This is a genomic window from Enterococcus sp. DIV1096b (assembly GCF_050498765.1).
Classification (GTDB): domain Bacteria; phylum Bacillota; class Bacilli; order Lactobacillales; family Enterococcaceae; genus Enterococcus_D; species Enterococcus_D entomosocium.
The window spans coordinates 3,339,751-3,397,421 of record NZ_JBMHEK010000001.1 but is presented as its reverse complement, the minus strand read 5'-3'; the positions used below and the strand labels follow the sequence as shown (position 1 = coordinate 3,397,421).

General features: G+C 35.5%; 51 protein-coding genes and 1 pseudogene (1 of these 52 running past the window's edge). 35 read left to right on the top strand and 17 right to left on the bottom strand.

Annotation, left to right across the window (positions count from 1 at the left end; translation table 11 throughout):
* Positions 1–1,775: the 3' portion of a DNRLRE domain-containing protein gene (locus IGJ17_RS15985; protein ID WP_429961601.1), read on the top strand. 5,059 nt of this gene lie to the left of the window's left edge; 1,775 of the gene's 6,834 nt are visible here — the last part of the coding sequence; its start codon lies beyond the left edge, outside the window; its stop codon occupies positions 1,773–1,775.
* Position 1,776: 1 nt separating this feature from the next.
* Entirely contained in the window at positions 1,777–2,310 is a 534-nt protein-coding gene (locus IGJ17_RS15980) for a hypothetical protein (RefSeq protein WP_086332771.1), read from the top strand.
* A gap of 56 nt (positions 2,311–2,366) precedes the next feature.
* Here the strand turns inward: IGJ17_RS15980 and IGJ17_RS15975 are convergent.
* Positions 2,367–2,474: pseudogene (locus IGJ17_RS15975) on the bottom strand (IS6 family transposase); the annotation flags it as partial.
* Between the two features lie 11 nt (positions 2,475–2,485).
* On the opposite strand from IGJ17_RS15975, the gene IGJ17_RS15970 reads away from it, so the two are divergent.
* The 3 genes from IGJ17_RS15970 (at position 2,486) to IGJ17_RS15960 (ending at position 5,099) form a co-directional block, all read left to right on the top strand.
* Positions 2,486–2,935 (top strand): hypothetical protein, encoded by a 450-nt coding sequence (locus IGJ17_RS15970; RefSeq protein ID WP_139843215.1) that lies wholly within the window; start codon positions 2,486–2,488, stop codon positions 2,933–2,935.
* A 679-nt stretch (positions 2,936–3,614) separates the two neighbouring features.
* Entirely contained in the window at positions 3,615–4,019 is a 405-nt protein-coding gene (locus IGJ17_RS15965; RefSeq protein ID WP_086332769.1) for a hypothetical protein, read from the top strand.
* A 285-nt stretch (positions 4,020–4,304) separates the two neighbouring features.
* Complete coding sequence (locus tag IGJ17_RS15960) at positions 4,305–5,099, top strand: SufE protein (RefSeq protein WP_223347138.1); 795 nt, start codon at positions 4,305–4,307, stop codon at positions 5,097–5,099.
* Positions 5,100–5,615: 516 nt separating this feature from the next.
* Here IGJ17_RS15960 and IGJ17_RS15955 read toward each other — a convergent pair.
* On the bottom strand, positions 5,616–6,554 hold the full coding sequence (locus tag IGJ17_RS15955; RefSeq protein WP_086332768.1) for a helix-turn-helix transcriptional regulator: 939 nt from the start codon (positions 6,552–6,554) through the stop codon (positions 5,616–5,618).
* 78 nt (positions 6,555–6,632) lie between these two features.
* Between IGJ17_RS15955 and IGJ17_RS15950 the strand changes: the two genes are divergently transcribed.
* From IGJ17_RS15950 to IGJ17_RS15940, 3 genes are all read left to right on the top strand, one after another.
* The gene (locus IGJ17_RS15950) at positions 6,633–7,268 is read left to right on the top strand and encodes an FMN-dependent NADH-azoreductase (protein WP_016612632.1); all 636 of its coding nucleotides are present in this window, start codon (positions 6,633–6,635) and stop codon (positions 7,266–7,268) included.
* A 49-nt stretch (positions 7,269–7,317) separates the two neighbouring features.
* Positions 7,318–8,115 carry an HAD-IIB family hydrolase gene (locus tag IGJ17_RS15945; protein WP_086298856.1) on the top strand — a complete coding sequence of 266 codons (798 nt, stop codon included), beginning with the start codon at positions 7,318–7,320 and terminating at the stop codon, positions 8,113–8,115.
* 99 nt (positions 8,116–8,214) lie between these two features.
* Positions 8,215–8,661 (top strand): carboxymuconolactone decarboxylase family protein, encoded by a 447-nt coding sequence (locus IGJ17_RS15940; RefSeq protein WP_086316665.1) that lies wholly within the window; start codon positions 8,215–8,217, stop codon positions 8,659–8,661.
* Between the two features lie 1,026 nt (positions 8,662–9,687).
* On the opposite strand, the gene galE is transcribed toward IGJ17_RS15940, so the two are convergent.
* The gene (gene galE, locus IGJ17_RS15935) at positions 9,688–10,668 is read right to left on the bottom strand and encodes a UDP-glucose 4-epimerase GalE (protein ID WP_086332767.1); all 981 of its coding nucleotides are present in this window, start codon (positions 10,666–10,668) and stop codon (positions 9,688–9,690) included.
* 399 nt (positions 10,669–11,067) lie between these two features.
* Positions 11,068–11,712, bottom strand: a complete 645-nt coding sequence (locus IGJ17_RS15930; RefSeq protein ID WP_016612626.1) for a GNAT family N-acetyltransferase — start codon at positions 11,710–11,712, stop codon at positions 11,068–11,070.
* 249 nt (positions 11,713–11,961) lie between these two features.
* Here IGJ17_RS15930 and IGJ17_RS15925 point away from each other — a divergent pair, with 249 nt between their 5' ends.
* The 8 genes from IGJ17_RS15925 (at position 11,962) to IGJ17_RS15890 (ending at position 23,009) form a co-directional block, all read left to right on the top strand.
* Positions 11,962–12,549, top strand: coding sequence for a TetR/AcrR family transcriptional regulator (locus IGJ17_RS15925; RefSeq protein ID WP_051154589.1), 588 nt, complete (start codon positions 11,962–11,964; stop codon positions 12,547–12,549).
* Positions 12,550–13,563: 1,014 nt separating this feature from the next.
* On the top strand, positions 13,564–14,766 hold the full coding sequence (locus IGJ17_RS15920) for a hypothetical protein (RefSeq protein WP_429961600.1): 1,203 nt from the start codon (positions 13,564–13,566) through the stop codon (positions 14,764–14,766).
* 269 nt (positions 14,767–15,035) lie between these two features.
* On the top strand, positions 15,036–15,887 hold the full coding sequence (locus tag IGJ17_RS15915) for a helix-turn-helix domain-containing protein (protein WP_016612623.1): 852 nt from the start codon (positions 15,036–15,038) through the stop codon (positions 15,885–15,887).
* Between the two features lie 556 nt (positions 15,888–16,443).
* Positions 16,444–17,058 carry a hypothetical protein gene (locus IGJ17_RS15910; protein WP_008381639.1) on the top strand — a complete coding sequence of 205 codons (615 nt, stop codon included), beginning with the start codon at positions 16,444–16,446 and terminating at the stop codon, positions 17,056–17,058.
* A 1,323-nt stretch (positions 17,059–18,381) separates the two neighbouring features.
* Entirely contained in the window at positions 18,382–19,410 is a 1,029-nt protein-coding gene (locus IGJ17_RS15905) for a DUF916 and DUF3324 domain-containing protein (protein WP_086298853.1), read from the top strand.
* Between the two features lie 137 nt (positions 19,411–19,547).
* Positions 19,548–20,294 (top strand): WxL domain-containing protein, encoded by a 747-nt coding sequence (locus tag IGJ17_RS15900; RefSeq protein ID WP_016612620.1) that lies wholly within the window; start codon positions 19,548–19,550, stop codon positions 20,292–20,294.
* Between the two features lie 52 nt (positions 20,295–20,346).
* Positions 20,347–22,719, top strand: a complete 2,373-nt coding sequence (locus IGJ17_RS15895; RefSeq protein WP_223347137.1) for a WxL domain-containing protein — start codon at positions 20,347–20,349, stop codon at positions 22,717–22,719.
* Positions 22,716–23,009, top strand: coding sequence for an LPXTG cell wall anchor domain-containing protein (locus tag IGJ17_RS15890; protein ID WP_016612618.1), 294 nt, complete (start codon positions 22,716–22,718; stop codon positions 23,007–23,009). The genes IGJ17_RS15895 and IGJ17_RS15890 overlap by 4 nt, the downstream gene beginning before the upstream one ends.
* Before the next feature lie 292 nt (positions 23,010–23,301).
* On the opposite strand, the gene IGJ17_RS15885 is transcribed toward IGJ17_RS15890, so the two are convergent.
* The gene (locus IGJ17_RS15885; RefSeq protein WP_086372438.1) at positions 23,302–24,018 is read right to left on the bottom strand and encodes a MerR family transcriptional regulator; all 717 of its coding nucleotides are present in this window, start codon (positions 24,016–24,018) and stop codon (positions 23,302–23,304) included.
* A gap of 761 nt (positions 24,019–24,779) precedes the next feature.
* On the opposite strand from IGJ17_RS15885, the gene IGJ17_RS15880 reads away from it, so the two are divergent.
* The 6 genes from IGJ17_RS15880 (at position 24,780) to IGJ17_RS15855 (ending at position 34,191) form a co-directional block, all read left to right on the top strand.
* A complete protein-coding gene (locus IGJ17_RS15880; protein ID WP_008381652.1) occupies positions 24,780–25,133 on the top strand; it encodes a DUF7006 family protein in 354 nt (117 codons plus the stop codon).
* A 109-nt stretch (positions 25,134–25,242) separates the two neighbouring features.
* Positions 25,243–25,407 (top strand): N-acetylmuramoyl-L-alanine amidase, encoded by a 165-nt coding sequence (locus IGJ17_RS15875; RefSeq protein WP_223347136.1) that lies wholly within the window; start codon positions 25,243–25,245, stop codon positions 25,405–25,407.
* 234 nt (positions 25,408–25,641) lie between these two features.
* Positions 25,642–29,343 carry a MucBP domain-containing protein gene (locus IGJ17_RS15870; RefSeq protein ID WP_429961599.1) on the top strand — a complete coding sequence of 1,234 codons (3,702 nt, stop codon included), beginning with the start codon at positions 25,642–25,644 and terminating at the stop codon, positions 29,341–29,343.
* Positions 29,344–29,937: 594 nt separating this feature from the next.
* A complete protein-coding gene (locus IGJ17_RS15865; protein ID WP_034872249.1) occupies positions 29,938–31,125 on the top strand; it encodes an AI-2E family transporter in 1,188 nt (395 codons plus the stop codon).
* Positions 31,126–31,511: 386 nt separating this feature from the next.
* Positions 31,512–31,943: a MarR family winged helix-turn-helix transcriptional regulator gene (locus tag IGJ17_RS15860; protein WP_016612169.1), complete on the top strand. Its 432-nt coding sequence runs from the start codon at positions 31,512–31,514 to the stop codon at positions 31,941–31,943.
* Entirely contained in the window at positions 31,936–34,191 is a 2,256-nt protein-coding gene (locus IGJ17_RS15855; protein ID WP_086372947.1) for an ATP-binding cassette domain-containing protein, read from the top strand. Before IGJ17_RS15860 ends, IGJ17_RS15855 begins: the two co-directional genes overlap by 8 nt.
* A gap of 403 nt (positions 34,192–34,594) precedes the next feature.
* Here the strand turns inward: IGJ17_RS15855 and IGJ17_RS15850 are convergent, their stop codons facing one another.
* The 3 genes from IGJ17_RS15850 to IGJ17_RS15840 form a co-directional block, all read right to left on the bottom strand.
* A complete protein-coding gene (locus IGJ17_RS15850) occupies positions 34,595–35,020 on the bottom strand; it encodes a hypothetical protein (protein WP_086372436.1) in 426 nt (141 codons plus the stop codon).
* A gap of 13 nt (positions 35,021–35,033) precedes the next feature.
* A complete protein-coding gene (locus tag IGJ17_RS15845; RefSeq protein ID WP_086298851.1) occupies positions 35,034–35,507 on the bottom strand; it encodes a hypothetical protein in 474 nt (157 codons plus the stop codon).
* Positions 35,508–35,746: 239 nt separating this feature from the next.
* Positions 35,747–36,697: a hypothetical protein gene (locus IGJ17_RS15840; protein WP_086332761.1), complete on the bottom strand. Its 951-nt coding sequence runs from the start codon at positions 36,695–36,697 to the stop codon at positions 35,747–35,749.
* Positions 36,698–36,888: 191 nt separating this feature from the next.
* On the opposite strand from IGJ17_RS15840, the gene IGJ17_RS15835 reads away from it, so the two are divergent.
* The 4 genes from IGJ17_RS15835 (at position 36,889) to IGJ17_RS15820 (ending at position 38,909) form a co-directional block, all read left to right on the top strand.
* Positions 36,889–37,341 carry a DUF5626 family protein gene (locus IGJ17_RS15835; RefSeq protein ID WP_086372435.1) on the top strand — a complete coding sequence of 151 codons (453 nt, stop codon included), beginning with the start codon at positions 36,889–36,891 and terminating at the stop codon, positions 37,339–37,341.
* A 16-nt stretch (positions 37,342–37,357) separates the two neighbouring features.
* Positions 37,358–37,873: a helix-turn-helix domain-containing protein gene (locus IGJ17_RS15830; RefSeq protein ID WP_218568917.1), complete on the top strand. Its 516-nt coding sequence runs from the start codon at positions 37,358–37,360 to the stop codon at positions 37,871–37,873.
* Between the two features lie 23 nt (positions 37,874–37,896).
* The gene (locus tag IGJ17_RS15825; RefSeq protein WP_086332758.1) at positions 37,897–38,091 is read left to right on the top strand and encodes a hypothetical protein; all 195 of its coding nucleotides are present in this window, start codon (positions 37,897–37,899) and stop codon (positions 38,089–38,091) included.
* 170 nt (positions 38,092–38,261) lie between these two features.
* A complete protein-coding gene (locus IGJ17_RS15820; protein ID WP_086332757.1) occupies positions 38,262–38,909 on the top strand; it encodes a hypothetical protein in 648 nt (215 codons plus the stop codon).
* Between the two features lie 1,192 nt (positions 38,910–40,101).
* Here the strand turns inward: IGJ17_RS15820 and IGJ17_RS15815 are convergent.
* Positions 40,102–41,397 carry an ISL3 family transposase gene (locus IGJ17_RS15815; protein ID WP_429961598.1) on the bottom strand — a complete coding sequence of 432 codons (1,296 nt, stop codon included), beginning with the start codon at positions 41,395–41,397 and terminating at the stop codon, positions 40,102–40,104.
* A 301-nt stretch (positions 41,398–41,698) separates the two neighbouring features.
* Between IGJ17_RS15815 and IGJ17_RS15810 the strand changes: the two genes are divergently transcribed.
* From IGJ17_RS15810 to IGJ17_RS15790, 5 genes are all read left to right on the top strand, one after another.
* Complete coding sequence (locus IGJ17_RS15810; protein ID WP_086332754.1) at positions 41,699–42,151, top strand: MarR family winged helix-turn-helix transcriptional regulator; 453 nt, start codon at positions 41,699–41,701, stop codon at positions 42,149–42,151.
* Positions 42,152–42,349: 198 nt separating this feature from the next.
* On the top strand, positions 42,350–43,069 hold the full coding sequence (locus IGJ17_RS15805) for a B3/B4 domain-containing protein (protein ID WP_086298847.1): 720 nt from the start codon (positions 42,350–42,352) through the stop codon (positions 43,067–43,069).
* A 235-nt stretch (positions 43,070–43,304) separates the two neighbouring features.
* Complete coding sequence (locus IGJ17_RS15800; protein WP_016620264.1) at positions 43,305–45,866, top strand: cation-translocating P-type ATPase; 2,562 nt, start codon at positions 43,305–43,307, stop codon at positions 45,864–45,866.
* A 311-nt stretch (positions 45,867–46,177) separates the two neighbouring features.
* Positions 46,178–46,669: a helix-turn-helix domain-containing protein gene (locus IGJ17_RS15795; RefSeq protein ID WP_005233169.1), complete on the top strand. Its 492-nt coding sequence runs from the start codon at positions 46,178–46,180 to the stop codon at positions 46,667–46,669.
* Positions 46,670–46,780: 111 nt separating this feature from the next.
* The gene (locus IGJ17_RS15790) at positions 46,781–46,987 is read left to right on the top strand and encodes a hypothetical protein (RefSeq protein ID WP_005233172.1); all 207 of its coding nucleotides are present in this window, start codon (positions 46,781–46,783) and stop codon (positions 46,985–46,987) included.
* Between the two features lie 481 nt (positions 46,988–47,468).
* On the opposite strand, the gene IGJ17_RS15785 is transcribed toward IGJ17_RS15790, so the two are convergent.
* From IGJ17_RS15785 to IGJ17_RS15765, 5 genes are all read right to left on the bottom strand, one after another.
* Positions 47,469–48,521 (bottom strand): zinc-binding alcohol dehydrogenase family protein, encoded by a 1,053-nt coding sequence (locus IGJ17_RS15785; RefSeq protein ID WP_008380297.1) that lies wholly within the window; start codon positions 48,519–48,521, stop codon positions 47,469–47,471.
* A 75-nt stretch (positions 48,522–48,596) separates the two neighbouring features.
* Positions 48,597–49,685, bottom strand: coding sequence for an L-dopachrome tautomerase-related protein (locus IGJ17_RS15780; protein ID WP_005233176.1), 1,089 nt, complete (start codon positions 49,683–49,685; stop codon positions 48,597–48,599).
* Positions 49,686–49,711: 26 nt separating this feature from the next.
* Positions 49,712–50,242, bottom strand: a complete 531-nt coding sequence (locus IGJ17_RS15775; RefSeq protein ID WP_005233187.1) for a YbhB/YbcL family Raf kinase inhibitor-like protein — start codon at positions 50,240–50,242, stop codon at positions 49,712–49,714.
* 91 nt (positions 50,243–50,333) lie between these two features.
* A complete protein-coding gene (locus IGJ17_RS15770) occupies positions 50,334–51,035 on the bottom strand; it encodes an endonuclease III domain-containing protein (protein ID WP_005233189.1) in 702 nt (233 codons plus the stop codon).
* Positions 51,017–51,385: a winged helix-turn-helix transcriptional regulator gene (locus IGJ17_RS15765; protein ID WP_008380292.1), complete on the bottom strand. Its 369-nt coding sequence runs from the start codon at positions 51,383–51,385 to the stop codon at positions 51,017–51,019. The genes IGJ17_RS15770 and IGJ17_RS15765 overlap by 19 nt, the downstream gene beginning before the upstream one ends.
* A gap of 240 nt (positions 51,386–51,625) precedes the next feature.
* On the opposite strand from IGJ17_RS15765, the gene alsS reads away from it, so the two are divergent.
* The 3 genes from alsS (at position 51,626) to IGJ17_RS15750 (ending at position 54,788) form a co-directional block, all read left to right on the top strand.
* A complete protein-coding gene (alsS, locus tag IGJ17_RS15760; RefSeq protein ID WP_008380291.1) occupies positions 51,626–53,302 on the top strand; it encodes an acetolactate synthase AlsS in 1,677 nt (558 codons plus the stop codon).
* A 568-nt stretch (positions 53,303–53,870) separates the two neighbouring features.
* Positions 53,871–54,119 (top strand): hypothetical protein, encoded by a 249-nt coding sequence (locus IGJ17_RS15755; RefSeq protein WP_008380289.1) that lies wholly within the window; start codon positions 53,871–53,873, stop codon positions 54,117–54,119.
* Positions 54,120–54,173: 54 nt separating this feature from the next.
* A complete protein-coding gene (locus IGJ17_RS15750) occupies positions 54,174–54,788 on the top strand; it encodes a CPBP family intramembrane glutamic endopeptidase (RefSeq protein WP_008380288.1) in 615 nt (204 codons plus the stop codon).
* 376 nt (positions 54,789–55,164) lie between these two features.
* On the opposite strand, the gene IGJ17_RS15745 is transcribed toward IGJ17_RS15750, so the two are convergent.
* Positions 55,165–56,031, bottom strand: coding sequence for an aldo/keto reductase (locus tag IGJ17_RS15745; protein WP_008380285.1), 867 nt, complete (start codon positions 56,029–56,031; stop codon positions 55,165–55,167).
* Between the two features lie 75 nt (positions 56,032–56,106).
* Entirely contained in the window at positions 56,107–56,526 is a 420-nt protein-coding gene (locus IGJ17_RS15740) for a MerR family transcriptional regulator (RefSeq protein ID WP_005233209.1), read from the bottom strand.
* A 389-nt stretch (positions 56,527–56,915) separates the two neighbouring features.
* Between IGJ17_RS15740 and IGJ17_RS15735 the strand changes: the two genes are divergently transcribed.
* Positions 56,916–57,368, top strand: a complete 453-nt coding sequence (locus IGJ17_RS15735) for a GNAT family N-acetyltransferase (protein WP_005230546.1) — start codon at positions 56,916–56,918, stop codon at positions 57,366–57,368.
* A gap of 130 nt (positions 57,369–57,498) precedes the next feature.
* On the opposite strand, the gene IGJ17_RS15730 is transcribed toward IGJ17_RS15735, so the two are convergent.
* Complete coding sequence (locus IGJ17_RS15730; protein ID WP_008380281.1) at positions 57,499–57,657, bottom strand: hypothetical protein; 159 nt, start codon at positions 57,655–57,657, stop codon at positions 57,499–57,501.
* Between the last annotated feature and the right edge of the window lie 14 nt (positions 57,658–57,671).

Below are 57,671 nucleotides of genomic sequence, written 5' to 3'. Positions count from 1 at the left end.
GGGCTACTCCTGCTTATAGCTTTCAATATGATCCTAATGGGAATCAAACTAAGGTTACAGATCATCTCAATCAAGTAGTAACTGATAAAATATATGACGATGCAAATCGAATCACTAAGGTTCAAGAGCGCGGGGGAACCATCAGTTATCAGTACAAAGACAAGCCAACAAAAGATAATAAAGGAAAGACAGATAAAGTAGCCGATGTCACCATAAATAAGGGAGCGTATTCGAGCAAAGTTAGCTATGAGTACAATGCGTTGGATCAAAACACTAGTGTTAGTGATGGCGACAACAAGTATAGATTTGATTATGACGAGTTTGGAAATAAAACGCTCTACACCGCAGGAAATGGTTCTATGTCAAACTTTAGTTATGATCAAACGAATAAACTTACAGAAGTAGCAATCGGAACTAAAAACCATATTCAAGTGTTAAAAGAGAGTTACGCATATGATGCGACAAGTAATCGGACGAGTATCGTGCATACAGACGGGAAAAAGACAACATACAGTTACGATTCCACTAATCAATTGACTAAAGAAGTCTTACCTAACGGAGAATTACGGTCTTACACTTACGATGGATTTGGGAACCGAACAAGTGTAACTATCAACAACGCAACTCATCAAGCAACTTTTAATGCCGGAAACCAGTTGATTAGCTTCAATGGTCAAGCACTAACCTATGATGCAAATGGGAATCGTCTAAGTGATGAAAAATATAACTACGCTTGGGATCAAGCGGATCGCTTGGTAGGGGTGACGAAAAATGGAGAAAACCAACCATTTGTCACATACACTTACGACGAGGACAACCGACGATTGTCTAAGAAGGTTAATGGAAAGATAACGAACTACCATTATGATGGTGATAGTATTGATGTGCTGTATGAAACAGATACGAATGGGCAAGTTTTACGTCATTATATCTACTCTGATGATAATATTCGCTTAGCTATGAAGAGTGGGAAAAACACGGTATACTATCATTACAATGGGCATGGTGATGTGGTTGCATTGACGGACGAAAACGGCCAGCAAGTAGCCAGTTACACTTACGATGCGTGGGGAAACGTTCTAACCAGTGAAGCAAAAACGGAACTAGCGAAAAGCAATCCTTATGGTTATGCCGGATATACGTACGATGCTGAAATCCAACAGTATTATTTAATGGCACGGTATTATCATCCGGCTCATGGAGTTTTTACCTCTCTTGATCCTGATCCAGGGGACGAAGATGATCCATTGACCATGAATGGATATACTTACGCGGACAATAATCCGGTGATGAATGTTGACCCTGATGGGCATTGGGTTTGGTTTGCGGTTGGTGCTGGGTTTGCGGCTTATGATGCATATAAGACTTATAAAAAAACAAAATCATGGAAGAAAGCTGGCTGGGCAGCGGCGAAAAGTGCAGCGACTTCTGCGGCCTTTGGTGGTGCTTTCAAAGTTCTCGGGAGAGGTCTAAAGTTTGCTCGATCAGCTTCCAACCTAAGATGGTCTAACGTAACTAAACGAGGTTCTAGTGTTAAAAATATCAGAGTTAACAAATCTGTGAGAAGTTTTGGTAAAGCACTTAAGAAAAGTGGTTACAAACAAACAAAAACATATTCTAATGGGAAACGAGTAGTACATTATACAAAAAGTAATAAAAGATATGTTTATAGAGGGAAGGCAAAGTCAGGAGATCACACTTATGACTATTTTAGCGGAATAAAAAATGCCAAGGGTAAAAATAAAGTTATTAAAATTAGAGTCCGTAGGTGGTAATATGACAGATTATGAGTATATAAGAGAAAACCTTAATAAATTATTTAATCTAAAAAAAGATATGTATTCAAAATTTTTCCAACAAGAAAAATTTTATAATTTTTTTGGTGATTCAAATATTTCAATTGCAGATATAAATAAGATATTAAAATTGATTTTTAAAACTGAAGAAAATATTTATGTTTATTATGATGATTACTTCTTTAAATATAGTAAGAAGTGTTTTTTCGATAAAAAATTGTTAAAAAATTTCTTGGGGAATTATACAAATGATACAATGTATCCTTTTATGATATTCTCTGAAAATTTTGATAGATTCCTATATATGGACACAGTCTTTGAAGATATATTCCTTTTAAGTATAAAGTCTGAAAAGTTAAAAAATAGTATAGAAGATTTTCAGAATAACTATGATTTTATTTGGGTATCAAATATCAATAATCTAGATCTTCAACAGAGATTTGTTTCGGGATTATATATAACAAAAAAGAAATTAAAAAAATTAACAAGTATCTATTCTGATCAAGGTTTTTGAGGTTGTGTTGCAAAGCTTGAAAAATAAACGGACTTGCCTAATTTTCAACCAATGGATTATGCTGTTTTGAATGACCTTTCAATTTCATTCCAAGTAGAAAAGTCGAAGAGGGTAATTTCTCTTCGACTTTCTTTGTATAAAGCGGAAACCACTTCAATGCTTTTGGACTATAGATTTGAAAAAAATCATTACATTCGCTGTTCTTTGTATGATCTCACTTGCTTTGATAGGTGGAATCTTATTTAATGTGTCAAGTGAGCCTGAAGTTGTAAAATCAGCGGAAGTTCAGAATATTTCTGAAGCAGTTTTTAAATGGAAATCGGTTGTGCAAGAAGATGACATCAAATACTTAAGAAATGATAGTAGAGCTAAATTGGATTTTTTAGGAGTTGTACCGCGACTTCAGCTTTCAGCTTTCAGAGCAGTAGCTCATTTTATCGATGATAAAAATGTTTATTTTCAACTATTATCTGCTAAAAGAAAAAAAGGAGAGCAGGAAAATCTTAATGAAAATATACCAGACCAATACTTTTCAATTAGTTTGACTGATTTCAATAAACTACAGAAAGCAGGGGATATTACAATTGAACAAATTGTATTTTTAAATCGAAAAGATGAAGATTAGGAATTAAGTGTATTTTTGATCGTACCGCACTATTTGATTAATTTTTTGAAATTTAGATTGAGATCGAATCAAGCATACCTCTCACTTTAATATACCCCATAAAAATGATGATTTTGAATTATGATATTCTTTTTCATGAAACAGATTGAAGAGAGTTAATTATGCGAAAATCAATTCTTAGGGTTATGACGGATATGCGTGCCATTAAATACTATTGAAATCTAAAAGTAGTATTTAATGGCACTTTATTATATAGCTTGTAATGTTTGACTTTCTTGATCCTGATGGGCATTTTTCGATAGTAGCTGGCATAAGGATTTATATAAATGTAACAAGGTTGTCCGGAACAGGTATAGGTTATTATTTAAGCTTCTAATAAAATTAAAAAATCTACACCAAATCTTTCTTATAGCTCGTGAGGCCTTATAAAGGCATTAAGGGATGTAGAATAAAAACTATAACTATAACAAAAAAAAATCTCTATAAAAAATGATAGAATACACAAAACAATGTTTTTGATAAAGAAAAGAAGCCGCGTGTTGATATCGATTACAGTAATCACAGTAATGCTAAACGTCATCCCCATGTTCCACACAAGCACAGCTGGAACAATAGAAATGTAAATGGCCAAAAGTACCCAAGATATAATAAGAAATTTAATAAAAGGAGATAATGTGAATTGTGGAGTTATATAAATAATTCGGATGAAGTAGGATATTTGAATGAAAAGTATGGAAATTTTCATGATTCATTTGTTGAAAAAATGGAGTTTTACTCGGATATGATACTAAGTTTAGATGGATCGCTATCATATGCTAGTGTTAGTATGTTAACCAGTGAAGAAGGTATGGAAAGTGATATGTATGAAAACGCAAGTCTATTATTGTTATTGAGTTCTCTAGAAACATCTTCAAAGGTCGTCCTCAAATTTCAAGGAGTAATAGATTTTAATTATAATTTTTCATTTAGAAGCGATAATCTGCTAGATGAACCTACTTTAGATTTTAAAGGTTACAGATTTCATTTTAAAACTAATTTATTTAACGTATCTTCAAAAAATTTGGCGTACAAAATTATTTTATGACCTACTTAACTCACGGAATTTTTATCTAACTAAATATCGATTAAGAGAATCTATAATGTGTATGCCCACTTGGATAGTAATCCATTGAATAAATTTAATTCATATGGATAAATTCCGGTAACAATCACTACTTGGGTAGGATTTTTCGTTGCTATAAAAATTACTCGAATTGTTATAATATGGATTGTTGAGTTTCTTTATGTTTTCCGATTAGTTAAAAGAACGCGGGACGGTCACAGATCTTAGAGCTATCATCAACGACGAAAAAAAGTGCAGGTGCATATGATGAGAGAATTACCATTAAAAGATAACCTAACAATCTTAACTACACCCACAGAAAACAATTTATGTATATTTTCAAAAGAAAAATCTACTATTAAAATTTTTGAAGAAGATAAAATAATTCATACTTTTGAGCATGAACTGTTCGAACAAAAGGAAATTAAGATTCATGAGATTATGATGTATAAAAATGAGTGGTATCTATTTTTTTCGATGGTTGATGAAGAGGCTATCTTTATAAATAATTCTATTACTGTATTAGGAAATGGAATACTAAATATAGTGCCATCTCCAAGCGGAGTATTAGTTGCGTATAATGAAGAAGGAATACTATCCGCTGAAAACGATTGGGCTCACTATGGATTAGTAGAATTCAATATAGATTTAAATAGATTTAATGCGGTACTCCCTCATCATTTAACTTCGACATTCATTGATCTAGGGGCTATATCTACAATATCCGCTAATGGTGATATCTTTTTAATCGCATATACTGATGTAGAAACACAAATAATGATTAAATGTAATTTGTATAGCCATTTAACTGAAGTAAAAGAAATTGGGTGTGACGCTACTATATTTGAACTTCGACAATTTAATGATTATATTTGTGTTTTTGCAGAAGATTCCATCTACTTATTTGATAAAACTATGTGCTGTATTAAAAAAATAGATATTAGTGAAAAAGTAGGACACGAGATATATAATGTTTATTCTAGTAAAAACAATATTATTTTTGAAACAGAGGAAATGTATATTGTAGCCACTATGGGTGAACTGCTAAATAGCATAATATAGTCTAAAATGTTATCATCATTCTTTAATCATTGAATTTACCAATGAAACTGCAGCCTAATATGTGAGAGATTAAAGTCAGACCAAGAGTTAGATACAATGGATGATGACTAAATTATATGAAGAATATGGTGGGGTGCGTTGAAAAGTGCAGCAAATTATGTGGTTTATTTGTTAATAATATCCAAATGATTAAATCATCAAGGTGTTGAGGAATCTATTTAAAAGAGTGTTCAGAAAATAACTATTTTTTGAGCACTCTTTTTAGATACCATAATTGCAGTGAAGATTTTTATTTTTATGTCCTTAAACTTTTAAATTAAATGATTGTTCATTTGAAAATCATTTTTATAAGTATTTGGACAAATTCTTAACGGGGTCAGAAACTTAAGAGTTTTTAGTTATCAATCTTATATCAAAATTACAATGCTTGTGATTACATAGGGAAAAGTATCTTAACCCATATCGGTCAAGATACTTTTTTAGTTTAAAATAAGTTTGAGAGCGTTTGAATCATTCTCATTTTAAATATTTTTTCAATATCAATTGAAGCTCTTTCAAATAGCTGTCCTTTAACTCTTCAGGATATTCGACTGTTATACAATTACCAAAGCGTAATAGATAATGAGTCATATAAGGAAGTTCTTTTTGATTATATCCACCAACGATGTAAGAAATGCCATCCTTGATCTCTAAGGACATGTTAGGATAGTTGTGTTTATGAAAGATTTCTTTACCAAATGCCGTTAATCGACAACGAAAAGGTATATCATGAAAATTTTGTTCATATTTTTTTTGAATTTGGTTTAGTTCTTCAATAGAAAACGACTGATCAAATTCTTCTAAGATCTCACTCGCTACAACACAATCACTTCGGTAAGTTCCCCAATGGTGGGTCGTAAAATCGTAGGCACTAAAAAACCAAATCCCGTTTCGATAGAAAAGTTCATTACTTTGCAGTATTGTTTCAATTTCTTCAAACTGGGCATAGGTCACTTTTATCGCTTTTTCATTTAGGATAGAATCAAGTATTTTGGCTAGATTTGTTTGTGTTTTTAATGGCGCTGTATTGTAGTACTTTACAACAGTTAAAAGTGTTTCTATCTCTTTTTGCTGCTTGCTTGTTAAAGTAACCATGAGTTTTGATTGGATATGTGTATAGGATTTATCAAAAGGAGTGCTAGAAAGCAGTTCTAGTGCTTTCAAGGCAAAAAAAATCGCAAAAATTTCATTTTGATCAAAATAAATAGGCGTTAATAGTGACTGATCCATTAATTGATATCCGCCGCTTCTCCCATAATCGGAGTACAAAGCAAGCCCCATTTCTTCTAAAGATTCAATGTCACGTAAAGCAGTACTTTTAGAAATATTAAATTCTTCCATAAGATCTTTTAAGTTGAAAAAATTTTTGTTCTTTAAAAAAATCAATTCTTTATTTAGTCGCTCTGACTTTTTCATAGTCTCTCCTTAAACGGTATCATGTTCTGACACCTTTTCGTAGTATAGTAAGTATATCAAAAGAAAAGAGGTAATTACATGAAAACTTTACTAATTAATTCCCACCCTGAATTCAACAAAAAAACAACTTATTCAAGTAAGCTACAAGACTTATTTTTAGGTAAGTTTCATGAGCAATTTGATCCAAATCAAATCACTACTATCAACCTTTATGATATGGACATTCCAAGAGTTGAGCAAGGTCAATTATTAGCAATTTGGGAGAAAAAACGAGTTGGAGAGAGCTTAACGCAAGATGAAATGAAAATTGATGAGACTTCTACGACTCTGTTACAACAATTTAAAGATCATCATAGAATCGTGATTGTATCCCCCCTTCATAATTTCAATGTGACGTCTCGTTTGAAAGACTATATGGATAATATCTTGATTGCTCGTGAGACATTTAAATATACCGAAACAGGATCTGTTGGTTTAATGGTCGATGATTATAAGATACTTTTCCTGCAAGCAAGCGGTAGTATTTACACAAATGATGACCGATATTCTAAAATGGACTTCTCATACAATTATCTCAAGCAGATGTTTGAGGAAATCATGGGGTTCTCTAGACTTGGGATTGTTAGAGCACAAGGAACAGCATTGTTGTCTGAGTCAGAAATTATGATGGAGGCTAAACAAATGCTGAATTATGAGTGGGATCTTTTTGTATAGACCTAACTGATCTAGTTCACAAATCTACTACTGAGATTGAGGAATAGTAATGATAAAATTGATTATTAGTGATATGGATGGAACTTTTTTGAATAGTGATAGTAAGTTCAATCAAGAATATTTTAAAAAGATTCATGAAGATATGAAGAGAATGTACATCACGTTTGCTGCATGTACAGGAAAACAATGTGAAAGAGTAGAAAAAATTTTTGGTGAAGAATTATCAAGTGATATATGGATATTAGGTGATAGTGCAACACGGATAAAACATAAAGGAAACTATATCTATCAGTCATTGCTTCCTAATAAAATAGGTTTAGATATTATCGCTAAGTTAAACGAAATTGCAGACGACTATGTAATTATAGCTTGCACACCGACCGCCGCATACGTAAAAAATACGACAAGAGACCAAGATATCAAAAAGGCGAGAGGCTCATACGAGATCTTAGAAACCTTAGAAAATCTTGCTGATATAACAGAAAATTTCGTTAAAATTACTGTATACGATCCGCAATTACGCTCTTTTGAAACAGTGAAGGAATTGGCAATATTTCAGGATAGAGCCTATGTTGTTGCTTCAGAAGCAGCATGGATCGATATTTCGAACTTAAATGTTCATAAAGGAACAACAGTTGCCCAACTTCAATCGATTTTGAACATCGATAAATCTGAGACGATTGCATTTGGTGATGGGTTTAATGATATCGAACTATTTTCTCAAGCAGGTATCAGTGTTGCAATGAAAAATGCTTTTGAAGAAGTCAAAATACAAGCAGACTTCATTACTAAATCAAATGACGAAGATGGCGTATTACGTGCGATCGAAAAATTTATCACCCTCTAATAGTTTGTAATTTTTTAAATATCATTGTAAGACAAATTATCATATTTACTTTATAGAAATTAATTGGTTGATTGCGTCAATAGGAAGGAAGAAAGTGAAATGAAACAAAGAATTGATTATTATAAAACAGCACCTGATGGAATGAAACACTTGTTGGAAATGGAAAAATACTTAAGTAAAACAGAGATTGATAAAAATCTACGAGAGCTTATTAAAATTCGTGCTTCTCAAATCAATGGCTGTGCTTTTTGTCTAAACCTCCATAGCAGCGATGCTCGAAAATTAGGGGAAACAGAACAAAGAATCTACTGTATAAGTGCTTGGAGAGAGTGTGATTTTTATACGGATGCAGAAAAGGTCGCTTTGGAGCTTACAGAAGCTATAACATTAATTTCAGATTTAAAAGTTCCTGAAGACTTGTATGCTCGTGTACGCGATTACTATGATGAAAAAGAATATGTTGAACTAGTACTATTAATTACTCAAATTAATAGTTGGAATAGAGTGTCCATTTCAATGGGGAATTTTGCGTCTAGCCAAAATTAAAATTATTGTCAGAAGCCGAAGAGGATCTTTCCTCTCGGTTTTTTTTATAGAACAAGAAAAGAGGGTCAGAAACTTAACATTTATATCTTTTTTTCGATACCATATAGAAATTGAGAATACGAATGTAATAAGATTAGTTAATTTAAAATAGAAAAGAAAGATTCGAGGTGAGAGAAAATAGCTAATAAAGTGTCAAAGCTTTTTTTAGGCAAAGAAGCAGTTACGTTACTGAAGTACAAAGTTATATTTCTAAAGAGAGTACTATAGCAAAGCAATACATTTATTTCTTTTTAGTTTTTGTAGTTTTCTTCATATATATACTAATTAATAAAACGTTTAAACTGAAATCAATAGTCACGACATATATTTTTTTTGAGACGATATTGATGTTAAAACCTGTTACTAAGTTTATTTCTAAACATATTTACTTTAAATTTATCACAAAATTTAAAGTTGAGGATCTGGGTATAATTTACTTCTCATCATATCTAGAAAGAGCAACCTCTGCAGTGTTTAAAATTAGAAATACTCGATTTAAAAATAATTTATTTCGGGGATACGGGCTTTTAATTATTCTTATTCTCATATTTCTAAAAATTAAGTTATATTGCATTACTATGGTGCCTGTTTCTAAAACTGTTATAAAATTTTTCCCCAAAAAGATCCTTTTCATTTTATCAAATTTGCAACCAGATACTTTATTGATAATAGTCCAACTGGTATTAGCGACTTCAATAACCGTATATATAATATCTTATTATTCTAAAATATTCACAATAATTTCGTTGGTTGATTCTGAGTATAATCAACTTAGATGTTTAAATTAAGATTAATGATTTCCCTTTATTTTTAGTTTATATTATTACCTTATCTTTTTTTATAACTTTCAAAAGTGATAAAATAAATATATTTTAAAGATAGAACACATGTTGAAAATAGAAAATGGTCACATTCACGCTGAGATGAATGTGACCATTTTTCTGGTTCTACCAACACTAAATGTCAAAGAACAGGTTATTTAACTAATCAATTCGAGTAACCATCTGGGTATTTTTTTTGCCATCCCCAAGAATCAGAAATAATTTCCTCAATTCCACTATACTTAGGCTCCCATTCAAGAATAGTTTTAATTTTTTTGTTTGAAGCTATTAAAGAAGAAGCATCTCCAACGACACTCGTAACGATTTCAACTGGGATTTTTTTCCCTGTAACTTTTTCAGCTGCATTTATCACTTCTAAATTAGAGTAACCTTTCGAGGATCCTAGATTAAAAATTTCACTCGCACCACCACATTTTAAATATTCCAAGGCTAATATGTGTGCTTCAACTAAATCTAAGACATGAATGTAGTCACGTACACAGGTACCGTCATGAGTAGTATAAGTGTTCCCAAAAATGGTTATCTTTTCTTGCCTTCTCTGAGCCACTTCTAGAATAATAGGAATCAGACGAGGACGCACTTCACCAAGTGTAAAATCCTTTTTAGCCCCAGCGACATTAAAATAGCGCATAGAAACAAATGTCATGTTGGATGATCGGCTAACCCAGTCCATCATTGTCTCCATAATTACTTTAGAGCATCCGTAGGGATTTATTGGTGCAGTAGGTATTAATTCATGAACAGGATTCATTTCTGTATTGCCATAGACTGAAGCAGACGAAGAGAAGACAATATATTTTATGTTAAATTCCTGCATGACTTCAAGAACAATCTGTGTTCCGTAAACATTATTGTTGAAATATTTTAAGGGCTGTTCGACAGATTCACGACCTAGAGATAAGGCAGCAAAATACATCACAGAGTCAATATTTTCAGTTTCAAAAACAGAACGCAGTAACTTTTTGTTTCGTATATCTATCTCGTAAAACTTTGCTCTGTCATGAACAGCTTCTTTAAATCCAGTACAAAGATTATCAACGACTACGACCTCATATCCCTGATTGATAAGCATATCCACTGCATTTGAACCAATGTAACCCGCACCGCCTAAAACTAAAACTGACATAAGGACCTCCAATGTAACACTATTTTTGTCAGCCAATCTGATTAATTGATTAACTGGATATCATTTATTTTAATTGACGAACATAATTTTAGACAATAACAATTAATGAAATGGGTAAAGTTTAAGTTTATAAAGAATTTGTATTTCATTATTTGAATATGTGATACTTATAGTTTAATTTTGACTACTTTTAAACGCTGCACGCTCTTGCTATTAACTCATGTTTGATGCCTTATATGTGGAGATCATTGATAAATGAACTTGAATAGAGATCACTTAAAGATTCGGTTGTAATTTGTGAGTATATGAAACTCGCCGCAAGCTTCAATTCTTAGAATATAGTTTTTTAAATCAAATTTACTCCGGATTGCTTTTCGATAGAAACTTATATTAGATAAATTAGTTGATATCCATTTTAAAACTCCAGTTACCTATATTTTGATTACCATCTTTAATTACCGATGAATCGAATTCAAAGAAACCATTTTTAGAATAGAATCGTCTGTTTCGTTCAGTATTAGTAAATGTGATGAAATACTCTGTTCTTTTTTGGGGCTTATTTTCTTTTATATATGGTAAAAGACAATCATTGATCATTTTACTTCCATAGTTTTTCCCTCGTTGGGAAGAGTCTACAGCCAATGATTCTAGCATCCACGTTTTTCCTGCAAAACTATTTACAGCTTTATGCCCGGTGCTTAACAGTTGTAATAGTGAGAAAATTTTGCTTATAGGAGCCATTGTTAATAGTTTTACTCCACCAGATGTCATATAATCAAAGAAATTTACTTTTTTATCACGAGGACTAACTAAGATAGCAAAAGATCTAATTTTATTGTTTTCAAAACCTAAAAAGACTGTATTTTTCTTACTATGAGCATAGATGTAAACTTTAAGAGCTTCAGTCAAAAAATCAATAAAAGCTTCGTTACTTTCAAATTCGTTGCGAATTTTACCCACAAGAGGGTAATCAGAAAAACTAATAGCATTCATTCTAGCTGCTTGATAAAGGTAGGATTTCTCCATTTTTTTATATTCTATCATTTTTGCCCTTCACTCCTAATCATAATTATGTAGTAAATATGTTTATAGTCATAAGTTTAATCTACTGATTTTTTCAATACAATATTCAATAAGTAGTACAAGTGTCGCTTAATAGACAATCTTTATATGTAGTGTACAATACTGAATAAAAAGCTTGTGAAAAGTATTTTCTTATATACATAATTATATTAGCGTTAATATTTATGCTGAATATTCCCATCGAATATATGTAAACAAATGGAGGTATATATGAAAAGCACTAATGAAGATCCTCGTGTTAGAAAAACTAAGAAAGCTTTACAAGAAGGTTTATCAGAAATCATGATACGCAAAGAGTTGAGGAAAATTACAGTTAAAGAATTGTGTATCAAATCGGATATTCATAGAGCTACATTTTACAGTCACTATAAAGATATATATGACTTATATGAACAAATTGAAGATAGTGTTGTGAAAGATTTGAAAGAGATAATGGATAAACAAAAAAATGGAATGACAGAATTTTTTAGGCATGTTGTTGAGTACATTATAAACAATAAATCAGTATGTAAAATGGTATTTAGAAACGATTACGACACAAAATTCTTCTCAGATTTAACCAATTTTTTGGAAAAATCTGTTTCAGATGAATGGAAAGAAGTATATGGAGACCATGCTGTGGGCTTTAAGATGAATCTGTATAGTGTTTATCATATAAGTGGCTTTCTTTCTATGATAAAATCTTGGATAGAATCCGAATTTAATTGTCCTAAGGAAGAGTTTATCGGTATGCTACTATCTATGGATATAAATTTTGAATACTATTTATCTAAAAATATTGCAACAGAGAAGCTATAATTTATTGTTCACCTATGGATAAACAATTACACTGATACAACGCTTTGACTGAACAAGGAAATTTAAATCTAGTGAAAGTGATACCGAATTCCACATTGACAGTTTTTGAGAACGAAAGATATTTAAGATAAGACTTTGATAAATTAGGGAAATTTGAAGAGTTGAATGATTGGATAGTGTAATTTTTATTAATCACAACCTGATTCTTAAAATCTGTAGTAACGAAAGATGTCCCTGGAAATACTATCGTTGGTGGCAATCCTGCTAGAGTAATTAGAGAAATAGATGGAGTAGATAAAGAGCTTTGGAACAGGAAATTAAAAGAATATCACTTAAATAAATCTAATTTTCAATAGATTTCAATTAAGTGTTTAGTATAAAAGTTGGTATGAAAGTAACTGTGTTTATATTATTTTATCGATTTGCTGAATCAATTCAGATACTAATTATTGAAGTTACAAAGATAAATAAGAGACGACGAATTTAAAGTGGATAATCCTGGTCTTGGTGATGAATAAAAATTTAGTTGTAAAAAATAAGTTAAAAAGTAATAACTTGATAATAATATATAGGTGATTGGTAAGTGTAAAAGAGAGTTCAGAAAATGCTTAATTTCTGAACTCATTTTTTATATAAAATAATTGAGATCAATCATTTTGTTTTGTGACCATAGAATCGTAAATCACTCATTTTTAGATTGAAAAATCATTTTATGGTTGATTGAATAATTATTTGATTGGGTCAGAAACTTAATAGTTTATGACCCTTTTTACGGATAACTCATAAACAGAATTATTTATAAAAGATCTATATTTAAGATATTTTAAATATGGCCAATAAGATGGTCTCAAATATAAGACCTAATGCAAATTTTATTTAAAGGAGACTATAATGAAAACTGCAAGATTAGTTTCAGAAAATTAGGAATGAATTTAAAAATGTTTTCGGTTGTGTTTTTTATCACAATGATGCTCAGCTGAAACATTTATTTAGAAATTTATAGGAGAGTAAATAATGAAAAAGAGAGTTATAACTACTACTTTAGCTGCGGGATTTATTCTAGTGTTTGCAGCGGAAGCTCATGCGGATACAATCAATGGTCATCATGTTACACGTTTAAGTGAAAGCCGAGCAGTTGATGATAAGGGAGATAGATGGTCTAAGGACGGCAATGTCTGGTTCAATGATGAAACAAGAGAATACGGCAAGATCGTCTCCGATTCATTAGAATCAATACAAGGCTCATCATATTACCCTGAACTAAAGGAACCTGACTCAGACAAACCGAACGAATTAGTTCAAATACAAGTACAAGATGAAGGAACATCGGTACACCAACAAATGTTAACAACAGTAGGTACCACAGAATCTAAATCAAACCAAACAAATGAATCAACAATAGAAAGTCAAACGGGAATGACTGTTGGAGCAACTGTAGAACAACCAACAACAACAGATCCGACCTTAGGAACGACAACGATCACAAAAGAAGCTGTACCAACCACAACAGAAGCAACACAGCCCGAAGAAGATACAAGAATGGCTGGTACCACAAAGACAAGATCAAACCAAACAAATGAATCAACAATAGAAAGTCAAACGGGAATGACTGTTGGAGCAACTGTAGAACAACCAACAACAACAGATCCGACATTAGGAACGACAACGATCACAAAAGAAGCTGTACCAACCACAACAGAAGCAACACAGCCCGAAGAAGATACAAGAATGGCTGGTACCACAAAGACAAGATCAAACCAAACAAATGAATCAACAATAGAAAGTCAAACGGGAATGACCGTTGAAGCAACTGTAGAACAACCAACAACAACAGATCCGACATTAGGAACGACAACGATTAAAAAAGGAGCCGTACCAACCACAACAGAAGCAACAAAGTCCGAAGAAGATACAAGGATAGCCGAAACTAGTGGAAAAGGATCGAACCGAACAAATGGATCAACATCAAAAGAAAAGACAAAAACGGATGTTGTAGCGAAACCTGTTAGGTTTTTAAGTTCAGCTAAAAAAAGCGTTCCCATGAGAGCTATCAAAAAAGACACTGCTTTTTCTAATATTTTATCTAAAAACAACGGTCATACTTTCCCAAAGACTGGTGAAAGTACGCTATTTTCCAATATTTTACAAGCTGTAGGTTTTTTAGTTATAAGTGTCCTAGGTGTAGTTAGCATAAGAGTGAAGAAAACAAAGAACTAATCAATTTAATTAATTGATTTGGATAATAATTTTCTCCAAACGTCATCTGCCGGGTACGCAGAAACTGTATAGAAATCAAAATAGGCAAAGACTGAAGCTATTGTGATCAGTCTTTGTCTAGATTCTCAGTGAAAGCATAATCTTTAGGTGCCATAGAACATCAAAAATAGAAAAGGAGAATAATTTATGAAATGGTTTTTTATGATATGCACTTTAGTATTACTCAGTTTTATTTAGAAATGTATCACGTTTTTAGAGAGGGATAATGCATGTTTGGAGAAACGATTAGAGAAATACGGCTAAAAAAAGGATTTAGTCAAAAAGAAGTCTATAGAAATATTATCTCAAAATCATATGCGATTGAATTTGAGAAAGGGAAACATAATATATCTTCTGATGTCCTTATTAAGATATTAGAAAACTTGTCTATGGATATTAGCGAGTTCTTGTTTATTGCCAATGGCTATAAATTAAATGAACAAAATCATTACACTTATCATTACGCCAACCTATCTAATAAGCAAGACATAAAAGGATTAGCGTTACTTTTAAAAGAACTAGAAAGAAAATCAGGACAAATAAATGCGATCAGAGTGGCTGAGGTACGCTCGAGAATAAGAATTTTACAGCATTTAGAAGTTTATGGAGTATACAATACCGCTGTCGTTTTAGAAGAAGATAAGCAACTGATTTTGTCCTATTTAATGGGGATTGAAAGCTGGACGCTTCAAGAAATACATTTATTTGCCAATACACTAGATTTTTTAGATCACGAATTTATATTTATCTTTTTTAAAAGAGTTTCTAAACTGCTGGAGTATTATATTCAATTTGAGAAAGGCAGAGAAGTATATTGTGGTCTCCTGATTAATATTATTGAATATACATTTGTAAAAAATCAGTATGAGTTTGCAGAAGTTTTACTTACCCAATTGGGGTTGTTATCCACCAGTTTCCAAGACTTTTTTTCGAGAACGCTGTACAAATTTTTTGAAGGATTACTGATTATGAGGACAGTCAATGAGGAGCAGGGAAGAACAATGGCAACAAGAATGCTAGACATCATGGTTGAACTTGATCAAGCACCTTTATCAAAAATGTTCTCGTTATTGTTGGAGTAACATGCTGATTCCAGTGTATTAAATCTATGTTGAAGTTAGAAGCTACTAAATATAATGTTTAAGACAGCGCCATGCAAGGTGACTCATAGATAGGCGCTTTGTGTAAATATAGTTCAAAAAGTATAGGGGATTACAGAAGCAAAGGTTCAAAAAACTAAAACGTTTTTGAACTCTTTTTTTTATTGCTTATTTTCATAGGTTTATAAAAGGAAAGTGGAATTCAGCAAATCTGGAAAGTCCGAAATACCAGACCAAAATGATTCGAACAAACGAGGTTTGATAAACTATACATTGTGCTTAATGTCACAATAGTGTTCCGGCAGAACTGGTTTTCTGATGATTTACTTTGTAATCAAATCTAGGACATTGATATTGGCCATTTTTCATTTATGGATGGGATGGAGTCGATTTGTAACTGAGTTTATTTTAGTTGCTGTTCAACAAAGGGTAATGAGAGAGTGAGTAGCGACTATCATCGTCTAAGTTAGCAAACAATATAAAAAAACTATCGAAAGATAGAAGTATAAATAATTAAAATGAGAGAGGGAAGAAGTGTATGAGAGAAAGAAGGAAACAAACAAGGATCGGAAGGTATATTGAAGAGCATAAGAAAGGGTGTGTCCTAGCTCTTGCTGCACTGGGAATGATCTTTTCATTTAGTGTGGGCGCCTATGCAGCGATTGCAACGACGTTTCATTTTTTGGGGACAAAAGACGATTCCATAAGAATTGCACAAGTTTTAAGCGCTTTGGGGATAGAGATTAAAGGTCAAAAAGCCCAAATAGCACAACTAGTCCAAGAAAAAGCGGAAGCTGAAGCAGCAAAAGCAAAAGCGGAAAGTGATTTACAAGCGGCCAATGAAACAATCGAAAACGTGCAAGCCCAAAATAGTGAAGCTTCTGCTGCTGTAAGTGGTGCGAACGCCAATGTTAATAAGGTAGCGCAATATGCAAAAGATTTAGAATCTGCAAATACGAAGCTAAAGGATTATGCGAACGCAGTTGCTGCGGACGCCGGTTTAAGCGATAGCTCCATAGACGTCGATAATACCAATGATGCGTTGAGTCAAGTGGACAGTGAACTGCAAGCCGCAATTAGTAAAGCTAATGACAGCAATGGAAGTAAGGAAAAAGCGCAACAAGCTGTCGATGAAGCAAACAAAGCAAAATAGCATAGAATCTCTAAGATAGATTCGGTTTTCCCTGCAATAGTCGTGCTGCTTGAATAATTTTTTGAGTGTATAATAGAAAAACGAGTGAACATACGCTTATATTTTAGGAGCAATGTTTCCTTTCGCTGGGAACTATTTATAAAGAAAGGTATCTAGAAAATGAATCCTCTCTAGATACCTTTTTTATGTACTTAAGTAGGAAGATCGTTTTTTATGGTAGATTCAATCAAAATTGTTAAGGAAATTCTCTTGTATCAATAATCATTTTTTTACAAAATTAAAGAATTTACACCTTAGAGATTTTGGCAGTTCAAGGCTACTCGTTTATTTTCTGAACGAGTAGCTTATTTTTGTATCTATAGAATCGGATACAACTCATTGTTCACTTAAAAATCAGATTTGTGAGTATTAGAACAGCTCATCAAAAGTGAACAGAAACTTAAAAGGTTTTGATCCTTTCTAGTTACTTATTTCATAACTCCTTAAGTAATTCAATAACTAGATCAAAAAGGTATTATTTCAGAGAACAGTAGAGTATATTCCATGGATTTTTTGCCGAATGAAATATACAAATCATTATTGGCAGCTAAATATGTTGCGCAAAAATAAATTTCGGATAATGGAATGTGCATTATGAAACTATTAAAAGAGTGTTCAGAAAATGACTAGTTTCTGGACCCTCTTTTTTTATGACAATTGAAGCACGTAGCTTTCGTTTTGTGTCTATTGATATACAAAATATTGTTCATTTAAAAAGAAAGTTTATAGAAATAGAGACACTTTAATTGTTGCGGAAAGAACATATGTAACAATACGTAACTACCGTTGCGTATTTTGTATTGTTTTTTGAACAAAATTCAACAAACGTAATGAAAGATGGGATTATCATTCAACCTATCGGTAAATCAAAAAGCTCCTCTAGAAAAAAAGTGGCGAGCGCTCAGATTATTTTTGACGGATTGCTAGAAGTTGATATTGAAAGCAATCAGAAAGTACATTGTACGTGTTAAGAGAGAAGGATTCTATAGAGCTGAGTTTATTAAATCAATTGTTCAATATATTTCAAGTGGGAAAGGAAATAATAAGACTGTTGATTATTATAAATGCTAATTTATAAAAATTAAGAAAGATCATTTTAATTTATTTTCCGGAAAACGCCTAATAAATCAGCATTTACAAGTCTGTTTTTGAATTTTTTTTTATTTTGTAGTTTTTTTTTGAAAAAAAGGCATTGACCTTAAACCTGGTTTAACCCGTATATTAATTTGTGAATTAAATATTTAATAATGAACTATCTCACTTTTATGAAATGAGGAAATTATATTGAAAACAAAGAAAGAACGAAAGAAACACGCAATCCGATGGATTCTATTTACGGTAATCCTAAGTCTTGGTTTTTTTTATCAAACAGGCTATGCAGATGAGGTGAATAATTTTTCGATTCAAACGTTAGATGAGGATGGAAATGTAAATGCGCAAGGCTATTACCATTTCGACGGTCAGCCGGGAGAAAAACGTGAAGTTTCTATTAGGATTTATAATGCGTCTGATGTAGCAATTACGGTAAAAGCTGCGGTGAATCCCGCTTCCACCAATGAAAATGGTATCCCTGGTTATTTGGCAGAAGACACGTACGATGATTCATTAACGCATCGAATGGATCAATTGGTCAAGATTGACGAAGCAAAACGTACGATTCCAGCGTTAGGTTTTGTCACCATGAAAGTAGTAGTTTTATTCCCAGAAGAAGACTGGGCGGGAGACATTCTCGGAGGGATTCGGTTTATGGAAGAAGTTAAAAATATAAGCGAACAAACAGTAGTTCATGAAGTTGCGTACACCGTTGGTATTTTGTTAAACAAAAAAGACGGGGAAACAGTTGAAAATGACTTGCATTTAAAAGACATTACAACAGGACAAAGAAATTATCGAAACTTTATTGAAGCTAACATTCAAAATAGTGCAGCATCGATTGTTCGCAATATGAGTGTTGAATCTACTGTGACTGAAAAAGGGGGGAAAGCAGCGATTTATACGTACGATGTCTACGATCTTCGCATGGCGCCCAATTCTAATTTTAATTTTGGTATACCAACGGGGGAACGACCCATAAAGGCTGGGGACTATGTTCTTAAAATGAGGGTAAAAGCAGATGGGAAGGAGTATCATTTTGAAGAAAATTTCACGATTGCCGCGTCAGAAGCCCGCCAGTTAAACCAAAGTGCAGTGAATATTGATGAGAGGACGCCTTATCTATCTTATCTGATTTTAGGGGGAATTGGACTTCTTATTCTCCTGATTATTGGCAGATGGATTAGAATTAATGGGAGAAAGAAGGCTGAATCGCTCTAAAAAAATGCTGGTTTATAGTGTTCATCCAGCTGAAACCGGAAGGGGAAAAATACTAAATCAATTGAGAATAAAGGAGAATAAGAAAGCAACACGTACGAACAAAACAAAGAAAAAACAAAAAAATTGGAGGATGAACAATGAAGAAAACAACAATCACAATAGCAGCAGCACTTTTAGCGGGAAGTATGGGACTAGGTACATTAATTAGTCAGGCAGCAGAAGTAGAGTATGAGGATGCGACGAACGCAAGGACAGAGGGAACGGTGATTATTTTAGAAAATGATTCATCTAATCCGGTGATTCCAGATCCAGAAAATCCAGGAGAAGAAGTAGATCCTGAAGTACCAGTTAACCCCCACCCAGGCCGACTAAGAATCAATTATGTTTCAAACTTTGATTTTGGTAAGATTCCGAATATTTCAAGTGAAATCGTTCAAGAGGCACGATTGGACCATATATTTTCTGGTACATCAGAAGAAGGACGGGTACCATTTGTCGCAACAGAAGATCGTCGTGGGAGTGATCGATTAGGCTGGGAGCTGCAAGTTTCACAGCCTAAACAATTGAGTGATGCAAGCGGACATGAGCTGCAAGGAGCAACGATCACCTTGAGTGGTCTGCGTTATGTGAATCCCACATCAGCTACGCCCATTGCGAATCAAAACGAGATTGTATTAGGAGAAGCCGCACAAACTTTGGCAACCGCCAATGCTTCACAGGGTGCCGGTGCATGGACACTAGCTCTGGGGAATGCGAATGCAGAAGGACAGACTGATGGCGTTGTCTTACGTATTCCAGCCAATACCACAAAAAATGATACGGCTTACTCAACTGCACTAGTTTGGGAGTTGGTCGCGGATCCAACAAACGCATCTGGAGAATAAGGGGATGTCCCCTATTCTCCAGTACAGAAACCAAAGAGAAAGGGATAGTCCAATGAAAAAAGTCTTACTTGTTTTTGTGTTGAGCCTAGTTCTATCAACTCATTTTTTATTTCCCGCGATCGTTGTGGCCACTGTGATCGAAGAGTCTACGAGTGAATCTGATTACGAAGAAGAGATCCAAGAAACTAGTAATAATCAGGAGCAGCAGGGAGAAGAATCGGAGACAGAATCAGATGGATCCTCTGATCAAACAAGTGCAAAAAATCTGGAAGAGTCATCAATTGAAGATACTGTCGAGGGAGTTATTGAAGATCAATTGCAAAGAAATCAAAGATTAACTAGCATTGTTACTAGCACAATAAGTGATTGGCACATAGATGAACCAATTCTAATCGCTACTATTAATATGGAACTTACGACTGCGTTTAACGGAGTGAATCCCGGAGCGTACAATGTGGCACGTGTTTATGGAATCAGTAATCAGTTTTCAAGATTTAGTGTTCGAGCGGTTGATGCGCATGGAAATGATATCAGTGCTGCCTTTTTTACGGACATTAGGTCTGATTATGTAGATTTTCGAACGAGAGCAGATAGTTCTCCAGGAAATGGTTGGATTACTCTTGAAATTTTTGGTTTTGTTAATAAACATGCGCCTGTAGATATTATCTTTGACGGTTTAGGAGGATATTTCGATTTTGGGGAACTTACTTTCGGAATATTTGTCGTAAATATGCGTGGCGATACGGTTAGAAGAGAACCGGATGTGACATCCAGTACACGTTTAATGGCCTTGGGGGGAATACTCAATGTAACTCATATTGATGAGTCTGGAAAGGAGATAGGTGATGCTGAGTCAAATCTTGGGATGCCAGGGGCGGAATATACAACAGAGGCTTTAAATTTGGACGAATTTTATCTTCTAGAAATCAGAGGTGAAGCTTCTGGAAACTATATTTTAGGAAGAGTCATCGAAGTGACCTATGTTTATGCGAAGAGTGCATTGACAGCAGAAGTTGTGCCTCAAACAATTGATTTAGGTGGTCGATTGACGGAAAGTCAGCTTACCCAGGCCATAACCAATGTTTCGCTTAATGGAGGCTTGTTATCAAGTGATGAGTATACCCTTAATATAAATAAATCTCCAGATACGAGTATTGTCGGAACAACAACCAGTGCTTCTGTAGTATTAAACCATAACAGAACTAGTCAACAATTAATACTCGAGATACCAATTACAGTTACTTTCGGAAACGCCATAAGATTCAGTGGGTTTAATGACTATAGTGCTGGGATCTACACTTGGCATTCCGACATTGGAATTATCACTGCTCGAAGAGGAACGACAAGCACGACAGGAAATGTACACAACAATTTTTCTGGTATTTATTATAACTTTAGCATACATGATTTAGGTGATAACACGCGGCGTGTCATAGGCACTGATACGTTGACCTATTCGTATGATGTAAGAGGAACTCAAACGATTGCTTCAGCTGTTTCTGACTTTGGGAACGGTTTTGGGGAGACAAATGCTAAAGTTGGCGATATTGTCGAAGTCTATCATCGTGAACCTACACGACTCAGAAAATATGACGCCCCCCATTCTGAATCTGAAAGAGTAAATAGCTTGAATAATCGTGCATATTTTGAATTGACAAGTAATGGATACAGCCTATTGACATTTGATCGAGCACACCCAAATCCTACCACTATTCAGTTAGGAATGTCTGAAAAAGAATTGGAGGCAAACATATCAAAATATTTAGATCTTTCTGACACCAGTCATGTCTCGATTAGCGGTTTTCAAGAATATCCCGATACATCCAAAATCGGACAAGTAGTCGGAATTATTCGTGTTGAAGAACGTTTGAGTACTGGGAAATTTATTCTACGTGATTATGAAGTGCCTTTTACGGTTGAACCAGGTCGGTTGGAGCTGGCTAATGTAACGAATGGAAATTTTAATTTTGGAATCATTGAGCAATCAAGCCGCCATCAAGAGGTAGCGGCCAAGGGTGAACACGCACCAACCATTACGATTGATGATTACAGCAATACTACGCAATGGTCCATTTTTGTTTCTGCTAGTCCATTTGTGAATTCAGAAAAGCAAGTGTTGACTGGGGCAACGATGATACTCAAAGATTTAAGTGTCCAAGAAACGGTCCATACGGGGTTAACGGTTCCGTCAAAAGACATTGTATTGAGCCACACTCCGAAGTTAGTTGGGGCAATGAGCAATCCCAATGAATTATATGAAGGAGAACACGGTACAACAGAGATTCAAATTGGGGAAGTAATGAATGGATCTTTGACAGGCGTTCAATTGAGATTGCCGGCGAATACGCCAGTGGATGATGGGACGTATCGCTCAGTGATCACTTGGGAACTAGTGGGTGATCCTACGTTGGGAGGAAGCGAATGAAGAAAATACTAATCGTACTCTTTTTCAGTATAATTTCTCTTTATATGAATTATTCAAATTCTTTGCCAAGCGTAGAAGCATCTACTTATGAGAATCAAGCGGGGGTACAATTTTATCAGAGAGAAGAGACAGTAAGTTCTGAACAAAATGAATTAGATAGTCAACCATCAGAAATAGATATTCAGAAGAGTCTGCCACAAACAGGAGGAGTAATTTCTTCAATGAGCTTTTTGGGAGGCAGCGTAATCTTAATAGTTTGGTTAATAAAAAAGAAAGAAAAGACAAGTTGATTTTTTTCGGTACTATATGTTTTGGTGTTTAACAATATGAAAAAATATAATAGAAACATATAGTACCTTAATATCTTAATAATAAGCAATTAAAGTAACGTAGTAGTTTTAACATCATTTTATAAAGGAATATCTTGATAATCGAGAAATAATAGATTGCAAAAGTGTAGTGTTTAGGAAATCATTCCTACGATAAATAATACTACATACATGATGAAACTTTGGGAATGATTACTTAGAAAATGTTCATTTTAATCCCTCTGCTTTGATTGTTTTCATAGATAATGATCAGTTACAGAAGCCAAAAAAAGTAGTAGTCAATAGGCCGATTATTTTCTAAACCTCCGACGATGTACTGTGCGACTACACTGGAGTAATCGGCAGAATCTTGTATATCATCCAATAACTGATTCAAGTTATTTTCACTATAGTCGTATCTATCAACAGTTAACGCCCCACCAAAGTATATTTCACTTGATTCCGCAAGGAGATCTTTAGGAATAGTGTTATTGGGAATGTCTATAATGCCAATTTCTTCTGTTATGGTATCAAAATGATCTCCAGTAAATAATAATAAAAAATTTGTTGGATTATTTAATAAAGAAGAAATGTGTTCTTTTTTGTAAAGATCAAGAGGTTCAAATTTCGAAAAAGGAAACTCTAGATTTAGGTTTTTCTCTCCGTTTAAACAATGATTGATATGAGCAATATCCTTTATTCTTGTATTAAGTACTTTTGATACAGCATTTAATTGTTTGATCCAGTTGTCAACGGTAATAAGAGTATTGTTTAATATTTGGTTTCTTTGATCCAAATCACCATTTAAATGAAGGGTTAGATCGGTAATGGGAATTTCTAAGTTTCTAAAAAAAGTAATATCAACTAACTGTAATATAGAATGAGCATCAAAATATCTGTAGTTATTCTCTTCGTCTCTACTCAACGAAATTAGTTGTTTTTTTTCCCAAAACCGTATAGTTGAAGGTTCAATATTGAATAGATTAGCAATTTCCGTTATCGTTCTTTTTTTATTTGAGATAACAATTCCTCCTCTTTTTTGTAACTTATAGAGATATATAAGTAGTAGAACACATCATCTTCGACTTTGAAATTTGATTAAAGTAATCTTAACTTTCTAAAATACTATAAACAAATAGACCATATTCTTCAACTCTATTTAAAAGAATAGTAATGCATTATTTTAATTCTATCAACTAATCAGTCAGGACATTATGAAAGTAAAAACGCAATTCTTCTATTTTGTATAAATCACCAACTGTTGATTTTGAAGGTTTAAAAAATCAACAAATTCGTATTTTGAAATAAAGCGAAGGGTAGTATTAATGAGGTATAGATTCAAGGGGAATTAATAAGCTGTAGTAGGAAATGAATAAAGAAACTCATTTTCTATAAAAAAAGCATTGTCATTGAATTGAGCTTTCTTACCTAAGGATAAATAAAAATTTACAAATACTTAAAGGTTCTTCCAATCCACTTAGATTATAGATCTTATAGTACTTGGCATTTGGATAACGAGTGAAATATCAGTTATTTATTAAGAGGACGATTGCTTTTTAAAAACTAGACCTCAAACCAACTTTAATGTGTATAGTTCAGCGCAACAAACAACTTGCGTTTTTCTTTTAATTTTCAAATAGGTCATTGTTCACCTGTAAAGGAAGCATCTTCTTTCAGAGGCTTTCATCTAGGGAAAAACAATAAATGAAACCGGCTTATAGTATTGATTTCATTTTGGAAAGGACGAAAATTATGATCGAAATCAGTAATCTATCTGAATATATCAAAGAATTTCAATTTGAAGAAAAGCAGTTAAAAGCACATCCGTTGATAAAAAATTATATTGAAAATCAAGTTCAAAAATTAAAAGAATTGATAGAAGCATTAACGTCCGCGAATTTTTGGATTGATATTCCAATAATTATGGGAATAGATTCTAAGTTAGTATTATTACGAGAACTCATTATCACTATTGAAGATTTTGATTTTTCAGACGAAGAAGTGTTAAAAATAGTAGAACAAGATTATCCATACTACAATAAAGAATTATGTGGATATAAATTGAATGATGTAACTAGCCATTCACTAATTTTTAAAATAAAGTGATCTGGAAAAAGAATCAAGGAAAAGTAGTCTTTTATAATATATTTTGAAGTCAGGTATGGAATCCTATGAAGACGTAATAAAATTTCTAACCGAACGATAGAGGACAGACGTGAAAAATTGCGAGAAGCTAAACGTGCTTATTGAATCCTATGCACTTACCAACTATGACACGGGAAAAGCAGAATTGGTCAAAGGTAATGCAGAAATGATCTATCTTATCATGAATCTGGGCATCTCTTCGACGTTTGGTCCACATCGGGAAGACTTTCACTAACTATCATTTAACAAAGATAGAAACTTTCATTCTTTAAATTTTGTTCTGGGGTTGTTAAAAAACAAAGAGGAACTATTATTACATAATACCAAGTATCTTATAAAAATAATGATTATTTTTGGTTGAAGGAACTCTGTCCTTGCTTGAAAAGTATTTACTATAGAATACATTATTACTACAATAGATGAGATATAAAAATAGGTGGTTAAAAAAATACCACGATGGAGTTGGCAGATGAAAAAGAAAATTTTTTCCTACATATCTTTGGCAAGTTTAATAGTACCTTCTTTTTTTGTTCCCATTGTGAATGTTCGATCAGATGAGCAACAAGAAAGTGTAGCACAAGCAACTAATGAAGAATCTGAAAATATGAGTAATTCGATTACAACGCTGGATTCTTCAACAACGCAAAGTGAATCTTCTGATACTTCGACAGAAGATAATAATGAATCCACGGAAGAAACAACAACGCAAAGCTCTTCTAACAACGCAAAATATTCTGGCGAAGATCAGGGGAATAGCCAAGTTGAAAATGAGACGACAAGTCAAAGTTCTGCAAATCCATCTGAGGTCGCAGTAAATAATGATCAAGAAGATTTTGCAGCTTGGCTTCCGGATCCAGCACTACAATCCGTAGTTGCTAAATCTTTAGGTATAGATGTGTCCGAAATCACGAAGGAACAGATGAGCAAACTTCAGACTCTCTATATCTACGCTGCAGATTCCGCTATTGCTGATTTGACAGGCTTGGAATATGCAACAAATCTATCATCATTTTATATGAGCGGCCAAAATCAGGTTACTGACTTTTCCGTTCTCACTTCGTTAAATAACTTAGTTTATGTATATTTGATGGGTGCTAATGTAACGGATGATAATGTACCAAACTTTGGTGCCAATTTAACTAGATTAAATCTTAGTTCCGCAAATGTAACCGATGCTGTATTTTCAAAAATAGTTAATATGAAAGGACTAGAGTCGCTAAGTTTCGAGTCCAATATGAATATTACGACAATTGCACCTCTGGTTGCATTACCAAATCTAACAGAATTAAGAATACAGTTCTGTGGCGTGACAGATTTTACTGTGATAAATGAGTTTCCCAAATTATCAAACTTAGCTGCTTATGGCCAAAACACAGGAAGAAATGATGCGATTACTTCATTATCTGCAAAAGAGTTAAATTACGATCCCGATAATCAATCATTTTTTGTTCCATTTTCCATTATGCCTAATCGTTTAACAAATTTTGATGGATATCAGCCTCCTTTTACAAAATCGAATAGTACTAGTCAGACGTACTTTGATTTGAATGGTGTACAGGTACCCTCCTCAAGATTAAGTATTACAGAAGATGGGATTACTGTATCTGGGGTTACTCAAAGTGAATTTGAAAGTATCGAAACAATGGAGTATAACGCACGACTGAATAATCCTGCCGGATCCTATGCTCAACCAGATGGATATAGTTTTTACGCCATTTCTTCAGGAACCTATTTGCACCAATTTTCGATCAATCATCAAGAAGCCGCTGCAGATGTTACGGTGAGTTATATTGATACTGAAGGGAATGAATTGAAGCCTTCTCAAAAAATTAGCGGTAATATTGGTGAATCTTTTGATGCAACAACGCCAGAGTATAAGTTAGAAATAGACGGGTATACTATAAAAGAAGTTCAAGGTAATCCGACGGGAACCTTCAGTGATACAGCGCAAGAAGTGGTGTACGTATATGAACGCAGCGATGCAGCACCAGTCACGGTGAAATATCAAGATTCCGAAGGGAATCAGTTGGCAGACCCAACGGTATTAAGCGGAAAAGTAGGGTTACCATATACAATCGAAGCCAAAGAGATCCCAGGGTGGTATGTAGTAGAAACCCCAGATAATGCTTCAGGCACCTTCAGTGACACAGCGCAAGAAGTGGTGTACGTATATGAACGCAGCGATGCAGCACCAGTCACAGTGAAATATCAAGATTCCGAAGGGAATCAGTTGGCAGACCCAACGGTATTAAGCGGAAAAGTAGGGTTACCATATACAAGCGAAGCCAAAGAAATCCCAGGGTGGTATGTAGTAGAAACCCCAGATAATGCTTCCGGCACCTTCAGTGATACAGCGCAAGAAGTGGTGTACGTATATGAACGCAGCGATGCAGCACCAGTCACAGTGAAATATCAAGATTCCGAAGGGAATCAGTTGGCAGACCCAACGGTATTAAGCGGAAAAGTAGGGTTACCATACACAAGTGAAGCCAAAGAGATCCCTAGTTGGTACGTGGTAGAAACCCCAGATAATGCTTCAGGCACCTTCAGTGATACAGGGCAAGAAGTGGTGTACGTATATGAACGCAGCGATGCAGCACCAGTCACGGTGAAATATCAAGATTCCGAAGGGAATCAGTTGGCAGATCCAACGGTATTAAGCGGAAAAGTAGGGTTACCATATACAAGCGAAGCCAAAGAGATCCCAGGGTGGTATGTAGTAGAAACCCCAGATAATGCTTCCGGCACCTTCAGTGACACAGCGCAAGAAGTGGTGTACGTATATGAACGCAGCGATGCAGCACCAGTCACAGTGAAATATCAAGATTCCGAAGGAAATCAGTTGGCAGACCCAACGGTATTAAGCGGAAAAGTAGGGTTACCATATACAAGCGAAGCCAAAGAGATCTCAGGGTGGTATGTAGCACAAACACCGACAAATACTTCAGGCACGTTTAGCGACACAGCGCAAGAAGTGGTGTACGTATATGAACGCAGCGATGCAGCACCAGTCACGGTGAAATATCAAGATTCCGAAGGGAATCAGTTGGCAGACCCAACGGTATTAAGCGGAAAAGTAGGGTTACCATATACAATCGAAGCCAAAGAGATCCCAGGGTGGTATGTAGTAGAAACCCCAGATAATGCTTCCGGCACCTTCAGTGACACAGCGCAAGAAGTGGTGTACGTATATGAACGCAGCGATGCAGCACCAGTCACAGTGAAATATCAAGATTCCGAAGGGAATCAGTTGGCAGACCCAACGGTATTAAGCGGAAAAGTAGGGTTACCATATACAAGCGAAGCCAAAGAAATCCCAGGGTGGTATGTAGTAGAAACCCCAGATAATGCTTCCGGCACCTTCAGTGATACAGCGCAAGAAGTGGTGTACGTATATGAACGCAGCGATGCAGCACCAGTCACGGTGAAATATCAAGATTCCGAAGGGAATCAGTTGGCAGACCCAACGGTATTAAGCGGAAAAGTAGGGTTACCATATACAAGCGAAGCCAAAGAGATCCCAGGGTGGTATGTAGCACAAACACCGACAAATACTTCAGGCACCTTCAGTGACACAGCGCAAGAAGTGGTGTACGTATATGAACGCAGCGATGCAGCACCAGTCACGGTGAAATATCAAGATTCCGAAGGGAATCAGTTGGCAGACCCAACGGTATTAAGCGGAAAAGTAGGGTTACCATATACAAGCGAAGCCAAAGAAATCCCAGGGTGGTATGTAGTAGAAACCCCAGATAATGCTTCCGGCACCTTCAGTGATACAGGGCAAGAAGTGGTGTACGTGTACGAACGCAGCGATGCAGCACCAGTCACGGTGAAATATCAAGATTCCGAAGGGAATCAGTTGGCAGACCCAACGGTATTAAGCGGAAAAGTAGGGTTACCATATACAAGCGAAGCCAAAGAGATCCCAGGGTGGTATGTAGTAGAAACCCCAGATAATGCTTCAGGCACCTTCAGTGATACAGGACAAGAAGTGGTGTACGTATATAACACTAAAGCGCATAATCCTAAGAACAATGGTAATTCAAATAATCATTTACCAAAAACTGGACAACAGATTAAAGGACAACTGATTTTAAGTAGTGTCGGAGCTTTGTTAGTCACACTCGTATTTGTAGCAATTAAAAAACGTAAAAGAAGTAATCGATAAGAGGAAGAAAGAGTGTTCAGAAAATGATCGTTTCTGGACACTCTTTTTGAATCAAATTTCTAATAATACTATTCGATATTGTGTATAGAAACCTACAATGAAATCTATGTCTAGATAAAATAGGAGTCGCTAAATATAAGAATAATTCATTTAAGGAATTGCAAACTTTAAAGTTCTTGATTCATTAATGTTTCACCTGTTTTTCATTTTTGATTAGGCTCTTTTTATTATGTTCATTTAAGCTAACGGTATAATTTTTTTGGAGGCTGATTTTTCATTGATAATTAAAATTTATTTATTGTGAATGATTATAAAAAGTTCTGAAAATACTAAAATAATAAAGGGAGTTTGTCAAATAATATAGAGAAGATAGCTCATTAATCAATCTGAAAAACACCTCTAGGCTAGAGATATAGCTTAGAGGTATTTTTATGACTAATTATGGTAAGATTATTAAATAAAAGTTGTCTTCATTTCAAATCGCATCGAATCCTCAAGTGGGGGAGATTAGTGAATGAAAAGGTCCATTTGGGGTGAGCTAATCTTTACAAGAAAAGAAGATTGATTTAGATAATGAAAGAACGGGGAGAAGAAATGAAAAAGAAACATAAAGTGATACAAATGTTGGGTGGGGCTACACTCTTATACATCTTAGCGGTCCTGTTTATAGGTGGCGCAACACTATTGCTGTTCAAAAATCTTACCTTTTTGATTGAGCCAGTAGTTAAAGTATTTCAGGTGGTTCTTCCTCCGTTAACTATGACGCTCGTTTTATATTTTGTACTTAAACCAGTTGTAAAGTTTTTGGTAGGGCTAGGACTTTCAAAAGTACTGAGTATTATTATTACATTATGCACACTTACTGCTGCCTTCATCTTGTCAACTGCCCTCGCACTGCCGTTACTTATCCAACAATTTGAACGATTGATCGAAAACTTCCCAAATTATTTGATTGAAGCTGAACGAGTAATAGAAACTTTTATACAAAATACTAGATATGAACAAGCATATCATGAGGGACTCGAGGTTCTGGCGAATTGGATAAATCAAGTTTCTAATAATGTGGGCGTATATCTGGGCAATATTATTTTCGGTGCTTCACAAGTGTTTTCAACGATTACCCATGTCCTATTGTTGTTATTGACAGTGCCGATCATCACGTTCTTTTTATTGAAAAATGACCGTCAATTTGTAGAGTATTCTTTAGGTATCTTCCCCCCTAGATTACGTCATGAAGTCAAAGAAATCATTCGGACAATGGAAAATCAGGTGGGCGCCTATCTAAAGGGCCAACTAGTCGTTTGTGTGATCATAGGAACATTGACTTTTATTGGCTTCTTAATTATCGACATGCCTTTTTCTGGAAGCTTAGCATTTCTTGTTGGCGCAACAGCTATCGTTCCTTATATCGGACCGGTTGTCGCCTTTTTCCCTTGTGCAATCATTGCAATCATGACGTCTCCTACGATGTTCATTCAGTTGTGCATTGTCTGGATCGTTGTTCAATTATTAAATGGGGAGCTGATCGAACCTCAGGTCATGGGAAAACATATGGTGATCCATCCAGTAACAATTATTTTTGTGCTATGGATAATGGGTGAACTTTTCGGCATGTTTGGGTTGATTTTCGGTATACCACTTTATGCAATCGTGAAAGTGTTAGTGGTGTTTGGGTTTCGAAAATTTAAGCAGCGATACAATCGCATATATGCGGAAGATGTTCCTTATGAAGAAACTGAATTTAGTTTAGAATCATACACTAAGAAAAGCAGCCATGGTTAACGAGGGAAACCTGTTGAACAAATGAATTCAAGTACGCATGTCCTGCTCAAATTGATCGTTTGAGTTAAATCATTTGCTTTGATAGTGAAAGAAAGAATTTTAATACATAGAGTGCTTGGAAATATCTATTTTCTGAGTACTCTATTTTTAGTTTGGGCCGATGAATTTCCGATAATTAAGTTTTCCAGTGTCAGAAATTCATTGGATCATGACTCCTTTTTAGCCATTCCAATAACTTGTCGTTTTTCTACGAAAGAGGCTGCTTGACTAAGCAGGAATCAACGCACAACAATGATAAGCGCCAGATGGATAGACTACCTATTTGACATCTGATTTCCCAAATGATATAGTTTCCAAATAGAAATCAATTTGAGGGGAAGTTTTCAATGAATAATTTAGAAGAGGTATTAGTAAACTTACAATGTGAATTGGTGGCGGAAAGAACCAGACTAAATCCTAAAACAATTAGTTGGCTTCAATATGATATTTTAAATATTCTAAATTCTGAAACTGAGATGCGCCCGTCAAAAATGAGTGTTTTGCTAGGAATTAGTAGGACAAAACTTTCAAAGGCGTTAAAAGAGCTAAAATTAATGAATTATATTCAACAGAAACCCAATGATGCAGATGGTCGAGAACTACTCACTTTTTTGACAATAGAGGGAAGTCATTTATTAACAACTATTGATAATGGACATACGCACTTATCTGAAATCGCAAATGCAGTTTTTAATCGGAAGGAAAAAGAGCAGTTCGCTGAACTAGCAAAGAAATATTTAGAAGCGCTTAAAACGGAAAGGCTGAGGTATGATGAATGATCTCATTTCTATCGAAGGAGCTAAAACAAACAATTTAAAAAATCTTTCTTTGAAACTTTCTAAGTATCAAGTAACTGTCGTAACAGGTGTTTCAGGCTCGGGAAAATCTTCTTTGGTATTTGATACCTTAGCAGCTGAATCCCAACGATTACTAAACGAGACCTATTCGAGTTATATCCAACAGCTACTACCTCACTATTCTCAACCAATCGTTGATAAAATAGAAAATCTACCAGTGTCTATTGTGATTAATCAGAAGAAACTAGGAGGAAATGCACGTTCCACAGTTGGAACTGTAACAGATATATATTCAAGTTTAAGGCTGCTATTCTCGAGGGTTGCAACCCCTTTTATTGGATATTCTATGAATTATTCGTTTAATAATCCCAAGGGCATGTGTGAAGTTTGTAAGGGATTAGGTGAGGTCAAAGAGATTGATGTCGATAAGTTAATCGATTTTGACAAATCTTTATCAGAGGGAGCTATTCAATTTCCTACTTTTCAACCGGGAGGATGGCGCCTGTCTAGGTATACAGAATCTGGTAATTTCGATAACAATAAAAAAATTAAAGATTACCTAGCAGAAGAATTGGACCGTTTACTAAATGATCTCGGCAGCACTCCAAGTAATCCTACGAATAAATGGCCAAAAACTGCACGTTATGAAGGGATCATTCCCAGAATTACCAAAAATTTTATCGAAAAAGAAAGCACGCAATATAGTGCACCATTAAATCACATTCTGCAAGTGAAAGAATGTCCCAATTGTCAAGGCACTAGAGTAAGTAAACTCGTTCGCTCTGCAAAGATAAATGGAAAATCGATCGCAGACTGTGTGAGGATGCCTATTCCTGAACTAAACAAATTTATTAAAGAGATTCATTCTTCTGCTGTTCAGGTGATTTTGAAAGATTTAAGTAAGAAACTACAGAGTTTGGAGGAGGTTGGCCTAGGCTATTTGTTTCTTAACCGTCCAACAGCAACATTATCTGGTGGAGAATCTCAAAGAATAAAAATGGTTAAACATCTTAACAGTGCACTTAGTGATATTCTATACATTTTTGATGAGCCTAGTATTGGACTCCATCCAGAAGATATTCAAAAAATAGCAAAGATAATTAGGGGGTTAAAAGATAAAGGAAATACTGTTGTTCTTGTTGACCATGATCCGGATATTATACAAATTGCAGACCATATCATTGAGATCGGTCCAGGATCCGGGGATAGCGGTGGAAAAATCACCTTTGAAGGAACCTATGATGAACTACTGAAGTCGAACACCATCACTGGAAGAGCGTTGGCAGATCAGTTGAACGTTAATACACAAAGACAACAATTTTCTTCCTATTACGAATTAAATGAGGTTAGTTTGCACAATGTTGTAAACGCTTCTGTGGTGTTGCCAAAACAAGCATTAACGGTTGTAACCGGAGTCGCTGGTTCTGGGAAGAGCACACTCATTCGCTATCTTTTTAAAAAAAAATATCCTGAAGCAAGTATATTAGACCAGAGTCAGATAAATGGCAACATTCGCTCAAATGTTCTCACGTATCTAAATGTCTTTGATAAAATTCGGAGCATCTACGCGCAATGTTCTGGTAAAAGTGCCTCTCTTTTCAGCTATAACGGTAAAGGAGCATGTCCTCTGTGCAAAGGCAAAGGAGTGATAAAAATGGATTTGGCTTTTATGGGGGATGCAGAGCAAGTTTGTGAGAAATGCCGAGGAAAAAGATATAACGATGAAGCCTTATCTATTTTATGGCATGGTTTCACTATTTACGATATTTTACAATTATCAGTTCGAAAAGCAGTAGATTTGTTTGATGATCGCTTATTGATCAGAACGATGCAAATTCTCATGGATGTTCATCTAGAGTATATGAAGTTGGGGCAGTCGCTAGATACATTTTCTGGTGGAGAACTTCAGCGTTTAAAGATAGCAAAAATAATTGCTCAAGATACTTCTAACTGTCTAATATTAGATGAACCATCTACCGGCCTTCATGAGGCGGATATTGACAAGTTGTTATTATTGTTAAATAAACTTTTGCAAAAAGGAAATACATTGATTGTTCTAGAGCACAATCTCAAAATAATTAGTCAGGCTCAATGGCTTATCGAAATGGGACCTGGCGGGGGGAACTTTGGAGGTAAAGTATTGTTTCAAGGGTACCCAATAGACTTATTAACGTTAGAAGATTCATACACAGCAAAACATCTGAAAAGATATACAAAAAACAACAATTAAAAAAGGTGTTTATAAGAATTTCAGTTCATGATTTTTTTAACAGCTATGTGATGGGCAGAAATTTAATAGCTTTTGATCTTCTTAATTTTTCGACAAAGAGTGTTAAGAAAGTGACGAATTTCTGGACACTCTTTTTAGATACAATAATTTATATGTGTCACTCTATTTTTGTGTTCATAAACTCGTAACTAAATCATTGTTCAATGAAAATTTAGATTTATGAGTATTTGGACAAACCTTGGATGTGGTCAGATACTTAATAGTATTTGATACCTTGCTCATAGTGATGGTTATTTTTTATTGTAAGTAACTATACAGATATAGTTTGAAAATAGAATTTCTTATTTTCCATACTCACAAAAAATGCTTTTAATTCAGTGATTGAATTAAAAGCATTCTCATTTTACCAATTATATTTTGTTGTTAATGTTACAGTGTTGTAGCCTGATTTTTTAAACTGATGATACCCTAAAGATTTAGGGCTAGTGTGCAGTATACCAAACGTTGCTTGTGCGCTTCCATATTTGCTATTTTTTACTGTATTCTGATCGCTGTTTATGAGTTTTTTTCCAGATGTATAAGACTCACATTTCGACCAGATAGAATCTTGTGTTTGACTAGCAGTTGAAGTAGCCACAAAAACTAGATTAGATTTTGATAGATTTCCTTTTACTGAAATAGAAGAGCGTGTGAGTGCATTCGACATTGTTGCTTCGTTTGAGTCAACAACTTCAAGTAGATTTCCTTGTTCGCTTGCAAGGGCTGTCGTCGAGACATTGAATCCTAAGATGCTTAGCAAGAATGTAAAAAGTATAATTTTTCTTTTCATTATTGATTCTCCTTTACTGATTCGCTCTAACTTCATGAGTGACCGTTGAATAACCTGATTTCTTAAATGTTGAATTTGCATAGGTATAGTTTTTTGACACACTTACTGGGGCATGATTTGTTTTAACAGAATTATACGCTGTTTTTGTTTTAGTAGAAGACTTATCATTTTTCAGTACACCGTTTGAATTGTAGAGCCGTGATCGTACAAAGATACTGTCCATCATTTTAGCCGCTTCTCCAGTTGCAGAGGACGCTGCACTTATTGGAGCGAGTGTGTAATGGATTGTAGCAGTCGTAGTACATTTGATGGAAGACCGTGAAACCCCATCTGTCATGGAGCTAGAATCACTATTCGAGATGACTATTTCTTCTAAAATTGGATCTTCTTGAATATTTCCACCTTCTTCAGAGGCGTATGCAAAACCTGGTAGTGTTGTAAGTGGTAAGAGACCCAGTACCCCCATTTTATATAGTGCTTTTTTCATTGTGATGACCTTCTTTCTTTTTATTTTCAAAGTTACCCTTCAAGATGAAAACAATAAATAATACTGCTTTCACGAAAGAGAAACTGTGATTTACTGTATCCAGAGGAACCTCTTTTGCTAACAATAACTGGAAAATAAACGGAACAACTATTGGCGAGATTATGACGTATATACAATATACGAAATATGCGAAAATTAAGTTATTTACGAGATTTGCTGTTTTTTTCATATTTTTCCACCTACTTACTATTTTTTATGAGTACAGGATTTGAGAAATCAATTTCAGTAATAGAATATATCCCATCGTCCATTTGATATGGCGACAGAACATCAACTAATTGAAAAATACTGTTTTCTTTTTTTGTGACGGGAATTTTAATCGGAATCCTATACAATTTATTATCAGAGATTTCATACACGGTGTTTGGAGGCAGTTCATTTTTTTCTATGAGAGAGCCATTTATAAAGGGAAGAATTGAGTGTCTGCTGTTCTCATTACTAGTTTGTCCCAAAAGAAGCTCCACACTGTCATTAGATCTTTTTTCAAGTTCGAGGATCGCTTCATTTGAAGATTGAACATTTACCATTGAAATTCTGGCGTTGTAATCGTTCGTATCATTATCATTAAGAAATTTAATGGACTGAGGATAGGTACTGTTGTTAGTCAAATTGAATCTTAGTCCCATAACTGAGTATTCTAAACTTCTTTCTAAGGTCATCGAGTCGTTCGATTTCGGATATTTAAAAAGTAAAATCATTAGTTCGTTTCCCTCAGAAATATTGTCTATTGAAAGGTCTATATTTATTTTCTGTTTATTGGTCAATGAAAATATGTTTGCCGAAGTAACTTCTTCTCCATTAACTTCATAGGGAATTTCATGCAAGTCCTTTAATATGTTTAAGTAATAAAGGTATTGTCCCTCCATATCTTGGATAATTTCAAGATCCCCTGAAAATGAAGATGAGCCACTTTGGTTTATTTGTGTACCTACATCAACTATCTGACCATTACTATCACGTAATCCATAACTTATGGTGTTTTCGAAAACAATAGTTTGAGTTTCTTCGGACTTAGGATTAGTTAATAAGAGGCCGGGCAAAACTAAAAAAATAATTATGGATAATGCAACTGTTGAAAGTATGGCAAATAATAATGGTGTTTTTTTATTTTTAAATATTCTCTTTCTCATCATTCACACTCCTTTTCCATTTACATTTTCATAATGACACATATCTATTTACTTTAAAGGACTAATCTGTTTACATTTCAGGTTTACGAAGGGATGTAAACCTGAAGTTTACGTAGTGTAAATAGAACGATACTTATAAATACCATTATTACAATGTATACTAAGAGAAAAATTTAGAATAGGAGAACGAAATGAAAAAAATATTTACGTTATTTATATTAGGAGTAGGTATTCTTTTTTTTCCAGCAACGGGACTTGCGCACGAAAATGAGGAGTTAGTATTTGACCTTGATTCAACAACTATTAGAAGCGAGTCATCGTATATAGATGACTCGGGAGAAACTATTGAACTAATGATTGAAAATATTTCATCCGGTACTAGGGTAGGTAAAGGGACATACAAAGTCTCGAAAAAAAGCACGGGTAATTGGTTAGTATCGTACAATGTGACTGTCAACTCGAACAAACAATTTACAGCTGCAACTAATTTAAATATGACCACTTATCAAGGGAGTATTACTTCAAGTTCTTTGAGTAGCAATTCATCAAGAGCTATCTGTAACTTCAAACACAAGATTGGAACAATGACTTCTAATGCGAGCGTGACGACGACTATTTCAAATGGTAAACTGGTTGTAAAATAATAAGTAGGTGTATTTAATGATGGAACTCGGGGAAAAACTTAAGTCACATCGGGAAAACAAAGGATTCTCACAAGTGTTTGTAGCTGAAAAGCTTAATGTTTCAAGACAATCTATTTCAAAATGGGAAAATGACCGAGGCTACCCTGACTACGACAACTTAATTCTACTGAGCCAACTTTATGAAGTTTCTATTGGAGAGCTACTCGATGAGAATGAAAAGTTGAAGAAAAAAATTGAACATAATAATGAAGATATTGCCAGCAAGAAACAGAAGCTCCAACTTTTACGAAATACGCTGGGAAAAGATGAAAGTCTGGTTTTAATTGGTCTTTCAGCGCTAGCATCGTTCATATTTCCAGTGGGCATTATTGTGTGTATGTTCGTATTTGTCAGAAATAAGCGCTGTAATTCATACTATAAATTAATTTGGCTTATCAGCATTTTAGCACTGGCGTTAAATTTATATGCTGGATACGGACACTTAGCAAATTATATGGGGTGGGGATCAGTTTCGATCGAACAGATTGAATAACGTCAAAATCAGTAGGAGTAAGAATGAAAAAACGAAATTTACTTACTGTTTGTAATGAAAGAAGAAGCGTCAATCAGCAAAAATTAAACTATGCGGAAGAATTTCTGCTATTTAGGGGTAAAATTCAGGAAGAACTGTATTCTGATAAAATATTTCTGACACTGATTGATAAAGAAAAGGGATTAGTTCAAGAAAGAGATAAACTATTAAATGAGTAGTACCATTCTATGGTGAAGACAATTTTAATTCTGAAGGTGTAATAGTAACTACTAAAAGTAAACTTTTCGTTTACCTTTAGTAGTAAACCGATGATGTAAACTTCTCGTTTCTTTCATTTTTTTCATATTTCAAGGATACTTAGTGTATAAAAAATGAAAGAGGGATCAAAATGAAAAAATCTATCGTAACAACTATGTTAACAGCAATAGTTGCAACCACTGTATTTACAGCTTTTGGTGGTGCAGTAACTTATGCTAAAGCAGAAACAATGGAAGAAACTAATGAACTTATTCTTCCTGACGAAAATGCACCAATTTTTTCGGACGAAGGAGCAGAGTACTTAAACGTTCCTGAAATTAATCTTGATAATGATACAAACTTGTACTCGGAAGGCATACAAGTAAATACTAGAGTAGCTCAATATAGAATGTGGAGAATTGAATCGAAAACATCAGCTGGTACATCTTATGGCGCATGGAGAAATGGACCATCTGGAAAGGGAAAAGCAACATTGTCAGCCACTAACTCAAATACTTCTAGTAGATCTGTTTCGTCTTCGATTTCAGGTAGTTATCCAATTGGTGCCGATAAAATCGGAGCATCGTTGGGAATTACAATTGGGCAATCAAAGACTTACGGAGTATCTTATTCTATAAATATCCCCGCAGGTAAAAGACAACAAATAATTTTTAGACCAGTGTACAAATCTACAAAAGTAGTACAGCGTGAGTATATAAGTGGAGTCAAAACAAAGACAGCTAGAACCGCTACTGTAAAAACCTTTAGTCATTGGGATTACTCATTTAAAAACCTATAAGGAGAAAAAGATGGAGAAACAATACATTTATAGTTTATTTATCGGATTCATTTTATTATTTCAATTACAATTGATCAGTTACTGTAACTATCTTTTGGTTAAACAAGGTACAATCAATGGTGTTTTAGATCCTTATTTATTACTAAAAACGCCATTAGTCGTTATCCCCGTCTTGTTTATTTTATATTGTGCATACGGCATTTATAAAACGATTAAGAAACGATAAAAAATTAGTGCGCGTGTTAATTCTTCCCCAAATTAACATAATCTCGATATGGATTTCTAAATTAAGAAAAAACTATAAAAATGTGGTCACCATTAAAATCACTCAAAAATGATTGAGTGATTTTTTCAGTTTTCATTATATGGAGTGTTCAGAAAATGACGATTTCCTGAACACTCTTTTTAAATGCCATAATTGAAATTTATTGCTCTATTCTTGTGTACATAAACTCGTAACTAAATCATTGTTCAATTAAAAATTAGATTTATGATTATTAGGACAATTAATATAAAGGGACAGAAACATTAAAAATCAGTAATCAAATGGAATGAGATATGAGTGAAACAAGAGGACACTTTCTACAGTTTTAATAGTCAGACTACTCATTAGTATCAAAAGAAAAAACGTTGATTCTCTCTCATTTTCGCATCAAAATTCTTCAGTAATTGACCTGAAGGAAAAACACTTTATTCTTGTACAATTTGCTTAAAGCAGTTAGACTTATCCGGCCCTAAAATTTAGAAGCTTCGTTCTAACTCTCTGAGCCCGATCATTCGTAATCGGGTATTTTTGTTCTGCAAATATTATTAATAAATATAAAACTGATTTATAGGAAAGCCGAAGACATTTTAAAAGTTTATTATCTTTATAATAACAATTCGGAGCGTAAGGTAATGCCTCGCTAAAAAATAACTTATAATTCTTGAGAAGGAAAAACCAAAGAAATAAGCTAAACGAAAAAAAAAATTTAGACATATATTAATTTTTGTATAAATAAAACACTTAATAACGTGGATTATTAAGTGTTCTCATTTTTTGTTTAAAAAACTATTCTCCTAACAAATGAATAGATTACTTACGTGGAAGGAGGCCTAAAGGGAAAAAATGGCTATTTGTCAATAAGGACTGATGAGTTGTGCAAAATCAAATCTGGGTCAGAATGAACCTCATTCTGGCTCAGATTTTTTGTTATCTCACTTTGATTAATTGACTGATCAAAAAGATTCTAATTCTCATGTTCTCGAATGATTTAAATCTGTAGGATACTCGTTTCATTGTCTTTATGTGGGTATTCTTCGCTTCTATTTTTCCATTGGAATAAGGATAGATCATTGCGTTGGTGATGCCTTCTTCATAGGCCAGAAGGTTTTGAAGCTTCTCCCGAAAGCTGTCATCTAACGTTTCGGGAAGTTCTGTCAATAAGGAGAAAAATAAGTCAGGGTCTTTGTCTCGAAAGGCTTCAACTAATTCATGAAAAAAGGGATACGCCTCCTTCAGGGGCGTAGAAAACTCAAGCAATCGATCAATCATCATTGCTTCAGTAAGAAATGGGTATTTTGGTGCTCGGAAACTTTTCCATGTTTTGTATTCATAATGGTTGATGTTTGCACGATTTTTTAGCAAAAAGCGCCAGTTCTTTTTCAGTTTTTCTGCCTGGCTTTTCTGTCCGGCTTTACGAAGTTCATTCATTTCACGGATACGCAACTCATTGAACGCTTGATTCATGTGTTTGACAATATGAAACCGATCAATCACTACTTTCGCATTTGGCAGAACACGTTTGGTGAGCTGGAAGTAGGCGGCGTTCATGTCTGTCACCAAGAATTCTACTTCTTCTGGATTGGTACAACCTAAGAAATAGCTTGTTAATCGAGGTAATTTACGCGTAGGCAAAACATCTATTAATTTTCCTGTTTCGCCATCTGCGCAAATAAAGCTCATTTTATCTTCTATGGAAGCATGCGAACGAAATTCATCAACCATCAATACTCTGGGGAGAATCTTCTTAGATTGCTTTGGTAAATAGCTTTTAAACTCTTTCAATGTACGAATAACGGTGGTCAAAGATACCTGACAGCTTTTCGCAATAAAAGATAAAGATACTTTTTCAGTCAGTAAAGAAGCAATTTTATATCTAACATGATTTGCGATTGAATGTCTGGGTTGGACAAAATAACTTTGAGCAGTCCAATGGGTTCGGCAGTTTTTACAGGTATAGCGCTGCTTTTTTAGGCGCATAACCAAAGGCATCTGATTGTATTGTTCAAAACGGACAATCGTTTCCTTCTTCCCATTTTTCACTATAATTGTTTTCCCGTTTCCATCTACCACAGTAGAACCACAACTTCTACAAGCACGAGGAGTAGGCGAGAGAACAGCATCGACGACCAACGTCTTTTTCTTCTGAAGGGTCTCGTAAGAGATCTCTGTAATCATCAAATCTTTCTCTGTTATTCTCAACATTTTTTTGATAGAATCATTCATATAGCATATCGTCCTCTCAGTTGTTTATTTTGTGGTGATTTAATCATACTAGAGAACGATATGTTTTTTAATACCTAAAATGAAAATGGGGCTGAAGAATCAATTCTGATTCATCAGTCCCATAAATTATAGAGCCAGAATTTTTTCTCTGTATTCTCCTGCTTTTTTTGAGAACAGAAACAACAAGCTTATTCCATGCACCCATTTTCTAAGAGTGAGTAATAAAGTAAATCAAGCCCATTATTGTTGCATGTGCAACAATAATGGGCTATTATAGTGCTAGATAGGGAGGGGATAGTTCGTGGAGGATATACTTCGTGAGATAGGTTCGATCAGTAGAATGTTGGAATCCATTGCTAATATTGAATTTAAAGAGGTTCAACTCAGTAAAGGACAATACATTTACTTAGTTCGTATATTTGAAAATGAAGGAATTATTCCTGAACGATTAGCCGAACGGATCAAAGTTGATCGCACGACTTTGTCCCGGGCGGTAAAAAAGTTAGAGGAAAATGGGTTTATTCTAAAAGAGTCAGACAAAGAAAATAAAAAAATCAAACACTTATACACAACCGCCAAAGGGAAACAAGCGGTTCAATTAATCATAAGAGAAAATAACTATTCAAATAAAGTAGCGATTCAACAGTTATCTGCTTTAGAAAGAAAAAATCTTGCGGAAATGCTGAAAAAAATAAAATCTTCGGTAGAAGTTGATTGGGTCAACGTCAAGAATGGGATCAAAAGAGACTATTAAACGAATAACGCCGCTGGGGAGATTGGATCTGATTGAATGTACATTCATGCTACCTAGGGTAGGAAGCACAGGTAGCTGATATTTGGTTAAAAAGGATATAGCTCGGCTGTCTGCTGAAAAAACAGAGATCCTGAAAAATAAAGGACATGAATTTGTTCAAATAAACTAAACAGGAGTGTAGAGAAAGTGAAGAAAATAATGATCGATCAAGAATTTTGGGCACTATTTCCAGAAGCACAAATCAACTGCCTTGTTGTAAAAAATATAAACAATGTTGCCGATGCTGCACACGAAACGTTTTTTACTGACTTGCTAAAAAGTAGTAAAGAACAAGCAAAGCGCTACTTAACAACCGACACCTTCAGTGAAAACCAAGTGATCCAAGAATGGCGAAGTGCTTTTCAGCAATTTAAAACGAAAAAAGGGGTACGCGCTTCCATCGAAGCACTGTTGAAACGGGTGAATCAAGACAGAGAATTTTCTCCCATCAATCCTTTAGTAGATATTTATAATAGTATTTCCTTGAAATATGGTGTCCCTTTAGGCGGAGAAGACCTCGATACAATCGTTGGCGACCTTCATTTAGGCGTTGCAAAAGGTGGCGAATCTTTCTTTCCCTTAGGTGCAGATACTGATTCCCCAGCCTTGGAAAAGGAAGTCATTTACTATGATGAGAAAGGTGCAATCTGTCGATGCTTAAATTGGCGGGAAGCTCAACGTACGATGCTAACAGAAGAGACCACCAATGCTGTTTTATTCATTGAATCGATCAATGAAACGCAACGGGCTCGGGCGAATGAAGCAATCAAAGAGTTAAGTCAGTTGGTTCAAGAGTATTTTAAAGTAGCAGGTAATGATTATGTGCTAAGTAAAGAAAGTCCTGAAATCATTTTGCAAGGGCGAGCTTCTTGTCTATAGGATAAGGATGTACACGTACTTTTTCTCGATTTTGCATACCATTCTCTCATTTTGATTGATCGGTCATCGTGAAAATCTTGACCCAAATATTCGGATGTGCAATAATTAGGTGGAATTTAAATAATGACATTAGATTTGTTCGCCGGAATAAATCTTATTGAAGTCAGAAAAACTAACCTTAGGCTTTTATGGTTAGTTTGTCTGACTTCTTTTTTGTTTTAGGAGGTATAGGCAGATGTTAAAAGAACAATTGAAAGAAAAAGGAAAGAGCCCTAACCAGTCGGGACTTTCCAGTAAAGAAGCAGAAATGAAGCTAGAAAAATATGGGTTTAATTCCATAGAAAGCAAAGACGAGAAGCATTTTTATGACTATTTGAAAGAGTCGATGAAGGATATTACCATCTTGATTTTAATCGTTGCAACGCTCTTATCTAGTTACGTTGCATTTCAAAACCACCCTGATGATTTTACGGAACCAATAGTCATCTTTTCAATTGTCATTCTTAATCTATATTTGTCGATTCGACAGCAAAAACATGCGGAAAAATCAATAAGTGAATTAAATAAGATAAGTGTTCCCGTAAGTAAAGTATTCAGAGATGGGGCGTTAAAAGAGATTGAAAGTTTGAACATTGTTCCTGGTGATATTGTTCAGTTGGCATTAGGGGACCGTATTCCAGCAGATGCTAAACTTTTAACTAGTAGTAATTTCTTTGTTGATGAATCGTTTCTAACTGGTGAAAGTGAACCAAGTGAAAAAGATCCCACCTATATTTCTTCTAAAGAAGATTCTTTAGGGGACAGAAAAGACTTGGTTTTTTCTGGCTCATTAGTAGTCACAGGAAAAGCAAACGTTCGAGTTGAAAAGACAGGAATGAATACGGAAATTGGTAAAATATCGAGCTTATTAAGCAAGGAAGAAACAACCATAGCACCTCTACAAATAAAAATGCAAAAACTTGGGAAAGTTCTAGGACTAATCGCTATTCTCTCTGGCTTTCTAGCGATTGCTATAGGAATCAGCAAAGGATTGTCTTTAGAGACCAGTATCATGACCGCAATATCCATGGCTGTTGCTGCTATTCCAGAGGTTTTGCCAGTCGTAGTAACAATCTCTCTAGCGGTTGGGATGAGAAATATGGCACTGAAGAAAACCATCGTTAGGACTCCTTCAACAGTAGAAACCGTTGGAGGTGTTTCAATCATCTGCTCAGATAAAACTGGAACGATTACGGAAAATAAGATGATCGTGAAAGAAGTTATTATCATGAAGGATAGACTGACTTCCTGCTTAGAAATAACAGAAGAGAAGGATAAAAATCTCTTATTTCTCTTCTATCTTGCTAGTTCGATGGAAGAAAATACAACAGTAACTAGTAATCCAACAGAGTTGGCGATCAGAAAAAAACTGGCATCGCTCTTCACTAAAGAGGAACTAGGTAAAGTCGCTTCAACCTTTGAACAGATTCATGAAGTTCCTTTTGATTCAAAACGAAAAAGAATGACTGTCTTATATAAAGTAAACAACCAATATGTTTCTGTCACAAAAGGGGCTTTTGATCGCTTGGATCTCATTGATGCGAACAACCCCACCTACGTGAGCAAGCATGATGAGTTGGCCAATCAAGCATACCGTGTTTTGGGCGTTGCTTATAAAAGATACGATGAAAAACCTACACGTCTTACTGAAGAAATTCTTGAAAGTCAGTTAGAGTTTGCAGGATTTGTTGGGATTATCGACCCAGCTCGGCCCGAAAGCTATACGGCTGTTTCTATTGCAAAACAAGCAGGGATTCAAACCGTAATGATCACAGGGGACCACTTACTAACAGCAAAAAAAATCGCAGAAGATGTAGGAATTCTCACCGATGGGAAAAAAGCAATGACCGGCGCGGATTTACATGAAATGAGCGATGAAAAATTAGCCCATGTGATTGATGACTATCGAGTCTTTGCCCGTACTTCCCCAGAAGATAAAATTCGAATCGTAAAAGCATTTCAAAAAAATGATGAGATTGTCGCTATGACTGGCGATGGTGTCAATGATGCACCTGCATTAAAAGCAGCTGATGTAGGGATCGCAATGGGAGGTGGCACAGAAGTAGCAAAGGAAGCTTCTGATATGGTTTTAGTAGACGATAATTTTGCGACGATTGTTCAGGCGGTTGAAGAAGGACGACGGGTATACAGCAATATCAGAAAATCATTATACGCGATGCTTGGTTGCAATATTTCTGCACTGACGATCGTTTTAATTTCCTTGCTCGTTGGGTGGGGAGCACCTGTTACAGCGGTTCAATTGTTAATCATAAAAGTAGTTGCAGATGGAATCCCAGGAATGAGTCTTAGCATTGAACCAGTCGATAAAAAAGCAATGATGGAAGCCCCGATCGCTAAATACACGAGCATTTTTGCGCAAGGATTATTGGTAAAAATTGTAGAAATCTCAATTGTTTTTACAGGCGTCACATTAGGCGCGATTCTAATTGGACGTCTAGAATCGATAGAGGTTTCGCAGACAATGACATTTATTGTATTGGGATTATCAACTATTGTGCATATGTTTAATTGTAGAAGTAAAGAATCTATTCTGAAGCTGCGTTTTTTGAGCAATCCGTTGTTAGTAATGACAACCTTCATAGGTGCATTGATCATTATCTTGTTAGTAACGATTCCATTCATGCAAACTATTTTTGGCTTTGTTTCTCTTCGTGCAGTTGACTGGCTATGGGTAATCGGCTTATCCATTTTTCCTTTAGTGTATATTGAAGTGAAAAAATACTTTGGTTTCTTCTAATAAGAATGATAAATAGAAAATCCTCTGTTAACAAATTTTCTTGAGAAATGAGGGAGGGCAAAAACTGGGAAGTTTTTGCGTCTCCTTTAATTATTTACAGACGCTTATGATTTCTGGTTTGATATTATTTAGAAGATATCAGAATGCATAGCAACTATTGTTGAAAGGAAGGAATCGGTAGTATGTTTCAGGAAAATCACCAGAAGTAGCTAAAAAAATCCCCTCTATTCTACTCTCTTTTTCAAGAATTCCTGTTAAATGGTAGGTTTTATGTCAAAATGAAAGGTAGAAATCGATGAGGAGTTGTTGAAATGAAGGAAACAATATTAGCAATGAAGCTGAAAGAATATAGAGAAAAAAACAAGCTAACACAAAGTATGCTAGCAGAATTATTAGAAGTAAGTGACAAGACAATCTCAAAATGGGAGTTAGGTGCTACGTACCCTAGCAAAAAAAATATGATCAAAATAGCCGAAGAATTGGATATCTCATTAGAAACATTACTTTTGGAAGAAACTAAGAAAGACAATGATGATTTAAAAGTAAGTATCAAGTATGGGGTGATTAGTTTTTGCTTGCTCTTTTTTGTCACGATGATCGTTACTTCGTTCAATCAAGACTTCAGCACGATTATGAATCTTTCTATTCAAGAAAAATTTGGTGTACTTTTAAACACTGCTTTAAAATTATTGAGCATCTCGGTGCCGCCAGCGATCATCATTGGCTCCGTGTTTTATTTTTATATCTTCCCTAAAAATAAAAAAGAGAACGAACCATTTCCTCGGTTTCGACAGAAATGGTAGATTAGAGTATAGGAATCAAGTCATGGACAGAAAAACGCATTTTAGATAAAAAGAATGCTCAGTCTGGCTAGTGTGAAAAGCGCATAAATTTTATAAGAAGGGGAGAACAGGGTGGGATTCTTTGGTAAAAAGAAAGAAGTCAGAAATTTAACGAAGGAAGAAGAAGCAGAGATCAAAGAAGAAATGGCACGACAAATTCTTTCGAAAAACGAAAATGATATTGGCATGGTCAAGAAAATTAAAGTCCTGACAAACATGCGTACAGGACAAGCGAAAGACCTATTCCTGAAATTTAGGGATGAGTTAACCGAGAATTAATCGGATAGGGAATCAGATAGCGATTGCCCTTCAAGAAGGCGATATTTTGCTTATTATGTTTCTTTCAAAATTGAGATGAATAGAAAGGGAGAATAGATATGAAGAAAAAAAACTCTGAAAAATGGTATTTTTGGGTACTTGTTGTCATAATGGTTGTTGTCTTTTTCTATCTTACTAAGTAAAGAGAATGAATTTTCTTGAAAATAAACACTTACTAAGAATGACTATTTTTTAAGTTATGAATGGATGATGATTTTATGAAAAACGAATATGGATTTACCTTGATTTCAGTTTTAACTATGTTATCCATTAGATTATTATATTGATGAATGAAGCATCCAGAGACCCATTGTTTTCTGAATGCTTTTTTCATCTACAAATCATTCTTTGAGAATCCGGCTGTTGCGAAAAATCAGTGATAGTGTATTAGAATATATGATGAATTCTGTTGAAGGGTGCGTTCATTAAATGGCTCGGGCGATTAATTCCCTGTAGGGTTTCCATTAAAAGGACCACTTACAACGACTTTTCCCAACATATGGCCACTTTCGACATCTCTCGTTGCGCGCTTCAAATTTGCCGCGTTGATTCCATCCGAATAGACTTTGCTTAAGGTTGTTTTTAGTGTCCCTTCATTTGCTAAATCAGCAATCACTTTTAGCGCTTGTCCTTGTGTCTCGATTTGATAGTCGTGGTCTGTTTTAGCGAACATATACTCCCAATCAAAGCTAACAGAAAGGTTTTTCCATACACTTAAATCAAGGGGCTCGTGAAGGCCAACGATCGTGCCCACATGACCATAAGGTTTTACCAAATGGCTGATTTGATCAAAGTATTGGGTGATGTCAAACAAGACAGCGATATAGTCAACATTCGGAACGCCTAATTCTCGAAAGCTGTCCCTTAGGTCGTGATGGTAGTCTAAAGGGTGGTCAACCCCGGTTTTTTGAAGCCAGTCAAAATTTTTTGAACTAGCGGTAGCATACACTTCTAGACCTGCCCAATGAGCCAACTGATTCAGTATCGATCCGACGCCACCCGCACCATTGATGACGAGAATACTTTTCCCTTGATTGGCGTTTTCTTTAGGAATCAAGCCGAATTTTTCAAACAGCAATTCATAAGCGGTTAATGCAGTCAATGGGAATGCAGCAGCCTCTTCATCTGTTAAATTTTTAGGGGCTAGGGCAACGATCCGTTCATCGACTGCTTGATATTCTTGATTGCTTCCTGATCGAGTGGTGGTTCCTGCATAAAAGACCCGATCACCAACAGTAAATTTCATGACATCTTTTCCGACAGCGACCACTTCTCCGACCGCATCAAAACCTAAGATACGCAGGGCATTTCGCTTGCGAGTCGTTTGCCGTAATTTGGTGTCGACTGGATTGACCGAAACGGCTTTGATTTTTACTAATAAATCACGAGGGCCTGGAACAGGGATTCCTTCTTTTTGGTCAATAAAACTATGCGTAGATTCAATTGGCAGGCCTTCGAAAAAGCCTATTACATTCATCGTTTTCTGTTCTGACATTTTCATTCCTCCTTTTCTGGATAGAAAATCGCATTAGTTCTTTTACGTATTGCCCTCCCTTTGGATCAAGACCGGTTAGTTTGCTTTCGCAGGATTTTTTCCGATAAAAATGCGGAACAGACTGTAAGGCTTCTCTCTCAGGTCTTCTCCTTTGTGAAAACTAGCCTGCCGTTGCAGCTGGTTGGCGTTAAAATATAAGTATTGATCTGGTCCAATAGATAAAGTATCTGGCCATAAAATACGCGGATCGTGAGCCAAAGTCTCCATAGTACCATCCGTGTGAATCACACGAATGCTGTTGTTTTCATAGTCGCCAGCATAGATCGTTCCATCTTCTGCCGTAATCATGCCATCAGAGGCGCCTTTTTCGCCCCAATCTTTAACATGTGCTTCTAATGCGTGATCATCAATTTCTTTGTTGAAAATTTTATCGGTTTCAATTGAGTATAAATGTCGACTGGATAAAGGACTAAAAAACAAGGTTTTTCCGTCGGGAGAAATCGCTAGGCCGTCAGCTGCCACTTGCCAATGCGAAGTTGTTCCATCAGCCGAGCGATTTAACAAAATCTCGCCTTCAACTTTAGGAATAAAGGCTGGATCAACCGCGGTGGAGGGCGTGCCATCTAAAATACGGAATGCATCGCCAGTACCTAAATCGAGTACGATCAACGCACCAGGACCGGTAATAGAAGAATCGGTTATATAGGCTACCCCTTCAGAACCGCGGCGTAAATCAATTCGAACATCATTCAAATACGTAGAGTCTAGGACGACATCCGGTGAAAAAGTATAGACTTTGCGAATTTGATTAGTACTTAAATCCACAGCAACCAGTTTTGCCCCACCCTTAACAGGAACGGTGAATTTGGGTGCAGCGGTATCCAATACCCACAAAGTACCAGCACCATCAGCAACGATACTTTGTACACTTAGAAATCCGTTTTCCGGTTTTTGAGGATCAAATGTATTCGCTTCTTGGCTAGGATAAGGAATTAATTTGCCGTCTACTCGTTCAACGACTGTCGCGGTTACTTGGTCTCCCCATTCAGGAAAATTAATAAAGATTCTCCCGGTTTCCGATAAGCTAACGCCGGTAGGCATCGCATCATAAAATTCATGAACTTGTTCTAGTTTGCCAAAATAGTTTTCTTTTGCAGCATTCATTACGTATCTTCCTCTCTGAGCTTTCCCTATTTCACTTCGACTTCAAAGTTCACAACACCACGAGCTAGGACATGTCCAAAGGTATTAAAAATGAAAAAAGCTGGGGTAGAATCCTCAGGAATTTCAACTTTCTCAATAGCCAATGCCCAAACCGTTAAGAAGTAGTGATGAACACCATGACCTTTGGGCGGCGCAGCACCAATATATTTTTTCATGCGGGCATCATTTGGTAATTGAACGGCTCCCGGTGGCAGCTTTGCGTTATCGCTACTGCCGGCTCCTTGTGATAATTCCTCTACAGAAGCGGGGATATTCATGACTGCCCAATGCCAAAATCCTGATCCAGTTGGTGCATCAGGGTCGTATAAGGTAACCGCATAGCTTTTCGTATTGCTTGGTGCACCGGTCCAGTGAAGCTCTGGTGAAATATCTTGTCCATCCTCAATCCCAAAATCACCAGACATAAATTTTTTATCCATAAGTTTCCCGTCAACAATGTCCTTACTGGTCACGTGAAACGCTGGCACGTCTTGTAATCCTAAAAATGGATCGTTCATACTATCTCCTCCTTGAAACGTGTTTTTGTAACAAGGATAGCGTAATCCTCGGTCAATGAAATGTAAATTAGGGAATTTTTTTATACCACAATTAGAGGTGAACGAGTGTAAACTGACTTAAGAAGCCTGCTTGCCAGTCTTTATCCGATTTCAAATGGACTTGACCGTAATCAACTAGCCAACCATGAAAGTTTTGAGCTTGTTCATTGGTAAATGTATCTGGTAATTCGATCATATTTTGAAGGGTGAGGTAAGTAAGCGGCTCATTTAGGCCTAAGCGACTAAAAATTCGTTGTGCGTATTTATCAGCGATAAACACGACCTTATTAAACACAAAAACCATTAGTACATCTGCCGTTTCATAGCCAACACCATAGATAGCTAGCAACTCTTTTCGTAACTCAGCCTGTTCTTTTTTCTGTAGAATACCGATATCATAGTTGTAGCGCTGAAACCAAGAAAAGATTTCTTTTATCGCGCGGGATTTATTTTTGTAGAAACCACTGGGCCGAATCAGATCCTGAAGAAGGAACTGATCAATTTCTGCCAATCTTTTCGGAGAAAATCCAATCTCTCTTCTGATGTTTGCTAAGGAATAGGCCACATTTTTCCAATTGGTATTTTGAACCAAAATTGATCCGACAACGATTTCCCATGGATTTTCTGTATCCCACCACGTTGAATGTTCCATTGATGTGCTTAATGCTTCATATAATTCTTCAATATTTTCAATCTTTTTCACGTTAAAAACCTCATTTTTACTAGCAGTCGCGATCAATTGCAAGTTAAACATTCTTCTTCAAGTAATCCCGCGTTTTTGTGATTAAAATCTTCGCCCCAGCGATACAATAATTCAATGATCTCTTTTAAAGAGTAGCCATAATCGGTCATTCCATACACAACCTGTAATGGTTTTTCCTGAACGACCTTACGATAGATCAATCCATCCTTTTCTAAATCTTTCAACTGCAAAGAGACCATTCTTCTAGTGATGCCAGGAATCAGCTTTTGTAGTTCGTTATAGCGAAGTGACCCATCAAACATCAAATGATATAAGATAACGCTTTTCCAACGACCTGAAATCATTTGTAAAGTCGATTCGACCGCGCAGCCATGTTCGCAATTGTATATTTTTCTTGTCATCTTCCGTTGTCTCCTTTTCCGTATGTCTGAGAGTATCATAAGGATTTACTTACTATTTGTAAAACAATTCATCTCCTAATCGTAAGAAGGCAATAAGAAATAGACGTATAAAAAAATTCCCTAATGTACAACTCTTTCTTTTGAATCTATAGTACACGAGTAAGCAAATTTATTACCTTTACAGTTATCTCAAGTAATCCTAATAAACAACTTGCAAAAAACATTTAGGAGAGATTTATTATGAATAAGAACGGTGCAGACTTGATTGTAGATACATTGATTAAAAATGGTGTGGAATATGTCTTTCAATTGCCAGGCGGCAAGTTGGGTCCGTTATTAATGGCTTTGAAAAAACGTGAAGAGATTAAAGTTGTTACGGTAAGACATGAACAAAATGCTGGTTTCATGGCACAAGGAATTGGGCGCATGACTGGTAAACCTGGTGTAGTGATGACTACGTCAGGACCGGGGGCTTTGAATTTGGTCACGCCCTTAGCTACGGCGACTTCTGATGGTGACCCGGTATTGGCTATTGCCGGACAAGTTCCACAAGCGAAGTTAGTAACACCGTATCCTCAAAATCCTAATATTTCTGGCGTAATGAATGATTCAACGATTACTAAATATGCCAAGGAAATTCAGCATACCGATGCCCTTGCGGATGAAGTAGCGAATGCGTATGTCTCAAGTATCAATGGCAATCCCGGGGCCGTTTTTATGGATATTCCAGGTAATATTCTGTTAGCTGAGACCACTAAATCTGGTTTGGCTTTTTCGACCTTAGTGAATCAATTGGACAATACGATTAGTGACGAAGCTGCCATTCTTAGTGCAGTTGAGAAAATCAAAGCGGCAAAACGCCCAGTTATTATCGTTGGTGCTCGGGCAGCCGATGATAATGCGGCGGCTGCCATTCAAGGGTTCGTTAAAAAAACGGGAATTCCGGTCGTGGAGACGTTCGAAGCTACAGGTCTATTGACGCATGAGTTTTCCCAAAACTATGTGGGTCGAGTGGGGCTGTTTAATAACCTGCCTGGGGATGAACTGGTTTTTAACAGTGATTTAGTGATTACATTGGGATTAAATTTGGTTGAATACTGGGCTTCTGTTTGGAATACCGATAACAAGCGCATTATTGATATTGATACTGTAGTGGATCATTTAGATGAAACTTATCTCCCTGACACCATCCTCTTAGGCAATATCGCAAAAAATCTAAAAAATATTACCAATAGCATAACGGAACAAGCCATTACGGATGAGTGGAAAATGGTGGTTCATGACTTGCAAGAAAAATTGACAGCGAAGAAAAAAGTACCCAGCCAAACACCTGAGGATGCACTACATCCATTGGAAATTGTTGACTCTTTGCAAAAAATAATCGAGGCTCATCCAAATACGACCGTTGTTATGGATGGAGGAAGTCATGAAGTGTGGCTGGGTTCGTACCTAAATGTGTATCGGCCAAAACATTTCTTAATGTCTGATGGGGAACAAACCTTAGGCGTCGGTCTTCCTTGGGCGATTTCAGCAGCACTGTTACGTCCAGAGGAAAAGATTTTGTCTTCAGGTGGGGATGGCAGCTTTATGTTTTCCTCACAAGAATTAGCTACAGTAGCCCATTACAATTTGAATATTGTGCAAGTAATCTGGGTGGATAAAGAATACAACATGGTTGAATTCCAACAAGAACTAGACTATAACGGACAAAAAGAAGGGGTCGATATCGATTATATTGGGTATAAAGAAATGGCTGAAAGCTACGGTATTAAAGCAGTTCGTGTACGTTCCAAAGAAGCTTTAGATGCTGCGCTGAAGGAAGCGTACGCTACGAGTGAACCAAGAGTGATTGAAATGATCGAAGACAATCATGAGAATATTCATTTACGAGATAAAGAACCGTTTAAAAAGTACTGAGTCTTTCTACTATGGGCCACAAAACATGTGTTAGAAAAGAATGGCAATGCACCTTTACTACGTTAAAGAAAAGAAAGTTCTTTTTACAATAAAAACAGTGCCTGACTAAAAATATGAAGTGGAATTTTTAGAGAATCCAGGACAGAAGTCTTTAATAAAATGCCGTTGGTAAGGACGATGATTCGTTTGCTGCTAGCGGTATTTTTGTTAGCATCTCCTCTGATTTTTTCGGAGAAAAGGTCTGCCAATTCGGCACTGTCTTAAAAAAGCACATCGATACTCTAAATACGGTGGATAGCGGTGATTTGGATACGTGTTTCTAGTCTTCATAGAGGCAGATTTCAAGTAAGTCGAATGAAGGAAATTAAGCACTTCCTATGTTGTTTGATGGAAGAATTATTAGTGAGGAGACTCCTTTTTCCAGCTAAGGAATGACTTCTATAGGATGGTTTCCTTGTTAATTGTTGTAAGTATAATGTGTAAAAATATTTTAAGTTTCTTTTTTTAATGATTGATATGTATAATAAGATGGTAAAGCAATAAAGTGTATGCTGAAAAGAGGTCTCTTATGAAAAAATTTGCACTCGGCGTTTTTTGTTTCAGTCTTTTTATCACGGTCGTTGGCTTTTTTTTACAAACGATTTTGATTCCTATTCAAGATTTTGACACAATAAGCCAAGAAGAGCTTAAGAATATCCAACTTGATCTTGCTATTAATTATCCATTAGGAACTGGTATGCTCTATGTCGGACTTCCTTTGTTAGTATGCTCGAGTGGTTATTTGGTTTATTGTTATTTTAGAGATAGGAAGAACTGAAAGAAGAGTAAAACTATCTGGAGTATAAAGCTTTCGTTCATTAGGAGGGATAAGTTGAAAAGAGGGTTATTTTTATTGTTTTATGTCCTATGGAAGGGGCTAGCAATACGTGGCATTCCTTCTTTTTATGCAAGATATTTGATGAGTTATAATCATTTCGGAGTAAAACTATTGTTCGTTTTACTTGGTATCCTTCTTTTCCGTAACTATTTAGTAGAGAGTTATAAAAAGATAAATAAAATTGCGCTAATAAAAATCGGTCTCATCGTACCTACTAGTATTATCCTCACTATCGGTTTAATTAATATTCTTTTATTTCGTGATCTCAATGCGTTGATTTTTGTTTATCTCTCCGATCAAAGAACCCTTCCATTTGTATTCGATGTACTTTTGCTAGCACCTGTTTTCGAGGAAATGCTTTATCGCTATACACTGATTTATGTTGGAGAAAAACGATGGTTGAGAATCATCACTGCTGTCGGAAGCCTCTTGCTTTTTACTGAAAGTCATATCGTAAATGTGAACGGGAATCTTTTTGCTCTTTTTCCCTACTTTGTCATAGGGTTTTATTTGACGATCACCTATTTACGTAGGGGAAATATTTGGGAATCCATTTTTGCACATAGCTTCTATAATTTCGTTGTGATGGCAGCAGCTATCTTGATCTAAAGATTTCTTCTTAATGTTTCCTCTTAATAGTAGAAGAATTGGGGGCAATTTATCTATTATGTACGTATAGAATCTCTAAAACATATTTGGTGAAAGTACATTTGAGAGGTCAGAGAAGCGTCTTAGGCATGTTGTTTTGTACAGTTCTTATCTACGAATGTCTGTCCTTCGTCATTTTTTAGATCATCATTTAGGTTCCACTGCTAAATATGAAAAGCAACTCCTTGTTCAAAGATGACTCACTGGCCCTATTTCCAAGAACATTGTCATACTGACAAAGAAAAGTGACGACATACAATTCAGTAAGAACTAATACAAGTCCGCTTCCTTTTGCAATGTGAGCGGACTTGTATTGGTTTTCTTCAATAAAAACCTATTAACTTTCAGTATCTAACATCCGCTCCATAAACCATTCCACTTGTTGGGGGGCATCGTGGTCAAAGAATGCGGACTCTTTTTTATCTAAAGCGGCTATTTTTTCAATGTCTTCTTGGGAAAGCTCAAAGTCAAAAATAGCAATGTTTTCAGCCATCCGTTCTGGACGAACTGTTTTTGCTAAAGCGACAATCCCTCTTTGCATCAACCAGCGAAGAACAACTTGACCAACCGTTTTGCCATATTGCTTGCCAATTTCTGCTAATGTCGGATTGGTAAATAGGTCATGGCGTCCTTCTGCAAAGGGAGCCCAAGCTTCAACTTGGACGTCATATTTTTCATGCCATTCCTGATCTTCCGCTCGTTGATTCCAAGGGTTCACTTCGATTTGATTGATTTGAGGTTTCGCCTCATTCAAGCCGACAAACTCGATCATCTTAGCTGATTTGAAATTTGAAACGCCAATTGCACGTAATTTTCCTGTTTTTTGAGCAGCAACCATTGAGCGCCAAGCACCATAAATATCTCCATATGGTTGGTGAATAAGGTAGAGATCAAGATAAGTTAATCCCATTGTTTCAAGCGAATGTTCAATCGTTTCTTTCGCTTTATCTTCGGAAGCTTGGAGAATAAATAATTTAGAGGTAACAAAAAGTTCTTCTCGAGTGACTAGACCTTCAGTGATGGCGCGCTTGATTCCCTCGCCTGTTTCTGTTTCATTTCCATAAATAGAAGCAGTGTCGATCAGTCGATACCCAGCTTTGATTGCTTGGTAAACAGCTTCTGCTGTTTCTTCCAAAGGTATTTGATAAACGCCAAATCCTAGTTGCGGCATGGTGACACCATTATTGAGTGTGATTGTTTGCATAATGTTTCCTCCTCTAATTTTCATTGCATGTTCTATCCTAAACCTTGGAGTTAAGTCCATAGCAAGTGAAAGATGTTACTTTTTTCGTTCCCATAATTTTTCCACTTTATCAGGGGTCATATTTCCTGCTTTAAATTTTGCGATATGCTCATCATACGTTTCTATCTTATAAATAAGTAGGTCTCTTACTTCCTGCATTGCTGCTAACTTTTTCTCTAATTCTTCGAGTTGATCGGCTAAAATCTGTTTCTGAGCTGTTTCGACGTTTTGACTTTCACGTACTTGTGCCAATTGAGCAAATTCAATTAGCGATTCGATCGACAATCCTGCATTTCGTAAATGTTTTGCTAAATAGATCCAGTTTAGATCATTTGTTGTGTACACCCGATAGCCACTCTCATTGCGTTGGACAGGTGGAATCACACCGACTCGTTCATAATAGCGCAATGTGTCTACGCTCAAATCAAACATTTCCGCTGCTTTTTTTATATTCATCGTTGGTTCTCCTTATCTTTTCTATAAGTAATCATAAACCCTGAAGTGGACTCTAGGGCAAGTGGTTTAAAATCGTTTATTGAAAAGAATATATTTTGTTCGTTATGGCGACTATTCGGGAAGAAAAAGCTACAAGCATTTTTATTTCAACAGAATGATTTGAGAAATCATCAGTATTGAAAGCTCCTTTCTTAGTGTGTTTCAAAGCAAGTCATACTCTCTTAGAATTGATTGTTTCGTTATCTATTTGAGCGAGGCAGTTTTTATCCATAGATTTTAAATAAATCCATCTCATGTTATGATGATGTTGAAAATTCTTAACTTGGATCAATGAAACAGCGATTCTTGTTATGAAAAACGAAAATAAGCTGATGAGAGTGTGACTATCCATGAATATAAAAGAAGTAAGTAGTATGAATCAAAAGTTAGAGCAACAATTAATTGAAGTATGGGAGAGTTCTGTTAAGGCGACGCACACCTTTTTGTCAGAGACCGAAATCCAAGCCATTAAGCAATACATTCCAGAGGCATTGCATCATGTGCCACATTTGATTATCGTAGAAAGTGAAAATGGAGAGCCAGCTGGCTTCATGGGGATCTCGGATCGAAATCTTGAAATGCTTTTTATAGCAAATGAACAAAGAGGCAAGGGACTAGGAAGAAAACTCTTGGCATACGGGATGGAAAACTATTCTGTAAATGAACTGGGAGTAAATGAACAGAATCCTCAGGCGAAAGGATTTTATGAGCATATGGGATTTGAGGTATACAAAAGAAGCGAGTTAGACGAACAAGGAAACCCTTATCCAATTCTTTATATGAAGAAAGTTGATAACAAGTAGCTGTTAAAAATTATTTGCGTTTGCGGGAAATATGTAAGAAGGAGTCGAGACATATATAGCTAGTCACGACCCCTTCTTTGATTGCTATTATCCTTATTAATAAGTAAAGTAAGGATCAAATGATTTTCTCTTAACTAGCTTTCTCTTCTTTTTTTATCTCTTCTTTTTTCTGATTTGAAAATGGTGTATCAGTCTCTTCAGGTAAGATGATTGGTGGATGATGGGAATGCTGATTACTTCCACACATGGTGATGATTTGTTCTTTTGAAGCTTCAGAGATTACTTTCATTGTATACCTCTCCT

Bases quoted from the DNA above. Each gene is read 5' to 3' on its own strand.
- IGJ17_RS15980 (WP_086332771.1), top strand. From the start codon at position 1,777: ATGACAGATTATGAGTATATAAGAGAAAACCTTAATAAATTATTTAAT.
- IGJ17_RS15960 (WP_223347138.1), top strand. From the start codon at position 4,305: ATGAGAGAATTACCATTAAAAGATAACCTAACAATCTTAACTACACCC.
- IGJ17_RS15955 (WP_086332768.1), bottom strand. From the start codon at position 6,554: ATGAAAAAGTCAGAGCGACTAAATAAAGAATTGATTTTTTTAAAGAAC.
- IGJ17_RS15950 (WP_016612632.1), top strand. From the start codon at position 6,633: ATGAAAACTTTACTAATTAATTCCCACCCTGAATTCAACAAAAAAACA.
- IGJ17_RS15945 (WP_086298856.1), top strand. From the start codon at position 7,318: ATGATAAAATTGATTATTAGTGATATGGATGGAACTTTTTTGAATAGT.
- IGJ17_RS15940 (WP_086316665.1), top strand. From the start codon at position 8,215: ATGAAACAAAGAATTGATTATTATAAAACAGCACCTGATGGAATGAAA.
- galE (WP_086332767.1), bottom strand. From the start codon at position 10,668: ATGTCAGTTTTAGTTTTAGGCGGTGCGGGTTACATTGGTTCAAATGCA.
- IGJ17_RS15930 (WP_016612626.1), bottom strand. From the start codon at position 11,712: ATGATAGAATATAAAAAAATGGAGAAATCCTACCTTTATCAAGCAGCT.
- IGJ17_RS15925 (WP_051154589.1), top strand. From the start codon at position 11,962: ATGAAAAGCACTAATGAAGATCCTCGTGTTAGAAAAACTAAGAAAGCT.
- IGJ17_RS15920 (WP_429961600.1), top strand. From the start codon at position 13,564: ATGAAAAAGAGAGTTATAACTACTACTTTAGCTGCGGGATTTATTCTA.
- IGJ17_RS15915 (WP_016612623.1), top strand. From the start codon at position 15,036: ATGTTTGGAGAAACGATTAGAGAAATACGGCTAAAAAAAGGATTTAGT.
- IGJ17_RS15910 (WP_008381639.1), top strand. From the start codon at position 16,444: ATGAGAGAAAGAAGGAAACAAACAAGGATCGGAAGGTATATTGAAGAG.
- IGJ17_RS15900 (WP_016612620.1), top strand. From the start codon at position 19,548: ATGAAGAAAACAACAATCACAATAGCAGCAGCACTTTTAGCGGGAAGT.
- IGJ17_RS15895 (WP_223347137.1), top strand. From the start codon at position 20,347: ATGAAAAAAGTCTTACTTGTTTTTGTGTTGAGCCTAGTTCTATCAACT.
- IGJ17_RS15890 (WP_016612618.1), top strand. From the start codon at position 22,716: ATGAAGAAAATACTAATCGTACTCTTTTTCAGTATAATTTCTCTTTAT.
- IGJ17_RS15880 (WP_008381652.1), top strand. From the start codon at position 24,780: ATGATCGAAATCAGTAATCTATCTGAATATATCAAAGAATTTCAATTT.
- IGJ17_RS15870 (WP_429961599.1), top strand. From the start codon at position 25,642: ATGAAAAAGAAAATTTTTTCCTACATATCTTTGGCAAGTTTAATAGTA.
- IGJ17_RS15865 (WP_034872249.1), top strand. From the start codon at position 29,938: ATGAAAAAGAAACATAAAGTGATACAAATGTTGGGTGGGGCTACACTC.
- IGJ17_RS15860 (WP_016612169.1), top strand. From the start codon at position 31,512: ATGAATAATTTAGAAGAGGTATTAGTAAACTTACAATGTGAATTGGTG.
- IGJ17_RS15855 (WP_086372947.1), top strand. From the start codon at position 31,936: ATGAATGATCTCATTTCTATCGAAGGAGCTAAAACAAACAATTTAAAA.
- IGJ17_RS15850 (WP_086372436.1), bottom strand. From the start codon at position 35,020: ATGAAAAGAAAAATTATACTTTTTACATTCTTGCTAAGCATCTTAGGA.
- IGJ17_RS15845 (WP_086298851.1), bottom strand. From the start codon at position 35,507: ATGAAAAAAGCACTATATAAAATGGGGGTACTGGGTCTCTTACCACTT.
- IGJ17_RS15840 (WP_086332761.1), bottom strand. From the start codon at position 36,697: ATGAGAAAGAGAATATTTAAAAATAAAAAAACACCATTATTATTTGCC.
- IGJ17_RS15835 (WP_086372435.1), top strand. From the start codon at position 36,889: ATGAAAAAAATATTTACGTTATTTATATTAGGAGTAGGTATTCTTTTT.
- IGJ17_RS15830 (WP_218568917.1), top strand. From the start codon at position 37,358: ATGATGGAACTCGGGGAAAAACTTAAGTCACATCGGGAAAACAAAGGA.
- IGJ17_RS15825 (WP_086332758.1), top strand. From the start codon at position 37,897: ATGAAAAAACGAAATTTACTTACTGTTTGTAATGAAAGAAGAAGCGTC.
- IGJ17_RS15820 (WP_086332757.1), top strand. From the start codon at position 38,262: ATGAAAAAATCTATCGTAACAACTATGTTAACAGCAATAGTTGCAACC.
- IGJ17_RS15815 (WP_429961598.1), bottom strand. From the start codon at position 41,397: ATGAATGATTCTATCAAAAAAATGTTGAGAATAACAGAGAAAGATTTG.
- IGJ17_RS15805 (WP_086298847.1), top strand. From the start codon at position 42,350: ATGATCGATCAAGAATTTTGGGCACTATTTCCAGAAGCACAAATCAAC.
- IGJ17_RS15800 (WP_016620264.1), top strand. From the start codon at position 43,305: ATGTTAAAAGAACAATTGAAAGAAAAAGGAAAGAGCCCTAACCAGTCG.
- IGJ17_RS15795 (WP_005233169.1), top strand. From the start codon at position 46,178: ATGAAGGAAACAATATTAGCAATGAAGCTGAAAGAATATAGAGAAAAA.
- IGJ17_RS15785 (WP_008380297.1), bottom strand. From the start codon at position 48,521: ATGTCAGAACAGAAAACGATGAATGTAATAGGCTTTTTCGAAGGCCTG.
- IGJ17_RS15780 (WP_005233176.1), bottom strand. From the start codon at position 49,685: ATGAATGCTGCAAAAGAAAACTATTTTGGCAAACTAGAACAAGTTCAT.
- IGJ17_RS15775 (WP_005233187.1), bottom strand. From the start codon at position 50,242: ATGAACGATCCATTTTTAGGATTACAAGACGTGCCAGCGTTTCACGTG.
- IGJ17_RS15770 (WP_005233189.1), bottom strand. From the start codon at position 51,035: ATGTTTAACTTGCAATTGATCGCGACTGCTAGTAAAAATGAGGTTTTT.
- IGJ17_RS15765 (WP_008380292.1), bottom strand. From the start codon at position 51,385: ATGACAAGAAAAATATACAATTGCGAACATGGCTGCGCGGTCGAATCG.
- alsS (WP_008380291.1), top strand. From the start codon at position 51,626: ATGAATAAGAACGGTGCAGACTTGATTGTAGATACATTGATTAAAAAT.
- IGJ17_RS15755 (WP_008380289.1), top strand. From the start codon at position 53,871: ATGAAAAAATTTGCACTCGGCGTTTTTTGTTTCAGTCTTTTTATCACG.
- IGJ17_RS15745 (WP_008380285.1), bottom strand. From the start codon at position 56,031: ATGCAAACAATCACACTCAATAATGGTGTCACCATGCCGCAACTAGGA.
- IGJ17_RS15740 (WP_005233209.1), bottom strand. From the start codon at position 56,526: ATGAATATAAAAAAAGCAGCGGAAATGTTTGATTTGAGCGTAGACACA.
- IGJ17_RS15735 (WP_005230546.1), top strand. From the start codon at position 56,916: ATGAATATAAAAGAAGTAAGTAGTATGAATCAAAAGTTAGAGCAACAA.
- IGJ17_RS15730 (WP_008380281.1), bottom strand. From the start codon at position 57,657: ATGAAAGTAATCTCTGAAGCTTCAAAAGAACAAATCATCACCATGTGT.